Consider the following 56,138-nt stretch of genomic DNA (forward strand, 5'->3'; position numbering starts at 1 on the left):
GGTCGACAGGCTGAAAAAGCCGTACCAGGTTTTGTAGATGGCCGTGGTGAAGGTGTCGAAGTTGAACACCGATACGGCACCGAAATCGGCCAGGGTTTCCATCAGTGCCAGGGCCACTCCCGCCCCGATTGCCGGGCGCGCCATGGGCAATGCCACACGCCAGAACGCCTGCCACGGGCTTTGACCCAACACCCGGGCTGCTTCCATCAGACCTTTGCCCTGAGCGAGGAATGCGGTGCGCGCCAACAGGTAAACGTAGGGGTAGAACACCAGAATCAGCACAATAATTACGCCGCCGGTCGAGCGCACCCTCGGCAGACGCAGGCCCATACCAAACCATTCGCGCAGCAGGGTTTGCACCGGGCCGGCAAAATCCAGCAGGCCGACAAAAACAAATGCCAGCACATAAGCCGGAATCGCGAACGGCAGCATCAGCGCCCAGTCCAGCCAGCGCCTGCCGGGGAACTCGCACAAGCTGGTTAACCACGCCAGACTCACGCCAAGCAGCGTCACGCCGATGCCAACCCCCACAATCAGAGTGAGTGTGTTGCCCAGCAGGCGCGGCATCTGCGTATCCCACAGGTGGCTCCAGATCTGTACATCTATGCTTTGCCAGGACAGCAGCAAAACGCTCAGTGGCAGCAGCACCAGAGCGGCAATGACAAAAACCAGTGGATACCAGCGACGTTGGGCGGGATGGGCCACGAAGAAATCTCGGAAGTGGAAGTACCGGAAACAAATATGGGAGCGGGCCTGGCGATGCATGCGCCGCGGTCTCCTGCAGAAACCGCGGTGATGCTATCGCGGACAAGCCGCTCCCACAGGTAAAACTTCAGCTTTTTATCAGTTCCAGCCGGCACGATCCATCATGCGAATCGCTTCTGCCTGACGCTTGCCTGCTACTTCAACCGGCAGTTCATCGGCCTTGAAGTTACCCCAGCTGGCCACTTCGGCTGAAGGAGCAACATTCGGGTTGGCCGGGAATTCCTGGTTGGTCCCGGCAAAAATCGCCTGAGCTTCAGGCGTGGTCATCCACTCCACCAACGCCTTGGCGGCTTCAGGATGCGGGGCGTATTTGGTCAGGCCAATACCGGACAGGTTGACGTGAACACCACGGTCCGCCTGGTTAGGCCAGAACAGTTTCACCGCCAGATCCGGCTTCTGCTTGTGCAGGCGGCCATAGTAGTAAGTGTTGACGATGCCGACGTCGCACTGCCCGGCGTTAATTGCTTCCAGCACTGCAATGTCATCCGAGAACACATCGGTAGACAGGTTATTCACCCAGCCCTTGAGGATTTCTTCGGTTTTTTGCGGACCATTCACCTCGATCATGGTGGCGGTAAGCGACTGGTTATAAACCTTTTTGGCGGTGCGCAGGCACAGGCGGCCTTCCCACTCTTTGTCTGCCAGGGCTTCGTAAGTCGACAACTCTTCTGGTTTGACCCGGTCAGAGGCGTAGGCAATGGTTCGCGCACGCAAACTCAGGCCAGTCCACTCGTGGGAAGAGGAACGGTATTGAGGCGGGATATTTTTATCGATCACGTCAGACTTGAGCGGTTGCAGAATGCCCATTTGCTCGGCTTGCCACAGGTTGCCGGCATCCACGGTCAATAGCAGATCAGCAGTAGCGTTCTGGCCTTCTGCCTTGATGCGCTGCATCAGCGGCGCTTCCTTGTCGGTAATGAACTTGATCTTGACCCCGGTCTTGGCGGTATAGGCGTCAAATACCGGCTTGATCAACTCGTCGATGCGCGAGGAATAGACCACCACTTCATCGGCAGCAAATACGCTGCTTCCGAAAACAGTAAGGGCCAGTGCAGTCAGCAGGCGCTTGGGTACCAACATGGTGGGCGGTCTCTCTTAATGCGAATCGGGCGTAAATGGTAGTGAATCACATTTGCCATCTCAACCTAACTCGCCCCAGAGCCGTTACCGGATGTTGCAAGAAACGCCTTCCTGTAGGAGCGAGCTTGCTCGCGATCTCTGCAATGCACAGCTCGCGAGCAAGCTCGCTCCTACAGATTTCAGGCTTTGGCCAGCGGCGGCAAGTCGCCGGTCAGGCCCAGCGCCTGGCGCACAAAGAGCGCTTTGGCTTCGGGCATTTGGTTTACCCATTTCAATCCGGTGTTACGCAGCAAGCGGGCAGTCAACGAATCAGCCTGGAACAGGCGCGCAAAACCCTCCATCGACGCCATCAGCGCCAGGTTGTGCGGCATGCGCCGCCGCTCGAAACGGCTCAGTACCCGCACATCCGCCAGCCGGTCGCCACGATCAACCCCGTGCAACAACACATCTGCCAGCACCGCTGCATCGAGGAAACCCAGGTTCACGCCCTGCCCGGCAAGCGGGTGGATGGTGTGCGCCGCATCGCCGATCAGCGCCAGGCCTTCGGCCACATAGCGCTTGGCGTGGCGTTGACGCAACGGTACACAGACCCGCGGGTCTGCGCTCACCACGCTGCCCAGGCGGCCTTCAAAGGCCGACTCCAGTTCGCGGCAAAAGTCGTTGTCATCCAGTGTCATCAGGTGCTTAGCCTGCTCAGGTGTGGTCGACCAGACAATTGAGCACCAATCCTGCTGACCATCACGCTGCAGGGGCAAAAATGCCAGCGGCCCATAGTCGGTAAAGCGCTGCCAGGCGGTCTGCTGATGGGGTTGCGAGCAACGCACGCTGGTGACGATGGCGTGATGCTGGTAATCCCACTCGCGCGTCTCACAGCCTGTCAGTCGGCGCACGGCCGAGTTGGCGCCATCCGCGGCAACCACCAGCGGCGCGCGCAGGGTGCGACCATCCGCCAGGGTCAGCAGCCAGTCGTCACCGGAGCGACGCATTTGCTCCAGCCGTGCATTGGCCAGCAATTCGATATTCGTGACCTGCAGACACTCCAGCAAGGCGTCCTGGATCACGCGATTTTCAACGATATGGCCCAACACCTCGGCATGTACGCTGGCCGCCGAGAAGTGGATCTGCCCCGTGCCGCTGCCATCCCATACATGCATGTGCGAATAAGGGCTGACACGGCGCCGGGCAATCCCGTCCCATGCCCCAAGGCGTTGCAGGATGCGCTGACTGGCGGCCGACAAGGCGCTGACTCGCGGCTCGAACGGCGCCTCGGGGCTAAACGGTTTGATAGCCAGCGGGCTGCCATCAAGCAGCAGAATTTTTAGTCCGCTGTCCTTGAGCGCCAGCGCCAAAGCGCTTCCGACCATTCCGGCCCCGACAATCAGCAGATCTGCGCGCATTTCCATGCTTTAAGCCTGTCTCGCTAGCGGCATACGCCGCACTTTAAAAATGGTCCGACCCGGGACATGTGTACCCCGGCCGTCATTAACTGTCTGCGCGGGTGCCCAGCCCCATCGCCTGACGGGCAAACCAGCGTTTGGCCGGCGGTAACAGATCGAGGCCGAGCAGGCCAAGGTTACGCCCCAGCGAGACCAGCGGCTGCTCACTGCCGAACACCCGTGTTACTTGGTCCGAGAAGCCAATCGTCAGTTGTTGATCGAGTTTTTGGCGCTGTTGATAACTCAGCAGCGTGGCAAAATCACCGGGCTTTTTGGCACTCGCCAACAAGGCGTCAGCCAATGCCTGCGCATCACGCAGGGACAGGTTGAAACCCTGACCGGCAATCGGGTGCAGGCTATGGGCCGCGTTGCCCAGAACTGCCAGGTGCGGGCGTACCTGCTCCTCGGCTTCAATCAGCGTCAGCGGATACAAGTGTCGGGCGCCAACCTGCTTGAGGGTGCCCAGCCGGTAGCCGAATACGCCCTGCAACTCGCTGAGAAAGCTTGGCTCATCGAGTGCCGCCAGACGCCGGGCGTCCATCCCCAGCCGGGTCCATACCAGCGCACAGCGGTTATCAGCCAGTGGCAGCAAGGCCATCGGGCCTTCATCGGTGAAACGCTCGAAGGCCATTCCGGCATGGGGCAAGCTGGGGGTGATGTTGGCGATTAGCGCACTTTGATCGTAAGGGCGCTTGCGCACATGAATGCCTAATTGCTCGCGCAACCCCGAACGGCCGCCATCGGCCAGCACTGCCAGGTCGCAATCGAGGGTGGTTTCATCGTTGAGCGTCAAGCGGTAGCCGTCTTCAAGCGGCTGCATATGGATAACTTCAGCCGGGCAACGCCAGCTGATCACGTCCGGGTCCAGACTTTTCCACAGGCTTTGGCCGAGCCAACTGTTTTCGACCACGTAACCGAGGGCCGGCACCCCTTCTTCGCGGGCCGACAAACGGGCAGTCGAAAAACGCCCGCGATCTGACACATGTATGTCCCGTATCGGTTCGGCTCGCTCAGCAATGACTTGCCACAGCCCCATGCGCTCGTAGATCTGCCGCGCGCCATAACTAAGCGCCGAGGAGCGGGCGTCGTAGCTGGGCTGATAACTGTTGCCCGGGGCAAACGGTTCGATCAGTACGATTTTCCAGCCCCGCGCCTTAGCCCCGGCTTGCAACGCCAAAGCAAGGCTGGCGCCGACCAGACCGCCACCGATAATCGCCAAACTGACCCGATTCATGCTGCGCTCATCCGTGCTGCCGCCATCAAGACCTCGATGTCAGCGACGGTTTTCGGCACGTCGCCGGTCAAGACTTCACAGCCGTTTTTGGTGACCACTACGTCGTCCTCGATGCGTACCCCGATACCGCGCCATTTTTTCGCGACATTCAGATTGTTCGGGCTGATATAGATACCGGGCTCAACCGTCAGCGCCATGCCGACTTCCAGCACGCGCCATTCACCGCCGACCTTGTATTCGCCCACGTCATGCACATCGAGCCCCAGCCAGTGGCCAGCACGGTGCATGTAAAACGGTTTGTAAGCTTCGCTGGCAATCAGCTCATCTACGTCGCCCTGCAACAGGCCCAGCTCAACCAGTCCCGCCGTGATCACCTGGACCGTGGCTTCATGGGCCTCGTTCCAGTGTCTGTTGGGTGCAATCCGGGTAAAAGCGGCTTCCTGGGCTGCCAGCACCAGCTCGTAAATGGCTTTTTGTTCAGGCGAAAACTGGCCGCTGACCGGAAACGTACGGCTGATATCACTGGCGTAGCAGTCGATCTCGCACCCGGCATCGATCAATACCAGGTCGCCGTCCTTGAGCAGGGCGTCATTCTCCTGGTAGTGCAGGATGCAGCTGTTATCGCCTGAAGCGACGATCGAGCCATAGGCTGGCATTTTTGCCCCGCTTTTACGAAATTCGTAGTCCAGTTCGGCCTCGAGGCTGTACTCATGCAAACCGGCGCGACTGGCCTGCATGGCGCGCACATGGGCGCGAGCCGAGATTTGCGCCGCGTGGCGCATGACCTTTATTTCTGCCGCCGATTTATACAGGCGCATGTCATGCAGCAGATGATCCAGAGCAACGAATTCGTTGGGCGGCTGAGCGCCGAGGCTCGCCTTGGAGCGGATCGCGTTGATCCATTCCATCAGGTTGCGATCAAAATCGGGGTTGCTGCCCATTGCCGAGTACACCCGGTCACGGCCTTCAATCAGCCCTGGCAGGATGTCGTCGATGTCAGTGATGGGGAACGCGTCGTCAGCGCCGAAGTCGCGGATAGCGCCTTCTTGCCCGGCACGCAAGCCATCCCACAGCTCACGCTCGGCATTGCGCTCGCGGCAAAACAGTACGTATTCACCGTGAGCCCGGCCCGGGATCAGGACAATGACCGCCTGAGGCTCGGGAAAGCCGCTCAGGTACTGGAAATTGCTCTCCTGACGATAAACATGCTCGACATCGCGATTGCGAATTGCCACTGCCGCAGCAGGAAGAATCGCAATGCTGTTGGGCTCCATCTGCGCCATGAGCGCCTTGCGGCGACGTGTGTATTCCGATTTCGGGATATGGATCATGGGCAGACGGGTTCCCTCTTGAAGATCAATCAGTGCAGCGAAGGCTTTGCAGCAGCAGGCTCATCAGCTTTTTTGGTTTCGGCGAACAGGAGCAATGGCGCAACGCGCAGGTATTCCATCACTTGCATGTAGTCGCTTTCACCGTCATCGGACTCGTCAAGGGCATCTTGAACCTGAGAAATGGCGGCCAGATCCTGCAGGACTTCCTTGCCTTCAGTGCTCAAGGCATTGTCACGGTAGTTAAGACCGAAACCGGAGAGGAAACCCTGGCACCACTCACCCAGCGCTATTGCACGCTCGGTCAGAGGCGCTTCATCGGTAGGCAACAGCAGCACGACAGTCATGTCGTCACCGGTCAGTTCACCTTTAACCATCTCTTGCAAACCGATCAGGGCATTGCGTACGTTGTCCTGAATTTCGCCTTCGAGCAGATCGGCCGCGTCAGCCAGCCAGCTGTCGTGGTCGAAGCCGGCGCCAGCAGCACTGCGGCCTAGCAACAGGCCGTGCAGTTCTGCAGGCGAAACATTATGGCCGCTGGTGGTCAGCAGGGTGGCAAAGGCTTGATACGGGGAATTCTGAATAGGCATGGTCAGCTAGGCGCCAAGCGGCGCTATGTCTAGAATGGAGGCCTTGTATCCTAGCATCGGCAGACGTGCCAGACCATCGAGGCGTCAACTCGTTTGACGGTCACCATCCATCAGAAATTACACAGTAGGACACAATGGAAGACACCGACCTGCATGCACTGATGGCCAGACTCGAGTTACTGATCAACCGGGTCGAGCAACTTAACCGTCAAAACGGACTCTTAGTAGCTCAGGAAAAGACTTGGCGCGAGGAACGCGCGCACCTCATTGAAAAAAACGAAATCGCCCGACACAAGGTGGAATCGATGATTTCGCGCCTCAAAGCCCTGGAGCAAGACTCATGAGTACAAGCAGTAGCGTCACCGTGCACATCCTCGATAAAGAATATTCGATCATGTGTCCCCAGGAAGAACGCACCAATCTGGTGAGTGCCGCCCGTTACCTGGATGGCAAGATGCGAGAAATTCGCAGCAGCGGCAAAGTCATTGGCGCCGACCGTATCGCCGTGATGGCCGCCCTGAATATCACTCACGATCTGCTGCACAGGCAGGAAGTTGCCGAAGTTCAGCCCAACGGCTCAACTCGCGAACAGGTACGTGACCTGCTGGAGCGCGTCGATCTGGTGCTCGCCACTGATCCGAACGAACGTCAAAGCTGATTCATAAGGTTTCTTTGGGGTATACTCGCGCCACTCCCTGGAGTATTCGCCAGTTAGCGATGTCCCTGAGCCGATTCGCACTACCCTGGAGCTTGCACGTTGGGCCGGTGTGCATGTCCGCTAGACGGAAAGCCTTAAGGTCTACTGCAACTTCCACCTTGAACTTTCGGGTTCAAGGGCCAAGCCGACAGCGGTACGTCGGGGAGCCTGATTTTTTAGCGCAATGCCGGCCCTGAGCTGGCACTGCCTTTCACGAGCCAACCGTCCGGTGAACTCGATCTTGAACAGCGCCATGACCGAACCTGCGACACGCCCCCAGCTTCGCCGACTGTTGCGCAAAGCCCGCCGCGAACTTTCGCCAGGCGAGCAACGCCAGGCCGCCCGTGGCCTGTACCGGCAACTGGCGCAACACCCGCTGTTTCGCCGCGCCAAACATATCTCGCTGTACCTGCCCACTGACGGTGAAATCGATCCGCGCCTGTTGCTGCGTGAAGCACAACGCCGGGGCAAGATTACTTACCTGCCCGTGCTCAGCGCCTGGCCTCGAACCAAGATGGTGTTTCAGCGCGTTGCGGCCGGCGAAAAACTGATCCCCAATCGCTTCCGGATTCTAGAACCCAGAACCAACCGCGCCCGCCAACGAAAGGTCTGGGCGCTCGATCTGGTGCTTTTGCCGTTGGTCGGGTTTGATAAAACGGGAGGACGATTGGGTATGGGCGGCGGCTTTTACGACCGCAGCCTGGCCTATCTGGCCCGACGCCAAAACTGGCGCAAGCCGACGCTGCTGGGGCTAGCCCATGAGTGCCAAAAAGTAGAGAGCCTGGCGCAAGCCCGTTGGGATGTGCCGCTACAGGGCACGGTCTCGGACAGGCAGTGGTACGTCGCCCACTGAAAACCAAGGCATCTGTATCAAAGAGATGCCTTGCCAGTACTTATCGTTTAAATGGCTGTACTTGTTGTTGCGCCAACTCAATCGGCGCGTCAGTCGAGGCTGACCAGAGGCTTTGCGCATAACCCGTTGTAACCACGCCCAAACCGAACAAAATAACCAAAATCCACAGTAAATCCGGTTTGCGTTTCATCGATTGCCCCCCTTCAGGCAAATCAACACGATGACAGCAACGGTTTTTGTTATAGGCCGTGCAGCAGCGTCAAGCTTAAAATCCCGGCATTCTGAGGCAACACGAACTGACACGCAAACTCTGGCGTCAACCGACTGTCGGTTCACAGCGAAGTTGCCAGACAAAATGACCAAGCCACATTTGAGGAGCAGTGAAAATGGCCTACTGGTTGATGAAATCCGAGCCTGACGAGTTCTCGATCAAGGATTTACAGAAGATTGGCGAAGCGCGCTGGGACGGCGTACGCAACTATCAAGCTCGCAACTTTATACGGGCCATGGCCGCAGGCGACGAGTTCTTCTTTTACCACTCCAGTTGCCCCGAGCCAGGCATTGCCGGTATTGGCCGAATTGTTCAGGCCGCCTATCCCGATCCGACCGCCCTCGACCCCGAAAGCCACTATTTCGACCCCAAAGCCAATGCCGAGAAAAACCCGTGGAGCGCATTGCAGGTGGCCCATGTGCAAACGTTCCCCAAGGTCATCAAGCTCGACTACCTGAAGCAACAAAGCGCACTGGCCGAAATGCCGCTGGTACAAAAAGGCAGCCGCCTTTCAGTCATGCCCGTAACCGCCGAGCAATGGGCAGTAGTGATGGGCTTGCTTTAGTGGGCGCTGGCTTGCCAGTGACAGCAACAGCGAGACTAATCACGGCTCCTGCATCGAATCCACCCCTGCTCAGGCAACATCCTGTTTTAGCGTCTAGGCTCTCAACTTCCTTTGACTGGCATCAAGCCTTCCTGGCCTTGAAACATTCAAACTAGAGCGCTCTGTGACACAGGATGTCGGCATGTCTAAGAATCATCGTATTTCCCATTATTTCGTTATTCCTTTGGCGATATTGCTGATCGCTGCAGGCGGATTCGGTTACTGGAAATCCCAGCACGACCGGCTCCCTGAAGGTATCAGCATGGGTAACGGTCGACTCGAATCCACAGAAGTGCAGATCGCCGCCAAAATTCCGGGCCGCCTGGCCGAGGTCTTGGTCGACGAAGGTGATCATGTGACCAAAGGCCAATTGCTGGCCCGCATGGACACTCGAACCCTTGAAGCCACTCGCGCGCAGGCAGAAGCCGAAGTGCAGCGCGCCCGTGAGGCCCTGGCTGCCAACGAAGCCAACGTGCAATTGCGCCAAAGCGAAAAGCTGCTGGCCAGCCAGGAACTCAAACGTTTTCGCCAACTGTCCGAACGCGGTTTTGCCAGCGCCCAGTTGCTCGATCAGCAACAGGCAAAATTCAATACCAGCAACTCGGCCGTAGTCGCCGCACAGGCGCAAGTCGCCGCAGCCAAAGCGGCCATCGTTTCCAGCCAGGCGCAAGTCGCGCAACTCACCAGCGAAATAGAAGACAGCAGCCTGCGTGCACCCATCAATGGCGTGATCCAGTTGCGCCTGGCCGAGCCCGGCGAAGTGCTGGGCTCAGGTGGGCGGGTCTTTATGATGATCGACCCGAGCGATCAGTACATGAACCTGTACTTGCCCGCCTCAGTGGTCGGCAAGCTGGCGGTTGGCGCTGATGCCCGCGTAGTACTCGATGCCCTGCCCGATCAGCCATTGCCGGCAAAAATCTCCTTCGTCGCCGCCAAGTCCCAGTTCACCCCTAAAGAAGTCGAAACCCGTGACGAGCGGCAAAAACTGGTATTCCGCGTCAAGCTGCGCCTGACCGATCCCGCCGCCGTGCCTCAAGCAAAACCGGGCATGCCGGGAGCCGGTTATGTACGGACCAGCGACGTGGACTGGCCGGCTAACCTGCAATGAGCGATCTGGCGATCAATGCCAGTGGCATCAGCCACAGATACGGCAAACAACAAGCGCTGCTCGACATTGCCTTCAGCCTGCCAAAGGGCACGCGCTGCGGGCTGATTGGCCCGGACGGTGCGGGCAAATCGAGCTTGCTGGGCCTGATTGCCGGGGTCAAAAAACTTCAGCAAGGCTCACTTGAGGTGCTCGGCGGCCCGATCGACGACCGCCGCCATCGCAACACTCTTTATCCGTTGATTGCCTTTATGCCCCAAGGCCTGGGCGGCAATCTTTACCCCGAATTGTCCATCAGCGAAAACATCCGTTTTTTTGGCACTCTGTTTGGACTGTCCAGTGATGATTGCGAGCAACGTATGGCGCAGTTACTCAAGGCCACCGATCTGGAGCGCTTTGCCGAACGGCCCGCAGGTAAACTTTCGGGCGGGATGAAACAAAAGCTGGGGCTCTGTTGCGCCCTGATCCACGAGCCCGACTTGCTGATCCTTGACGAACCCACCACCGGGGTCGACCCGCTGTCACGGCGGCGTTTCTGGGAGCTGGTGGATGACGTACGCAGTCAACGCCCACAACTCACATTGCTGGTCGCTACGGCCTACATGGAAGAGGCAGAGCAGTTTGAACATTGCCTGATGCTGGATCGGGGCAAATTGATCGCCGCCGGATTGAGCCGGGAACTGGCCGCCGTCACCACCACCGGCAAGCTGGATGAAGCCTTTACCCACTATCAGGGCGACAGCGGTCACAACAACGCACCGCTGGTGATTCCGCCACGCACCAGTGACAACAGCGACATCGCCATTGAAGCCCACGACCTGACCCTCAAATTCGGCGACTTCACGGCGGTCAACAAGGTCAGCTTTGCCATTGGCCGAGGCGAGATTTTCGGCTTTCTGGGCTCAAACGGCTGCGGCAAAACCACCACCATGAAAGTGCTGACCGGGCTGATGCCAGCCACCGAAGGCAGTGCCAAACTGCTGGGTAATCCGGTCAACGCCAAAGACCTGGCCACCCGCAAGCGCGTAGGGTTCATGTCGCAAAGCTTCTCGCTGTATGGCGAGTTGAGCGTACGACAAAACCTGGTATTGCATGCCCAACTGTTCGACTTGCCCAAGGATCAAAGCCAGGCCCGGATCGAGGAACTGATCCAGCGTTTCGATCTGGCAGAGGTTGCCGACCAGCAATCCGGCGAACTGCCTCTGGGCCTGCGTCAGCGTTTGTCTCTGGCAGTGGCGGTCCTGCATCGCCCCGAAGTGCTGATCCTCGATGAGCCCACCTCAGGCGTCGACCCGGCTGCGCGTGATGACTTCTGGCGCCTGCTGATCGAACTGTCGCGCGAGCAGGGGGTGACGATCTTTCTGTCCACCCACTTTATGAACGAGGCGCAACGCTGCGACCGCATCTCGCTGATGCACGCGGGCAAGGTTCTGGCCTGCGACACGCCGGATGCGCTGCAAAAACAATTTCGCGGCGACACCCTGGAAGCGGCATTTGTCACCTGCCTGGAAGAAGCGCAAAACGATCCGGCCGCCAACGCCCCAGCCGATGCACAACCCGCACCGGTGGCTGCCGTGAATGCGCCACCGCCACCAAGCAAAACCGGCTTCAGCCTGTCCCGGCTGATTGCCGTCGCCAGCCGCGAATCAAAAGAGTTATTGCGCGACAAGGTGCGCATGGCGTTCGCTTTGCTGGGTGCAGTATTCATGATGGTCATTTTTGGCTACGGCATTTCGCTGGACGTGGAAAACCTCGCCTTCGCCGTGTACGACCAGGATCAAAGCCCGCAGAGCCGCGCCTACCTTGAAGCCTTTCGCAGCTCACGCTATTTCGAAGAACACGCGCCCATCCAGAGCGCTGACGAATTGCATAAACGCCTGCAGCGTTCCGAAATCAAAATTGCCCTGGAAATCCCCCCGGGCTTCGGCCGTGACCTTTACGCCGGACGTCAGCCCACCGTTGCCGCGTGGCTCGACGGCGGCATGCCGTTCCGGGCCGAAACCAGTCGCAATTACGTTGACGCGGTGCATTCAGCCAACATTGAGCAACTGGCCGCACTGAGCAGCCTGGCGCAAAACAAGCAGGGGGCTGCCAAGCTGGAAACCCGGTTTCGCTACAACCAGGACGTGATCAGTGTGAATGCCATCGGCCCCGGCGTGATGGCGCTGATTCTCGCGTTTATTCCGGCAATGCTCACCGCACTGGGTATCGTGCGGGAAAAAGAACTGGGCTCGATCACCAACTTTTACGCCACGCCGCTGACCCGGCTGGAATTTCTGCTGGGCAAACAGGCTCCGTACCTGGCCGTAAGCCTGGTCAACCTGGCGTTGCTGGTGGCGATGAACCGCTGGCTGTTCGGCGTACCGTTTAAAGGCAGCGGCCTTACGCTGGCATTGGGCGGGCTTTTGTATGTACTGGCCACCACCAGCATGGGGCTGCTGATTTCCGCATTCACCCGCACCCAGATTGCCGCGATCCTGGGCACCATGATCATCACCAGCCTGCCGACCATTCAGTTCTCGGGGCTGATCGTGCCGCGCTCCTCGCTTGACGGTTCCGCGGCGCTGATGGGCATGCTGTTCCCGGCCGGGCACTTTCTCGATATCGCCGTGGGCACCTTCACCAAAGCACTGGACCTGCGCCAACTGTGGCCGCAATGCCTGGCACTGCTGGGGTTCTTTGTCGCGTTCACCGGGCTGAGTTTGATCATGCTCAAGAAGCAGGAGGTTTGATGCACAAGCTCTCGCACATCCTGCGCCTGGGTCTTAAAGAACTCACCAGCCTGCGGCACGACAGTGTCTTGCTGCTGTTTTTGCTCTATGCCTTTAGCGTGGCGATTTATATGCCGGCAGCGGGTTCGATCATCGGCGTGCATAACGCCAGCGTGGCCATCGTCGATGAAGACCACAGCCAGTTATCGCGCAAACTGGGCGAGTCGCTGTTACCGCCAGAATTCCAGGCGCCGCAAGACTTGCCTTACGACCAGCTGGACCAGTCGATGGACAGCGGCCGCTACACCTTTGTGATCAACATTCCGGCCAACTTTCAGGCCGACTTGCTGGCCGGACGCGAACCGGGCGTGCAGGTCAACGTTGATGCCACGGCCATGAGCCAGGCATTTATGGGCGCGGGGTATATCGGCCGGATCTTCCAGCGCGAACTGCTCAACTACACCGGACAGGCCGCGGCCGCGGCGAATACGCCGGCGCTGCTCAGCAGCCGCGCGTTGTTCAACCCCAACCTGGAGGGCGGCTGGTTCCTGGCCGTGATCCAGATCGTCAATAACATCACCATTCTGGCGATTGTCCTGACCGGCACTGCGCTGTTGCGCGAGCGTGAACACGGCACCCTCGACCACTTGCTGGTCCTGCCCCTGACCGCGCTGGAAATCATGCTCGCAAAAATCTGGAGCAACATGCTGGTGGTGGTGCTGTGCACCTGGGTATCGCTGGAAGTGGTGGTGAAATGGGCCCTGGGTGTACCGCTGGCGGGCTCGTTGATCCTGTTTTTATTCGTGACGGCACTTTACCTGTTTGCCAGTACCGCACTGGGCATCTTCCTCGCGACACTGGCCCGCTCAACGCCGCAGTTCGGCTTGCTGGCGATCCCGGTGATTATCCCGATGCTCCTGCTGTCGGGCGGCAGCACCCCGCTGGACAGCATGCCCGAGTGGCTGCAATGGGTGATGCAGTGCTCGCCATCGACTCACTTCGTGAGCCTCAGTGCCGCGATATTGTTCCGTGATGCCGGCGTCGAGGTGGTGTGGCCGGACTTGCTGGCACTGACCGCCATTGGCCTGGTGTTCTTCGCCATTGCGCTGGCACGGTTCCGCAAGAGCCTGGCGTCATAGTTTTACCACACGCCATGCGCAAGCCCGCGGCACCGGGCTTGCAGTCATCATTGCAGGCTTACTGAACAATCAAATTATTGAACAGCAAATCATCGATCATCGGCTTGCCGGTCTCGTCGGTCATCACCTGCCGGATTTGCTTCAAGGCCTCCTGGCGCAGCTTCTCCTTGGCTTCAACGCTGCCCAGACTTTCGCTGGTCTGCTGGGTAAACAAACCCACCAACTGATTACGAATCAACGGGTCATTGGCTTTCACCGCCTTGGCCGCCTCGGCTCCAGACACGCGCAACGAAATGTCCGCCTTGTAGACCTTGAGTTTCGAACTGCCATCGAGCCCGTAGTTACCCACAAACGGCGGGCTCAACGTGATGTAACTGACCTTGGCAGCGCCCTCTTCCGCTTCTTCTGCAACCGCCACCATCGGCAAGGACAGGGCCACCATCAATACGATCCACGCTTTCACAATTCGCTCCTTTGTACGGGTTGGGGCAAACAGTCAGGGCTGCTTACACATCTATTTCTGGTTATCGGCCATTAACTGCAAAGCCGTAGGGCTCCGATCCTGTTGTGTGACAGCTCTGATTAAACGGAAAGACCCTGCCCCTTAAATCTTTGTGCACAGCCTGTTTCTCCATGCCTGTGGATAGTTTTGCCCGGTTTTGACGGCCATAGGGGTTGTGGATGGTTTTGTCCCAGAGCGAAAGGTTCACAAAGGAAAACGCCCTGTGGGATTTTTCCTGGGACAGCCCATGGTAATGCCTGTCATTTTCAGTAACGAAAATGTAACGTTCGAGCTCGCTTATATAACAAGAAATTTGGAGCTCTTGAATGTTTGCTTTTTTCCGACCTGCCGCACACCAGGCTCCCCTGCCTGAAGAAAAAATAGACAGTACTTATCGACGTCTGCGCTGGCAGATTTTCGCAGGTATTTTCTTTGGCTACGCGGGCTATTACCTGCTGCGTAAAAACTTCTCACTGGCCATGCCGTACTTGATTGACGAGGGTTACACCCGGGGTCAACTGGGCCTGGCCATGTCCGCAATTGCCATCGCTTATGGTTTGTCCAAGTTCCTCATGGGGCTGGTATCCGACCGCTCCAACCCGCGCTTTTTCCTGCCCTTCGGCTTGCTGATTTCAGCGGGCGTAATGTTCATTTTCGGTTTCGCACCCTGGGCCACCTCCAGCGTCACCATGATGTTCATTTTGCTGTTTATCAACGGCTGGGCGCAGGGCATGGGCTGGCCGCCAAGTGGTCGGACCATGGTTCACTGGTGGTCGCAGAAAGAGCGCGGCGGCGTAGTGTCAGTCTGGAACGTGGCACACAACGTCGGCGGCGGCTTGATCGGGCCGCTGTTTTTGCTGGGCATGGCCTGGTTCAACGATTGGCACGCGGCATTCTATGTACCGGCTACCGTTGCCCTGCTGGTCGCGCTGTTTGCCTTTGTCACCATGCGCGACACCCCGCAGTCGGTAGGTTTGCCACCGATCGAGCAGTACAAGAATGATTACCCGGCCGGTTACGACTCCAGCCACGAAGACGAATTCAGCGCCAAAGAAATCTTCGTCAAATACGTGCTGCGCAACAAAATGCTCTGGTATATCGCCCTGGCCAACGTGTTCGTTTATCTGCTGCGCTACGGCGTACTGGACTGGGCCCCGACTTATCTCAAGGAAGCCAAGCACTTCACGGTGGACACCACTTCGTGGGCGTACTTCTTTTATGAGTGGGCAGGTATCCCGGGCACGCTGCTGTGCGGCTGGATGTCAGACAAGATCTTCCGCGGCAATCGCGGCCTGACCGGGATCGTGTTCATGTCGCTGGTAACGGTCGCCACATTGGTTTACTGGCTCAACCCGCCGGGCAACCCGACCATCGACATGATCGCGCTGTTCTCCATCGGCTTCCTGATTTACGGGCCTGTGATGCTGATCGGCTTGCAAGCCCTGGAACTCGCGCCGAAGAAAGCGGCCGGCACCGCCGCTGGCTTTACCGGGTTGTTCGGTTACCTCGGCGGCTCGGTCGCAGCCAGTGCAGCCATGGGCTATCTGGTAGACCACTTCGGTTGGGATGGCGGCTTTGTGCTGCTGATCAGCGCCTGCCTACTGGCAATTGCGTTCATGGTCCCGACGCTGTGGCATAAAAATGTAGCCAGTGCAGAGCGTGCGGTTAAGGCCTAAGGCCTAAGGCCTAAGGCTTGAACGACATGCAGCGCCTGAGCCGTGCCTCCAGATTCAGATCTGGCATGGCGTGACTACGCAGGGCGCTTACGGTCTGCTCGACATAATCGCGAGTAGTACCGTAGCGCCCGTTAGCGTTGGCCAGTACCTGGCTGAGTACACCGTCTGACAGATTGCCCGCATAGCTGGGCAGGTGTCGCTCCAGCACAAACCCCAATGCCTGCACCTGACTGCCATCTTCCAGCCGGCAGGTGAGCCAGTGCGGCCGATAAGACGGCACCGGCATTTCACGCAGCCACAGGGCGTAGAGCGAAGCGTCGAGGTTGTCTTCAGGCAGGCGATAAGCAAAGCCACTGCACGAGCCGCCCCGGTCCAGACCAAAGACCAGCCCCGGCCATTGCGGCGTGCCGCGATGTTCGTGGGACCACAGATACAGCCCGCGATGATAGCCATGCACCCGCCCGCGCTTGCGCTCGACCGCCGAACACTCGGGGCGCCAGATCAGTGAGCCATAGGCGAATAACCAGACGGGGCCGCCTTGATGGCAGGCCATGGTGGCTTGCAAGGATTGCTGAAGTTGTTCTGGGGTCAACGCCGCCCCAAAATCGAGTCGCGGAGGGTAATCCGGGGTTAAACACACAGATTCAATAACAGTCATAACTAAGGCTTTTGGGTCCTGCTCGCATTACATGATGTAAACGAAAGTAACGACCTGAATGGTATAGCACTAAAAAGGAAATGACTTGCAGGTCCAGACCTATGGCAACCTGCAGAGACCGGCCGCACTAATTGCACATGTGTAAGGCGCAGGTTCAGGTAACTCGCACGCCATATCTCTATAGTGTTGCGCCCAAACATAACGACAGAGGCCATAACATGAAGAAATCAGGAATCTGTTGCCTGTTTATGTTGGCTTACACCAGCTTTGCGCTGGCCCAGGATGACACTCAACAAAAAGACAAAGACTTTTGGTACGTGCAAACCAGTGTCTTCACGAAACATTTCTCGCCAGACCCTGATCACAATAACAATCAGGATTTGATTGGCCTTGAATATAACGATGCATCCGGTTGGCTTGCGGGCGGAGCAACTTTTCGTAATTCATTTAGCCAGCGCTCTTATTACGCCTATGCCGGCAAACGCTTTGACAGTGAAAACTATCCGGTCTATTTGAAGCTGACCGGTGGCTTGCTGGAAGGCTATCACGGGCAATATCAAGACAAGATCCCGCTCAATCGCTTTGGCGTTGCCCCGGTGATTATCCCTTCGGTCGGGGCTTATTACGGACCCGTGGCAGCCGAGTTGGTATTGCTCGGTTTCAATGCCGCCATGATCACCGCCGGACTGCGGATCTAAGGCATACAAACCTATAGGAGCGAGCTTGCTCGCGAGCTCTTCAACGGCTCGCGAGCAAGCTGAACTGGTCAAGCAATCCCGGACACCGTTTACGGTGCTTATGCCGCTTTTTGCTCCATAGCTATTGGCGACAGGTAGTTGTTGTAGCTGTGGAGCCTGGTGCGGTTGTAGTACATGAAGAAACGCACCATGTCCGTTTTTGCCTCCTCGATTAGGCTGTAGCCGTTGCGAGGTACCCACTCTGATTTCAGTGTGCCGAAAAAACGCTCTGTTGGAGCATTGTCCCAGCACTGTCCACGATGACTCATGCTTTGCAAAATGCCGTGGAGCACCAGTTCCTCTTGAAACTTGCGGCTGGTGTACTGACATCCCTGGTCTGAGTGAAACATCAGCCCAGGCAGACACGTTCGTACTGCTGTCGCCATGCGTAGCGCTTTGCTGACCAGGTTGGCGTCATTGACCAGAGAAAAAGCCCAACCAATGACCCTGCGAGCATACAAATCGATCACGATGGCCAAATGAATCCAGCGTTTGCCTACCATCAGACTGGTCACGTCGCCACACCAAACCTGATCGATTGCAGTCGGTTTGAAATTGCGTTTTAGCCGATTGGGCGCGACAAATGCTTCCACCCCTTTGGATCTGAAAGGGTGAGGCTGACGCTGTTTGCTGACAATATTGGCCTCCCTCATCAGCGCTCGGACAAGGCTTCTTCCAGCAGTTATTTTCTGAGACTTCAGGCCCTTGCTGATCATTCTGGAGCCCATGGCTTCGCGGCTTTGGCTGTGCAACTCAACCACTTTCGATTTGAGTTCTTCACGCCTGATCCGCGGCTTGGCTCGCCGTTGAATCCACTCATAAAAGCTGCTGCGCTTCACACCAAAAACACGACATACCACAGCCGTCGGAAATGACTCTCTTAGCTCTGCGATCATCGAAAACGATCGGGATCCGACATCAAGAGAGCGGTAGCCTTTTTTAGGATCTCGGCCTCCATCTCCATGCGCTTGATCTTGGCTTTCAGTTCCTGGATCTGGCGCTGATCTTCGGTGATGGCCTTGGTGCCTTTAACCGGTTGACCCTCGCGCTCCTTGCGAACCTGATCAACCCAGCGCCGTAAAGCGGTGGGTCCAATATCCAGTGATGCACAAACGTCCGGCACCGGACAGTTATCGTCGAGTACCATGCTGGCAGCATGCAGCTTGAACTCGCGGGTATAGACCTTTCTATCGTTCATGGAACCTCCAAGTTGGCGAAATCATATCGCCCTTAAGAGGTGTCCGGAATTATTAGGCCAGTTCAAGCTCGCTCCTACAGGGATTTGGGGTCATTCATGGCCGTGGAGCGTAGGCGAAAACATCGGCGCGCATCTGGTGTGGGTCCATCCCGGCATTGACCAGTGCATCGAGGGTTCCATAGATCATCGCCGGGGAACCGCTGGCATAGACATGCACCGCCTTCAGATCGCTGATGTCTTCACACACGGCTTCATGCAACAGACCACAGCGGCCCTCCCAACCACACAGGTCACTCACGACCTTGTGCAGGAACAGGTTGGGGATCTTCTGCCAGGCGTCCCACTCCTCCAGGTTGTAGAAGTCTTCAGGGCGACGCACCCCCCAATACAAGTGCACAGGGTGTTTGAAACCCTTCTCACGACAGTGCTCGATCAGGCTGTGCATTTGCGCCATGCCGGTACCGGCCGCGATCAGGACCAGCGGGCCGTTTGGCAACTCGCACAGGTGCGTGTCGCCAAACGGCAGCTCAAGGCGGACCATCTTGTTGCGCTGCAACTGCTCGATCAGGCTGCGGGCGCTGTCTTCGCGCACCAGCACGTGCAGCTCAAGGTCACGCCCCGAGTGCGGCGCACTGGCCAGTGAAAAAGCCGATTTCTCGCCATTTTCACGTTCCAGCATCACGTATTGTCCTGCGTGATAACGCGGCGGTTTGCCCGCAGGCGCACGCAAACGTACGCGCCAGACATCGCCGCCCATATCCACACAATCAATCAACTGACATGCCAGGCTACGCACCGGTAACTCTCCCAACGCTAGCACCCCGTCCCACAACACCACACAGTCTTCAAGCGGCGATGCCAGGCAGGTATAAAATTCGCCGTGATCGCGCACTTCTCCCGCCTGCTCCACCTGGCCCTCAACCAGCAAGGCCGCACACACATGGCAATTACCATTGCGGCAACTTTGCGGGCAGTCATAGCCCAGGCGTTGCGCCGCATTCAGAATCCGTTCACCAGGCAAAGTTTCCAGCACCGCGCCTGAAGGCTGCAAGGTTACACGCATCAATCTATTCCTAATTGATTCCAGATGTCATCGACCCGGCGTGTGACCGCCTCGTCCTTGACGATGACCCGACCCCACTCGCGGGTCGTTTCACCCGGCCATTTATTGGTTGCATCCAGCCCCATTTTCGAACCAAGACCGGAAACCGGCGAGGCGAAATCGAGGTAATCGATGGGCGTGTTTTCGATCATTACCGTGTCACGCTTGGGGTCCATGCGGGTCGTAATGGCCCAGATCACGTCATTCCAGTCGCGGGCATTGATATCGTCGTCAGTCACGATAACGAACTTGGTGTACATGAACTGGCGCAAAAACGACCACACACCGAGCATTACCCGCTTGGCATGACCCGGGTACTGTTTCTTCATGGTCACAATGGCCATGCGGTACGAGCAACCTTCAGGCGGCAGATAGAAATCGGTGATCTCCGGGAACTGCTTTTGCAGAATCGGCACGAACACTTCGTTCAGTGCCACCCCCAGAATCGCCGGCTCATCCGGTGGCCGGCCCGTGTAAGTGCTGTGGTAGATCGGTTTGATCCGATGGGTGATGCGTTCAACAGTGAACACCGGAAAGCTGTCCACTTCGTTGTAATAACCGGTGTGGTCGCCGTAGGGACCTTCGGGCGCCATCTCGCCAGGGTGGATCACCCCTTCAAGGATGATTTCAGCAGTGGCCGGCACTTGCAGGTCATTGCCACGGCACTTCACCAGTTCGGTGCGATTGCCGCGCAGCAAACCTGCGAACGCGTACTCGGACAGGCTATCAGGCACCGGAGTTACGGCACCGAGGATGGTCGCCGGGTCTGCACCCAGGGCCACCGATACCGGGAACGGCTGACCCGGGTGTTTCTCGCACCAGTCGCGATAATCAAGCGCACCGCCACGATGGCTGAGCCAGCGCATGATGACTTTATTGCGGCCAATGACCTGCTGGCGATAAATACCCAGGTTTTGACGGTCCTTGTTCGGACCTTTGGTCACGGTCAGGCCCCAAGTAATCAGCGGCGCCACGTCGCCCGGCCAGCAGTGCTGAACCGGTAGCATGGCAAGATCGACATCTTCACCTTCAATGACCACTTCCTGACACACCGCGTCTTTGACGACTTTGGGGGCCATGGCAATGATCTTGCGGAAGATGGGGAGCTTGGACCATGCGTCTTTAAGACCTTTGGGCGGCTCAGGCTCTTTGAGGAAAGCCAGCAATTTGCCAATTTCACGCAATTCGCTGACCGACTCGGCCCCCATGCCCATGGCCACACGCTCAGGCGTGCCAAACAGGTTGCCGAGTACCGGGATCGTATGTCCTGTCGGGTTTTCGAATAGCAGCGCCGGGCCCTTGGCTCGCAGCGTGCGGTCGCAGATTTCTGTCATCTCCAGCACAGGAGACACGGGAATCTGGATGCGTTTCAACTCTCCGCGCTGCTCTAACTGCTGCACGAAATCCCGAAGATCCTTGAATTTCATTGACGTTGGCACCCTCAAAATAGGCGTACATCCTACCTGCTAAGACGTGAGCTGGCAGCTTATCGCTGCTCAGCGGGCGGTATTCACCTCACTCACGCCGGTCAACGCTTGAGCCGACGCCTCTTCGAACACCGGCGCCAACACTGGCAGCATTAACCGGGCCCCCGCCTCTGACAGATGATTGTCGTCGGTGTACAACGAATGACCATCGCGCTGTGCACGACACAGACCTGAGGCGTCGCAAAGCGCCGGGGTCGGATCCAGTACCGTAATACCTGCATCCGTTGCTGCAATTTGCGCGAACAAACGGTTAATGAATGCTTTTTGCTTAAGGTGTTCGGCCAAGGGAAAACCAACGTCGGCGGTCGGCTTGTGCAGCATGGCCAGGCGGCTTAGCCGGTAAGGCGGGTTGAACGGCTGCAACGGCGCCTCTTTCATGAGCCAGACTCGATACCCGGCCTTGCGCAGCTGCTCTACCCGTGCCCGCACCCCGTCAGCCAGCTTCTGTTCGGCGACTGCAGGGTCATAGCGGCCGTCGGCATCCTTCAGCGCATGGCCGTGATCACCCTTGGCATCGCCATACAGATACAGACTCCAGCGGGCCACAAGCATCACATCCGTCACCGGTTCCTTCTGCAGGGCCTGTTCCACACGGCGGTTGTAAGCGGCACAACGCTCGCCGTGTTCCAGCCCCTCAAGGGGTAAACACCCCGCAGAACTGGCCAGCATCACATTAACCCCGTGCTCCCGGGCGTTTGCCTCCAGCGCCGGGATTAATGCCGTGCCATGACTGTCACCCCAGACCAGCAACTGCGCGGGCTCGACAGCGGAAGCAGTTTTGCCGTAACGACAAAAAGGCTTGTCAGCGGGGCCTTTGTCGTCAGTGATACAGGCCATCAACTCAGGACGCCAATGGCTGGCATTGGCGTACTGCAATGCATGTTCAGGCAACCTCGACGGCAAACCATCGGTCCAGCGCAGCGCTTGGCCGGCCAACCCCAGGACCAGGATGCCCAGCCCCGCGGCGACCAGGATCTGACGACGCCCCGCCAGCAATCGACGCTCACGGAACGGTGTTTCGATGTAGCGCCACGACAAATAGCCCAGGACGAGTGTCAGCGCAATCAATGCACCGGTGAGGCCGGGACCGAACTCTTCCACGCTGGCATAGCTGGCAAAAACAAAGACCGGCCAATGCCACAGGTACCAGGAGTACGAGATCAAACCGAGCCCCACCATCAAGCGTGAGCTCAAAATATGCCCCACCCAAGTGGTGTGATGCTCATTGGCCCAAATCAGGGCAACAACACCCAGTACCGGTAACAGTGCAGCTATGCCAGGGAAAGGGGTGCTTTTGTCGTAAGCGAAAACCGCGATCAGAATCAGGCCCAGACCGAGCAGACTTATGCATTGCGCGGCGGATGATGTAAGGCGCGTCTTACTGACCGGTGCGACCGCCAGCATTGCGCCAGCCAGCAGCTCCCAGGCCCGCATAGGCAACAGGAAAAAGGCCTTTTCAGGGTGTTGCGCTACAGCCCACACGCTTAATCCGAACGAGATCAGCAACACGCTAAACAAAGCCAGGCGCCAATGCTTGAAGCGACTGGCCAACAGGGTCAGAACCAGCGGAAAAACAATATAAAACTGTTCTTCAACCGCCAGCGACCAGGTGTGAAGCAGCGGTTTTAAATCGCTGGCCACATCGAAATAGCCGTCCTGTCGCATAAACAGCAGGTTGGAGGCGAACATCACCTGGTATCGGACTGAATGGCCCAGCGCTTCGTAATCCTTGGGCGCCATCAGGAACCAGCCCACCGCGAGAACGGCGACAATCAGAACGAACAGAGCGGGCAGGATACGTCGCGCACGCCGCGCCCAGAACTCGACGAAACTGAAGCGTCCGGCCTCGCGCTGGTGCCAAATGATCGATGTGATCAGATACCCGGAGATTACAAAAAATACGTCAACACCGACGAACCCGCCGGTCAGGCCCGGTACCCCGAAGTGAAACAAAACCACAGCAATGACCGCGACGGCACGCAAGCCATCAATGTCCCGGCGATATACAAGAGAGCTCATCAACGTTTAAATCCGAAAATTATTATTTTCATTGACCGGTACCAACCCGAAACCTTCCTTTTTAAATCAAAAAAAATGACGCCCCGGAGGACGCCATTTTTTAAGACCCTAAAACGTATTATTTACGTTTCATCGACAAGAAGAATTCATCGTTGGTCTTGGTCTGCTTCAGTTTGTCGATCAGGAACTCGATGGCTGCAACTTCGTCCATCGGGTGCAACAGCTTGCGCAGGATCCACATGCGTTGCAACTCGTCATCGGCGGTCAGCAACTCTTCGCGGCGAGTGCCGGAACGGTTGATGTTGATCGCAGGGAAGACGCGTTTTTCAGCAATCTTGCGGTCCAGGGGTAGTTCCATGTTACCGGTACCCTTGAACTCCTCGTAGATCACTTCATCCATCTTCGAGCCGGTTTCAACCAGTGCGGTAGCGATGATGGTCAGCGAGCCGCCTTCTTCGATGTTTCGCGCAGCACCGAAGAAACGCTTTGGCTTCTCAAGGGCGTGAGCATCGACACCACCGGTCAATACCTTGCCGGAGCTTGGAATCACGGTGTTGTAGGCACGAGCCAGACGGGTAATGGAGTCAAGCAGGATCACCACGTCTTTTTTGTGCTCGACCAGGCGCTTGGCCTTCTCGATCACCATTTCAGCAACCTGCACGTGGCGGGTTGGTGGCTCGTCGAAAGTGGAAGCAACCACTTCGCCACGAACGGTACGCTGCATTTCGGTAACTTCTTCCGGACGCTCGTCGATCAACAGAACGATCAAGTGCACTTCTGGGTTGTTACGCGAGATGTTGGACGCGATGTTCTGCAACATGATGGTCTTGCCCGCTTTTGGCGGAGCAACGATCAGGCCGCGCTGACCTTTACCGATCGGGGCGCACAGGTCGATAACACGACCGGTCAGATCTTCGGTGGAACCGTTACCGATTTCCATCTTCATGCGTACAGTCGGGAACAGCGGAGTCAGGTTCTCGAAGAGAATCTTGTTTTTCGCGTTCTCTGGACGATCGTAGTTGATCGTGTCGACTTTCAGCAGTGCGAAGTACCGCTCGCCTTCTTTTGGCGGACGGATTTTACCGACGATGGTGTCGCCAGTGCGCAAGTTGAAGCGTCGAATCTGGCTTGGCGAGACATAAATATCGTCTGGGCCGGCCAGGTAGGAAGCGTCAGCGGAACGGAGGAAGCCGAAGCCGTCCTGGAGAATCTCCAGCACGCCATCACCGGAGATTTCCTCGCCGCTTTTCGCGTGCTTTTTGAGCAGGGAGAAAATCACGTCCTGCTTGCGCGAACGGGCCATATTTTCTATGCCCATCTGTTCGGCCAATTCGAGCAGTTCGGTAATCGGCTTTTGCTTGAGTTCAGTCAGGTTCATATAGGAATGACGTAATCATTTATGGAGGGGGAAATTAAGCTTTTGGCTTAATGAGGCCGCGCCGCAGAGAAGGCGACAGGATCGCGTACTAATTCGATAAGGAGTGCGTCGGCGACGGCTTGCAGGGGGCAGTGGAGAAACCAGTGCGGGGCCGAATGTACCACTTGAGTTTCATAGCGTCTAGTCCCTGAGCCATGAAAAAGCCCCGCATTTTGCGGGGCTTTTATCGACGCTTAAATGTTGGCGTCGAGGAATGCTGCCAGCTGCGACTTCGACAGTGCACCAACCTTGGTGGCTTCGACGTTGCCGTTTTTGAACAACATCAGCGTTGGAATACCACGTACGCCGTGCTTGGCCGGGGTTTCCTGATTCTCATCGATGTTCAGTTTGGCAATAGTCAACTTGCCTTTGTAAGTTTCGGCGATCTCGTCCAGAACTGGCGCGATCATTTTGCAAGGGCCACACCATTCAGCCCAGTAGTCGACCAGTACAGCGCCTTCAGCCTTGAGAACATCGGCCTCAAAGCTAGCGTCGGTGACGTGTTTAATAAGATCGCTGCTCATGGAAGTCTCCGTGGTTGTAAGCAAAAACGTAGCACATCATAGCCGTCATCATCGCGTTCAGGAAGCTGACCCTTGATTGACTCTTACTATAGAGCTGCATGAACAAGGGTATCGCTCAGACCTTTCACCCGGCCCCGTCGACGTAGCATGCCCTATTGCGGTGCACATAACTCACGTCCGACGCACCTATCAGGGTCGTCAAACGCGCGTGATCGCGCGCCAAACCTGCGAAATAGCGGTTGGCATGGCCTGTGCTCTGTCAAATCAGCCAATGAACACTGCACACCCTGTGCAAGCCTGGCAAACCGGCTTCCTCAGATTTATCGCAGCGTTTTACCTCACCTGTTTTCGGAGACTTGCCATGACCCAGCGCTACAGCGCCCTGATCTGCGCCCTGTTCGCCAGCCTGATGCTGAGCCAGATGCCGGCCCATGCCAATGACCTGGATGACGTAAAGGCCCGCGGCACACTCAAAGTGGCGGTGCCCCAGGACTTCCCGCCTTTCGGCTCGGTCGGCCCTGACATGAAGCCCCGCGGGCTGGATATCGACACCGCCAGACTGCTGGCCGACCAGCTTCAGGTCAAACTTGAGCTGACGCCCGTCAACAGCACCAACCGCGTCCCTTATTTGACCACCGGTAAAGTCGACCTGGTGATTTCCAGCCTCGGCAAAAATCCGGACCGCGAGAAAGTCATCGACTTCTCCAACGCCTATGCGCCCTTCTACCTGGGCGTTTTTGGCCCGCCGGACGCTGAAATCAAAACCCTGGACGACCTTAAAGGCAAAACCGTCTGTGTTACCCGCGGCGCGATCGAAGACATTGAGCTGACTAACGTGGCCCCGGCCGGTGTCACCATCAAACGTTTCGAAGACAACAACTCGACCATCGCCGCCTATCTGGCGGGCCAGGTTGACCTGATTGCCAGCGGCAACGTGGTGATGGTCACCATCAGCGAGCGCAACCCCAAACGAATTCCGGCCATGAAGCTCAAACTCAAGGACTCGCCGGTCTACGTGGGCGTCAACAAAGGGCAGCCCGAGTTGCTGGATAAAGTGAATCAGATTCTTGCCGCGGCCAAAGCCGACGGCAGCCTGGAGAAAAACGCACTGCTGTGGCTTAAAGAGCCGCTGCCAGCCGACCTCTGATTGTTTTGCGCCGAGATCAGCCATGGCTTATCAGTTCGATTTTTTACCGGTGCTGCAAAACGGCGACCTGCTGTTGCGCGGCGCCCTTTTCACCCTTGAGCTGACCGCCATCGGTACGCTGTTTGGCGTCAGCCTGGGCATTATTGGTGCGGTGGTGAGGGCATGGAACATCCGCCCCTTCGCAGCGCTATTCGGGCTGTATGTCGAGTTGATCCGCAACACACCGTTTTTGGTGCAGCTGTTCTTTATCTTCTTCGGCCTGCCGGGTCTTGGCCTGCACATCAGCGAATGGCAGGCCTCTGTGCTGGCGATGGTGATCAACCTGGGTGCCTATTCCACCGAGATCATTCGCGCAGGGATTCAGGCCATCCCCAAGGGCCAGCTGGAAGCAGCATCGGCACTGGCGATGAGCCGGTTTGAAGCATTTCGCCATGTGGTCCTGCAACCGGCGCTGGCCAAGGTCTGGCCAGCGCTGAGCAGCCAAATCATCATCGTGATGCTCGGTTCGGCAGTGTGTTCGCAAATTGCCACTGAAGAACTCAGCTTCTTCGCCAACTTCATTCAGTCCCGTAACTTCCGGGCCTTTGAAACGTATGCCCTGACGACCCTGATTTATCTGTGCATGGCTTTGCTGATCCGCCAGTTGCTCAACTGGGTGGGCCGGCGCTACCTGACCAGGAGCCGCTGATGGACTTCACTTTCTGGGACATCGTGCGCAACCTGCTGACGGGTTTGCAGTGGACGGCGGCACTGTCACTTGTAGCGTTTCTTGGCGGCGGCCTGATCGGCTTGCTGGTGCTGCTGATGCGCATCTCCAGAAGTCGCTTCGCCCGCATTCTGGCGCGCGGCTATATAGAGCTGTTTCAAGGCACGCCCTTGTTGATGCAGCTGTTCCTGATTTTCTTCGGCGTCGCTTTGCTGGGCATCGATATTTCACCGTGGATGGCCGCTGCGCTGGCCCTGACACTGTTCACCAGCGCCTATCTGGCCGAAATCTGGCGAGGCTGCGTCGAGTCGATTGCCCACGGTCAGTGGGAAGCCTCGGCCAGCCTGGCACTAAGCCCGCTGGAGCAGTTGCGCTACGTGATCTTGCCGCAGGCCATGCGGGTTGCCATCGCCCCTACCGTGGGCTTTTCGGTACAGGTCATCAAAGGCACCGCCGTGACCTCCATCATCGGTTTCACCGAGCTGACCAAGACCGGCAGCATGCTGGCCAACGCCACTTTCGAGCCCTTCATGGTCTACGGCCTGGTGGCGCTCGGTTACTTCCTCTTGTGCTACCCCTTGTCGCTCAGTGCGCGCTATCTGGAAAGGAGACTGCATGCCTCTGCTTAGAGTTACCGCCCTGCATAAATATTACGGCGACCATCACGTGCTCAAAGGCATCGACCTGACTGTCGAACAAGGCCAGGTTGTGGCGATTATCGGCCGCAGCGGGTCGGGTAAAAGCACCCTGCTAAGAACCCTTAACGGTCTGGAGTCCATCAATGACGGGGTGATTGAGGTCGATGACGAATACCTGGACGCCGCCCGCGCCGACTTGCGCAGCCTGCGCCAGAAGGTCGGCATGGTATTCCAGCAGTTCAATCTGTTCCCGCACCTGAGTGTTGGTGAAAACGTCATGCTGGCCCCACAAGTGGTGCAAAAAATACCCAGGGCCAAAGCCGCGGTGCTGGCGCGCGAGATGCTTGAGCGAGTTGGTCTGGGGGACAAGTTCGATACCTTTCCCGAGCGTTTGTCGGGTGGGCAGCAACAGCGGGTAGCGATTGCCAGAGCGCTGGCCATGTCACCCAAGGTGCTGCTGTGTGACGAGATCACCTCGGCGCTCGACCCTGAGCTGGTTAACGAAGTGCTCAGCGTGGTGCGCCAGCTGGCCCGCGAAGGCATGACCCTGATTATGGTGACCCATGAAATGCGCTTCGCCCGGGAAGTCGGGGACAAGCTTGTGTTTATGCATCAGGGCAAAGTCCACGAGGTGGGCGATCCAAAGACGCTGTTCGCCAACCCGCAAACCCCGGAACTGGCAAATTTTATCGGCACGAACCCTCTGTAGGAGCGAGCTTGCTCGCGAGCCGTTCAAAGCGATTCACAGACCGCGAGCAAGCGCACTCCTACAAAGAGGAATCGCACAACAAAATACGAATTGTCCGAGAGCAGCTAACGTCATTGCTTACGTGCGCCACATCAATGCATCTGACACTACGCGTTGGCGCGAGCGTTTGATCGTGGCACGATGACGACGTTATCGACCGAGATCCTTCAACCATGCCCCAATCCCAAAGCAAGAATCCATCCCTGATCGCCGCTATTGATCTGGGTTCTAACAGCTTTCACATGGTGGTGGCCAAGGCCCAGAACGGCGAAATCCGTATCCTGGAGCGGCTTGGTGAAAAGGTTCAGTTAGCTGCCGGCATCGACGAAGAACGCAAACTCAACGAAGAATCCATGCAGCGCGGGCTTGATTGCCTGAAGCGATTTGCACAACTGATCAACGGCATGCCATTGGGCGCCGTGAGGATCGTGGGCACTAACGCGCTGCGTGAAGCCCGCAACCGCAACGAATTTATCGTGCGTGCAGAAGAGATTCTGGGCCACACCGTTGAGGTCATTTCTGGACGTGAAGAGGCGCGCCTCATCTATCTGGGGGTATCGCACACCCTTGCTGACACTCCGGGCAAACGCCTGGTCGCTGACATCGGCGGCGGCAGTACCGAGTTCATCATCGGCCAGCGCTTTGAACCGTTGCTGCGCGAAAGCCTGCAAATGGGCTGCGTGAGCTACACCCAGCGCTATTTCCGCGACGGCAAAATCACCCCGGCCCGTTACGCCCAGGCCTACACCGCTGCGCGCCTCGAAATCATGAGCATTGAGCACGCGCTGCACCGCCTGAGCTGGGATGAAGCCATTGGCTCTTCCGGCACCATTCGCGCCATAGGCCTGGCGCTCAAGGCCGGCGGACACGGCAACGGTGAAGTCAATGCCGAAGGACTGGCCTGGCTCAAGCGCAAACTGTTCAAACTGGGTGAGGCGGACAAAATCGACTTTGAGGGTATCAAGCCTGACCGTCGTACGATTTTTCCGGCGGGCCTGGCGATTCTGGAAGCCATCTTCGACTCCCTGGAGTTGCAGCGCATGGACCATTGCGACGGTGCACTACGCGAAGGTGTGCTGTATGACCTGCTGGGCCGTCATCACCATGAAGACGTGCGTGAGCGCACCCTCAGCTCGCTGATGGATCGCTATCACGTGGACCGCGAGCAGGCGGCACGGGTTGAGCGCAAAGCATTGCTGGCTTTCGATCAAGTCGCCAAGGCATGGGAACTCAAGAACGGAATCTGGCGTGAACTGTTGAGCTGGGCCGCCAAGGTGCATGAAGTCGGGCTGGACATCGCCCACTACCACTACCACAAACACGGCGCCTATCTGATCGAGCACTCCGACCTTGCCGGTTTCTCGCGCGAAGACCAGCAAATGCTCGCGCTGCTGGTGCGCGGTCATCGCCGTAATATTCCTAAAGACAAATTCGCCGAATTTGGCGCGGACGGCATCAAGCTGATTCGCCTGTGCGTGTTGCTGCGCTTTGCGATTTTGTTCTATCACATCCGCGGTAATCAGGAAGCGTCGCAGGTGAAGCTACGCGCCGAGGGCGACCACCTTGAGGTGATCTTCCCCGCAGGCTGGCTGGAGAAAAACCCGTTGACCCAGGCCGACTTCGAGCAAGAAGCCCAGTGGCTGACCCGGGTCGGGATTGTTTTGACAGTGTCCTGATCAAACAGCAACTCCCGTAGGAGCCAGCTTGCCTGGCGATGACTGCACCGCGGTAATTCTGAAGCACCGCGTTGATATCATCGCCAGTCAAGCTGGCTCCTGCAGGGTGTGTGTGGATTACACCGACGGCCCGCTGCTCACCGTCAATACCGGCAGGCTCAGACGCTCCAGCAGTGTCGCTTGAGCACTGCGCGGGTTTTGATTACCGGTTGGCGTGTTACGAATATAACGACCGTCCGATTGCAGGCTCCAGCTGTGGGTGTTGTCAGTCAGATAGCATTCCAGCTCTTTCTTGACCCGTAGAATCAGCTTTTTACCCTCCACCGGGAAGCACGTCTCGACGCGTTTATCCAGGTTGCGCTCCATCCAGTCAGCACTGGACAGGAACATCTGTTCTTCGCCGCCATTAAGGAAGTAGAAAACCCGAGTGTGCTCCAGGAAGCGACCGATGATCGAGCGCACATGAATGTTGTGCGATACACCCGGAATGCCCGGTCTCAGGCAACACATCCCGCGTATTACCAAATCGATCCGGACGCCGGCCTGGCTGGCCTTGTACAGCGCCCGAATGATTTTCGGGTCGGTCAACGAGTTGAACTTGGCGATGATATGCGCAGGCTTGCCCTCGGACGCGAACTGGGTCTCGCGGGCAATCATGTCGAGCATGCCTTTTTTCAGGGTAAACGGCGCATGCAGCAGCTTTTTCATGCGCAGGGTCTTGCCCATGCCGATCAACTGGCTGAACAACTTGCCGACGTCTTCGCACAGGGCATCATCGGATGTCAGCAAACTGTAGTCGGTGTAAAGCTTGGCGTTGCCCGCATGGTAGTTACCGGTGCCCAAGTGCGCGTAGCGCACGATCTCGCCCGCCTCACGACGTAGAATCAGCATCATTTTGGCGTGGGTCTTGAAGCCGACCACGCCATAAATCACCACGGCACCGGCTGCTTGCAGACGGCTGGCCAGTTGCAGGTTGGACTCTTCGTCAAAACGCGCACGCAGCTCTACAACCGCCGTCACCTCTTTACCGTTACGCGCCGCATCTACCAGCGCATCAACGATTTCGGAGTTGGCGCCGCTGCGATACAGGGTCTGGCGCACCGCCAGCACATGCGGGTCTTTGGCCGCCTGACGCAACAAGTCAACCACCGGGGTAAACGACTCAAACGGGTGCAGCAGCAAAATATCCTGCTTGCTGACGACGCTGAAAATGTTCTCGCTGTTCTGCAACAACTTCGGGATCGCCGGCGTGAATGGCGTGTATTGCAGCTCGGGATGGCTGTCCAGCCCGGTGATGCTGAACAGCCGTGTGAGGTTGACCGGGCCATTGACCGTGTACAGCTCGGTTTCATGCAGGTTGAACTGCTTGAGCAGGTAATCGGACAGATGTTTAGGGCAGGTGTCGGCCACTTCCAGACGCACCGCATCACCATAGCGACGCGAGAACAGCTCGCCACGCAGGGCGCGGGCCAGGTCTTCTACATCTTCAGTGTCGACAGACAGATCAGCGTTGCGGGTCAGGCGGAACTGGTAGCAGCCCTTGACCTTCATACCCTGAAACAGATCATCGGCGTGGGCATGAATCATCGAGGACAGGAACACGTAGTTGTCCCCTGTACCGCCAACCTCTTCAGGCAACTTGATCACCCGAGGCAGCAGGCGCGGAGCCGGGATAATCGCCAGGCCAGAATCACGGCCGAAGGCGTCGATGCCTTCGAGCTCGACGATAAAGTTCAGGCTCTTGTTGACCAGCAACGGGAACGGATGCGTCGGATCAAGGCCGATCGGGGTGATGATGGGCGCAATTTCGTCGCGGAAAAACTTGCGGACCCACGCTTTGATCTTGGTGTTCCATTGGCGCCGACGAATGAAGCGCACCTGATGCTTTTCCAGCTCGGGCAACAGAATATCGTTGAGGATCGCGTACTGGCGGTCAACGTGACCGTGGACCAACTCGCTGATCCGCGCCAGCGCCTGATGCGGCTGCAGACCGTCGGCACCCGCCTGCTCACGGGCGAAAGTAATTTGCTTCTTCAAACCCGCGACACGAATCTCAAAGAACTCATCCAGGTTGCTGGAGAAAATCAGCAGGAACTTCAATCGCTCCAACAACGGATAGGACTCATCCAGCGCCTGTTCCAGCACGCGAATATTGAACTGCAACTGCGACAGCTCGCGGTGGATATACAGACTGCTGTCATCCAGACCCGGAATGGCAATCGTTGGGTGCGCCGCCGCAGGCGCCTCATGCGCTACAACTGCATGGCCTTGCGGCACGGGCGGGGTTTCAACGGCCTGTTCAACAACCGGCTCGGCCTCAGTAGCAACGAGTTCTGTCTGTCCTTCGGTATTCATTGAGTGTTCCTGTAAGAGCGGGTTTGACTCTCGTAACAGTTAAGCGGCGCGTGTAATCGAGCTGCCAGAATGCCACCAACGCCAGTGGGTTTAAACCGCTCAAAGGCGCTTTATGCAGGCCGGAGCTGATTAGAGGGCAATTTGTCGAAATTGTTCTGAAGCACGGGGGCAATCTGGCGGGAGCTGGCTTGCCAGTGATGGCTCAAGCCCGGTGTTGCAAAATCGCCGGCAACCCGGCTCCCGCAGGTTGAGCACTCAAAACAGCTACGCGCGATGGTTATAACCCCACTCCATGAACACTAGATGACAACACCAATGACGTAAGTCAAATACTCGTGCTTTGTAGGATTTGTTAACGCCAAGACACATTTCGATACTTTCCTGAATGTCCCTTAAGGCGTAGGCTGCGCGTTCATTTCGCCAGCATCCAGACAATGCTCCAACAATTTCTTCAAGAATTCGGTTACTTCGCCCTGTTCCTGGGGACGTTCTTTGAAGGTGAGACCATTCTGGTCCTCGCAGGCTTCTTGGCGTTCCGCGGATACATGGACCTCAAACTGGTAATGATCGTGGCGTTCCTCGGCAGTTATGCCGGCGACCAGCTGTGGTACTTCCTGGGGCGCAAGCACGGCCGCAAATTGCTGGCGCGAAAACCGCGCTGGCAGCTCATGGGCGACAAGGCACTGGAGCACATTCGCAAGCACCCGGATATCTGGGTCTTGAGTTTCCGCTTCGTCTACGGCCTGCGTACCGTCATGCCTGTGGCCATTGGTCTGTCGGGCTACCCGCCGGGCCGCTACTTGCTGCTCAACGGCATTGGCGCGGCCATTTGGGCCATCGCACTGGCGACCGCCGCCTACCACTTTGGTGCGGTACTTGAAGGCCTGCTGGGCAGCGTCAAGAAGTATGAGCTGTGGGTGTTGGGCGCTTTGCTGGTGCTGGGACTGGGCCTGTGGGCACGCCGGCGCTTCAAGAATGCCCGACTGACCAGGCAGGCCGCTCTCGAAGAGAAAAACCGGGCCGCAGGTGAGGCTAACAACCCGCCAGCTGAGTAAACCGGCCTCTGCACAGGTAGAGACCGATCACGCTCAACACGCTGTAACTGAACAGGCCGGCCCAGCCCAATGCGCTGGCCGGCCACAGCCCCACCCATGGGGCGAGCCACCCCAGCGGCAGGTTCAACACCAGGCGCAGCCACTCAAGCTTTAACGCCCAAGGGCGGTTCTCCAGCCCGGCTCCCAATACAAACAAACCCAGCCCCATATAGCCCCAGCCCACAATCAACGCCTGGGGTGGCAACGTCTCGCCCAGATTTAGCAAGTAGCTGCCGAGCGCCACATAGGCGACAAATTGCAGCGCGATATACAACTGCTGGCGAAACGGCAATGCCACTTCAAATTTCTCGAATTGGCTCAAGTCCGGCTTGTGCAGCGGGTACTTCGCTGCGACATCCTCAGGTCGCCAGCCCGTGGGCATAAACCAGATACGCAACTTGTCCCGCCAGTGTTCGGTATGCCGCGCATCCGCCAGCAACTGGCCATAGAACTGCCAGTTGGCCCACAGCGGATTCCAGCTCGCCAGCGGTGTCGTCACCCCGAAAATCACAGGTTCGGCATTGTCTTCTTCCTGAAAGGTACCAAACAGGCGATCCCAAAAAATGAACACTCCTCCGTAATTGCGATCCATGTAGAGAGCATTTTGCGCATGGTGGGCCCGGTGATTGGACGGCGATACAAAGAACCACTCGAACCAGCCAAGCTTGGGGATGTGACGGGTGTGGACCCAGAACTGATAGAGCAGATTAAGGGTCGCCACTGTGACAAATACCAGCAGCGGCACCCCCAGCACGGCCATGGGCAGGTAGAAGATCCAGCCAAACAAAAAGCCGGTGCTGGTTTGACGCAGGGCTGTGGACAAGTTGTAGTCCTCGCTCTGGTGATGCACAGAATGCGCGGCCCACAACACGTTGCGTTCATGCCCCAGACGGTGATGCCAGTAGTAACAAAAGTCGTAAAACACAAAGGCAAACATCCAGACCCACACGCTGTTCTCAGGCAGCTCGAAAACTGCCAGATAGTTCAAGGCAACGCCGTAAGTGACCAGCCCTACACCCTTGGTCAGCAGCCCGGTGGTGGTCGACAGCACCCCGGTGCTCAGGCTGTTGATCGTATCTGCAAGCCGATAGGTAGGCATTGCGCGCCAGCGGTCGACCAACAACTCGACCGCGATCAGCACAAAGAAGAACGGCACTGCGTACAGAATCAGCTTCATTGCACACCTCACCCGAAGATCAACCAAGCGTAGGCGCTGTCAGACCAACCCCCTATGGCGTCAAACGCCAAATCAGGCGACATTAACGCCACGAACAAGGAGACCCAACATGACCCACAAAAAAGTTGCCGTGATTCTGTCTGGCTGCGGCGTCTACGACGGTGCCGAGATCCACGAAAGCGTCATCACCCTGCTGCGCCTCGACCAGCGCGGTGCCAAAGTGCAGTGTTTCGCCCCCAACATCGCCCAGCATCATGTGATCAACCATCTGACCGGCGAAGAGATGCCCGAGTCGCGCAACGTGCTGGTTGAGTCGGCGCGTATCGCGCGGGGCGAGATCAAGGATATTCGTGAAGCCAATGTCGATGACTTTGACGCGCTGATCGTACCGGGCGGGTTTGGCGCGGCAAAAAACCTGTCCGACTTTGCCATCAAGGGCGCTGAATGCACCGTGCAACCTGACGTGCTGGCCCTGGCCGAAGCGTTTGCGCAAGCCTGCAAGCCAGTGGGCCTGATGTGCATCTCGCCGGCCGTCGCCGCCAAGATCTACGGCCCCGGCGTTACCTGCACCATCGGCAACGACGCCGAAACGGCGGGCGCCGTGAGCAAAATGGGCGCGACCCACAAAGAATGTGAAGTGACGGACATTGTTGAGGACAAAGCCCGCAAACTGGTCAGCACTCCGGCCTACATGCTCGCCAGGTCCATCAGCGAAGCGGCTTCAGGGATCAACAAAATGGTCGACCGGGTGCTGGAACTGACTCACGAAGCCTGATCAGCCCCGCGCCAGACGGGTCAGGATCCGATCCAGGGAATTGGCGAACGCCTGTTTTTCGCGTTCGCCATAAGCGCCCTGCCCGCCGCCCATCTGGCCTTGCTCACGCAGATCTGTAAACAAATTACGCACTGCCAGACGCTCGCCCATGTTCTGCGGATCAAACTCCTTGCCTCGCGGGTCAAGCGCTGCCACACCCTTCTTCACCAGCCGGTCGGCCAAGGGCACATCGCTGCAAATGACCAACTCGCCGGGCACCGCGTGCTCCACCAGATAGTCATCCGCCGCATCCGGGCCGCTGGGCACCACAATCAGTTTGACCAACGCGTACGTCGGCTTGACCTGACTCTGCCCCGCCACCAGTACCACCTCAAACTGACGTTTGAGAGCGAACTTGATCACTTGATCCTTCGCGGCCTTGGGGCAAGCATCTGCGTCGATCCAGACACGCATGGAGAAACTCCTGTATCGAATGACCTGTAGCAGCGAGCTTGCTCGCGAGCTGTTGAAAGCTCGCGAGCAGGGTTGCTCCTACAGGATATGAGGGTGCAATCAAGCGGCGTGCACAGGGCGCTTTCCACCCGGCTTGCTGCGGCCGTAGAGCACAATAATCGCCAGTATGGCCACCGCCTGGGCGCCCAGCGAGTAAGCATCGGCATGAATGCCCAGCCAGTCAAACTCGAAGAATGCCACTGGCCGCGTGCCAAAAATCCCTGCTTCTTGCAGCGCTTTAACACCGTGTCCGGCGAACACCACCGACAGCGCGCACAACAATGCGGCGTTGATACCGAAGAACAGAGCCAGCGGCAATTTGGCCGAGCCGCGCAGGATAATCCACGCCAACCCCATCAATAGCACCAGCGCCGTAGCACCGCCTGCCAATACAGCGTTGTGACCTGCCGGACCCGCTTGTAGCCACAGGGTCTCGTAGAACAGGATCACTTCGAACAACTCGCGGTACACCGAGAAAAACGCCAGGATCGCAAAGCCGAAACGCCCGCCGCCACCGACCAGGCTGCTCTTGATGTAGTCCTGCCACGCAGCCGCGTGGCGGCGGTCGTGCATCCATACGCCCAGCCATAGCACCATGACGCTGGCAAACAAGGCGGTACAGCCTTCCAGCAGTTCGCGCTGGGCGCCACTGACATCAATCACATAGGCCGCCAACGCCCAGGTCGCAAGGCCTGCAACCAGAGCCAGGGCCCAGCCCGCATTGACGCTGCGCACCGCCGATTGCTGGCCGGTGTTACGCAGGAAGGCGAGAATTGCCGCCAGGACCAGGATCGCTTCCAGGCCTTCGCGCAGCAGAATCAGCAAACCCGAGATAAAGCTCAGGGACCAGCTCAGACCATCGCTGCCCAATAGCCCGGCGGATTGTTTAAGCAAGGCTTTGGCCGCATCCAGACGCTGCTCGACCTGTTCGGTCGGCAAACCGTCCTGCAGCGATTGGCGATAAGCCATCAAGGCTTTTTCGGTACTTTTACGCACGTTGCTGTCGACGTTATCCAGCGAACTTTCGACCAGCTCAAAACCTTCCAGATAAGCCGCCACTGACAAGTCGTAGGCCTGTTCGCGATCACCGGCACGATAGGCCGCCAGACTTTTATCAAGGGTTTGCGCGGTGTAATCGAGCAACTGCGAAGGACCACGTTTGACCTGCGGCGGCTGGGCGCGTTGAGCCCGGAAAGTAGCAGTCGCTGCAGCGCCTTCGCCAGCCAGCACCTCGTTAGGTGTTTGGCGGGCAAGGTCTGCCAGGTTGTAGGTCTTGTCCGCTTTGACCGCAGCCGGATCGATGCTCAGACCCGCAACATAGGTAGCCAGATCCCAACGCTGACGTTCATCCAGCTGATCGGCAAACGACGGCATATCGGTGCCTTCAACGCCCAGGCCCAGGGTGTTGTAGATCGCGTAGAGGCTCAAACGGTCAAGGCGCTGGGCGTCGCGCAGGTTGGCTGGCGGTGGCGTCATGCCCACGCCCGCAGGGCCATCGCCTGCCCCTGTCGGGCCATGGCACACCGAGCAATGCTGGGCAAACAAGGGTGCACCGCGGGTCGGGTCGGGCGTAATGGCCGGGGCCTGACTGACCTCGTAGGCCACTGCCAGCCTGGCCCCCAGCTGTCGCGCTTGACGGGCCACGCTCGCGCCATCGGCACGCTGTTCAACCGCTGACTGCAAGTCGTTGACGCCCTGCACCAGCTCCGCATGCTCGGGGCGTTGCGCCAGGTCCGCAATCAGCCCCTTGAGGACCGTCAGAAACTCGAGTTGCTCGCGATACTCGGTGTCATCGATGACCTTGCCATCTTCAACCGTAGGCGGATAGTCCGCACCGATGTAGTCGATCATGTGGAGCGCCTGCGAGGCGCCTTCCGGGGAGTTGGCAGACACAGCGAGGCTGCACAACGCAAGAACTGGCAACATCAGCCAGGCCAAAAAACGCGAGCGGGCGGTCATTGATAAATCCGGATGGAAATGAGAAGTAACACATTGTTCACTTCCATTGACCGCGACTCAAGATCTTTAACTGGTGGCGCGGTGCAACGTCGCCAGAAAACCTGCCGCACCGACGAACAACCCGGCAAAAGTGCGGTTCATGCGCCGCTGTTGTTTGGGCGTACGCAGCAAGCGCAGGACTTTTGAAGCCAGACCGGTGTAACCGGCCATGACCACAAGGTCGACACAAATCATGGTTACACCCAGGGTTAGATACTGGCTCACCAGTGGCGCACTCGGGTCGACGAACTGCGGCAGGACCGCCAGCATGAACACCAAGGCCTTGGGGTTGCTGACATTGACCAGAAACCCTCTGAAGACCAGCGCCAGCGGCTTGCCAATGGGCCGCACGGCAGCGTTATCGCTGAGGTCTGCCGGCAGTGCACGCCATTGTTTGACCGCGAGGTAGACGAGATACGCCACACCAAACCATTTGATCGCATAGAAGGCAGTGGACGAGGTGGCGAGCACTGCACCGACACCGGCGGCAATAATCGCAATTTGCAGTGCCAGACCCAGTTGCAGGCCGATGGCGTTCCAGTAGCCGCGCCAGAAACCGTATTGCAGGCCGCACGACATCGAAGCAATCGCGCCCGCGCCGGGCGACAGGCTGATGACCCAGCAAGCAGCAAAAAAGGCCAACCACGTTTCCAACGACATCGCACACCTCGGACAAATGCTGTAACAAGTCCTAAAGCTAATGCGCTGACTGAAAATTGACCACTGTTTTTTGTAGTTGGCCACTACCTGTGGGAGCCGGCTTGCCGGCGATGCTCACGACACGGTCTGACCGGGCTGATGCGTGGTGCTATCTGGCAAGCCAGCTCCCACATCGGGCAGGGTCAAAGATCGCCTTCGCGCCAGCGGCGTACCGAGCGCTGGAAGAACAGGCTGTTGGGCACTTGCACCATGCTGCTGCCACTGCCGGCCTCTGCAGGCTCGATCAGGGTGGTGTAGAGCAGATTGATGGCTACGACCCGGCCTTTGACCCCGGGCTTGTCCAGGGTATCGAGCAGCTCCACCACGTCGCCAATCCGAAACGGCCCCACGGTAAAAATCAACACCGCACACAGCAGGTTGGACAGCACGCTCCACATGGCGAAGAAGGCAATTGCGGCAACCGCGACAAACCCCGAGAGCGCAGTCCACAACACTGTGGCCGAAACGCCGAGGCGCTCGAGCACGAAGATCAGCGCACTGCCCATGATGAACCAGCGCAAACCGCCCCGCAGCGGCATCAGCAGCTGCGGCGGGAACGGATAACGCTCGCTCAAGCGGGTCAGGAAACGGGCCACGACGCGCTGCGAAAAGTAACCGGCCAGCAGGATCAGCAAAATCTGCACCGCAACCCACAGCGGTGCAATCAGCTCGGCGGGCACCGGTAAATGCAGGGCTTCCATCAGGACAGCGCTTCCAGTTCGGCCTGCAAGGTTTCCAGCAGCTCCAGGGCTTCCATCCAGCGCTCTTCCAGTTGCCCTTCAAGCACTTTAAGCCTGGCCTGCTCGGCCAGCAGTTCACGCAATTCGTCCTTGCGGGCGGCTTCGTAGACACCGCTGTCGGCCAGACCGGCTTCGATTTTGGCGAGCTTCTCGTTGACCTTGCCCAGTTCGCTTTCCAGCTTGTCAGCTTCGCGCTTGTGCGGTGCCAACTGCTGACGCAGCGCAGCCGCGGCCTGACGCTGAGCCTTTTTATCGGTCTTGTCAGGGTTGACCGGCGTGTTACTGGCCGGTGCGTTGCGCAAGCGGTAATCGGCCAGCCAGCGGGCGTAGTCTTCGAGGTCGCCGTCGAATTCCTGCACCTTGCCATCGGCCACCAGCAGGAACTCATCCGTGGTGCTTTTGAGCAAATGCCGATCGTGAGACACCACCAGTACCGCACCGCTGAACTCTTGCAGGGCCATGGTCAGCGCCAGACGCATTTCGAGGTCAAGGTGGTTGGTGGGCTCGTCGAGCAGCAGCAAGTTCGGCCGGCCCCAGGCGATCAGGGCGAGTGCCAGGCGAGCTTTTTCGCCGCCGGAAAAATTCAGCACTGGCTCGTCGATGCGCGCACCACGGAAGTCAAAACCGCCCAGAAAGTCGCGCAGGGTTTGCTCGCGTTCGGCCGGTGCCAGACGCTGCATGTGCAGCAACGGGCTGGCTTTAGAGTCCAGCGAGTCGAGCTGATGCTGGGCAAAATAGCCAACGACCAAGTTTTCGCCACGGGCAAGACGGCCCGACAGCGGCTCCAGTTCGCCTGCAAGGTTTTTGATCAGTGTCGACTTGCCGGCACCGTTGGGGCCGAGCAAGCCTATACGGGCACCCGGGACCAGTTGCAGCTTGACCTTCTCAAGGATGGTTTTGTCGCCATAGCCCAAACGCGCATCGGACAAGTCGAGCAGCGGGCTGGACAACTTGACCGCCTCGCGGAATACGAAATCGAACGGCGAATCGACATGGGCCGCGCTCAGTTCTTCCATGCGCTCCAGGGCTTTGATCCGGCTCTGGGCCTGACGTGCCTTGGTAGCCTGGGCCTTGAAGCGGGCAATGTAGCTTTCCATGTGCGCGCGTTGCGCCTGCTGCTTCTCGTAGGCCTGTTGTTGCTGGGCCAGACGCTCGGCACGGGCGCGTTCGAAGGCGCTGTAACCACCGCGATAAAGGGTGATTTTGCGCTGATCGACGTGGGCGATGTTGTCGACCACTGCATCGAGGAAGTCCCGGTCGTGGGAGATCAGCAGCAAGGTACCCGGATAATTCTTGAGGAAGTCTTCTAGCCACAGGATGGCATCGAGGTCCAGGTGGTTGGTCGGCTCATCGAGCAGCAGCAAGTCGGACGGGCACATCAAAGCCTGCGCCAGGTTCAGACGCATCCGCCAGCCGCCAGAGAAATCGGCTACCGGACGATCCATCTGTTCGTTGGTGAAGCCCAGCCCGGCAAGCATTTTGCGGGCGCGGGCATCGGCAGTGTAGCCATCGGCGCTGTCCAGCTCGGCATGCAGGCGCGCCTGAGCGGCACCATCCTCATCGGCTTCGGCCTTGGCCAGATCGGTTTGCACCTGGCGCAGGCGCAAGTCGCCATCGAGCACGTAGTCGATCGCGATGCGGTCGAGGGTGTCGATTTCTTGCCGCATGTGGGCAATCCGCCAGTCGGCCGGCAGCAGACAATCCCCGGAATCAGGCGTCAACTCACCCAGCAACAAGGCGAACAAAGTGGATTTACCGGCGCCGTTGGCGCCGACCAGACCGGCTTTGTGGCCGGCGTGCAGGGTCAGCTCGGCGTCTTCTAGCAGACGTTGCGGGCCACGCTGTAAAGTCAGGTTCTGAAGTCGGATCATAATGGCGGCGGAGTCTACCAGCTTCCCTCTCAACTGGCGCGAATTGCACTATGCAGAATGACCTGTGGAATTACTGTTTGAACCTCTATGCCCGGCCAGGGGTGGAGCACGCGTGCTTAAGCCTGCAAGACCAGGGCCTGGATGTGTGCCTGCTGCTCTGTGCGGCCTGGCTGCAAGAGCGCACCGTAGCGTGCAGCGAAACACGCCTGGAGCAATTAAAGGCCTGCGCCGGACCCTGGCAACGCGAGGTGGTGCAGCCATTACGCCAATTGCGGATCCGCTGGCGGGAAGCAGCCGCAGACGATGAGGCACTGGCCGCGTTACGCATACGGGTCAAGGCTTTGGAACTTGAAGCAGAGGGTACGGTGTTGCGGCGCCTGGAGTCGGCGACTCTAGGATGGTCGTCAGCTCAATCGCAGGACGACTGCGATTGGCTGAGAAAGATGGCGAACAGTGTCGGCCATCCTGATTGCGACGCGCTGCAAACGCTGCGCGCCGCAATCAACCGCGCTTAGGAAGCGCTGGAGGGGGTTGTAGCCGGGGTTGCTGCTGATACCGGAGCCTGCGTAGACGCAGGGGCTGCGGAAGCAGTAGCTGGCGCTGTAGCCGGTTTGACAGGTGCGGCTGCCGGCTTGGCGGCCACAGGCTTTTTAACGGCCGGGCGGGCGGGCGCTTTGGCTGCAGGCTTGGCCGGTGCTTTGGCGGCTACGGCAGGCTTGGCGCCGGGTTTGGCCGCCGGCTTGGCTGCAGCGGTTTTTGCAGCTGGCTTGGCAGCAACCTTGATCGGGGCTTTTGCCATCGGCTTGGCTGGCGCTTTAGCCGCAACTGCTTTGGTCGCTGCAGGCTTGGCGGCAGGTTTCGCAGCAGCAGTCCTGGCGGTCGCGGGCTTGGCCGCAGCGGCTTTGGCTGCAACAGGTTTGGCCGCAGGTTTCACCGTCCGGGCCGCTGCCGGCTTTTGCGCAGGCGCTTTGGCTGCAGGCTTGGCGGCTGCTTTGGCCGGTGCCTTGGCAGATGTTTTTGCAGGAGCTTTTACTGCCGGCTTTTTGGTCGCTGATGAGGGCTTGGCATCGCGAGTCGACAACGCCTTACCAACAGCTTCCTTGACCCGACCAATACCTTGGGCCAGCTTCAGGCTTTCCTGCGCATCGCGCTTGAGTTGCAGGATGTAGGTGCGGGTTTCGGTTTGACGATCCTTGAGCGTATCGAGCAGCTTCTCAAGTTCTTTGACCGCAGTTTTAGCTTTGGACTGTGCCTTGGACTTGCCTGCGTTCGCAGCGTCCTGCAGTTTTTCACGCGATTTATGCAGCTTTTCCTGAGCTTTTCCGCGCTGTTTTTCAAGCTTGGCGAGCAGTTTCTCAGCATCAGCCAACGCTTGAGAACAAGCGTTTTCCAAATGCTCAAGCAGACTGCCTGAGAGCTGTTGGAGCAGGTGCAACGGCGTATTAACAGGCTTCTTGTTGGCCGACATGGTTTACCTCCTGGCTGAAGTGAGTGCGGCTCATACTAGACCTCTGCAGGAACCGCCGCTAGGTCATGTTGACACTAACGATAGCTGTGGGTTGCATGGCGTAGAGAAACTTGTGCCAGATCAATCTTTAATCAGCAGCGCGGGTAAATTCCACGAATGGTTTGAGCCCCTGTCAAAGGCGAATAAAATCGTTTTTGTGCGTTCCTGCGCTGGCATAATCCCGGCACTTCAGACCGGAGAGTGCCCATGCCGCGTTACGTTTTTTTAACCTTATTGTGCCTTTCACCTTTGGCCCATGCGGCCACGATGCCAAGCGCCGACGCTGCCCACGACCTGTCTTACAGCATGGGCGCAAGCCTGGGCGAGCGTCTGCGTGAAGAAGTCCCCGAGCTGCAACTTCAGGCATTGATCGAGGGCTTGCGCACAGCGTACCAAGGTCAACCGCTGGCCCTGAGTGATGAGCGTATCGAGCAGATCTTGACCCTGCATCAGGCCCAAAGCTCCCAGGCCCAACCGCAGAGTGAAATGGCTCTCGGCGCCGAACGTGATTTTTTGTTGAAGGAAAAACAGCTACCACAGGCTCGTGAGCTGGCTGACGGCATCGTCCTGCTAGAGCTCAAGCACGGCACGGGCGCCAAACCCGGCGCGCAGGATTCGGTGTATGTGAACTATGTGGGCCGTCTGCCGGATGGGACAGTCTTCGACCAAAGCACCCAACCTCAATGGTTTCGCCTGGACAGCGTTATCGCAGGTTGGCGCAGTGCGCTGGTCCAGATGCCGGTCGGCGCGAAGTGGCGACTGGCAATACCTTCAAGTCAGGCTTACGGCACAGAGGGCGCAGGCGATTTGATCGCCCCCTACACACCCCTGGTGTTTGAAATCGAGCTGATCGATATCAGGAAATGACCGGCCTTTAACGAAAAACGGCGCGCAATGCGCACCATTTTTTAACACTGCCCAGCCTAAGCCTCGATGGCTTGCACTTCTTCGTTCTGCTTGTGCGCGTTGTGCAGGACTTCAATCAGGCAGTCTTCGAGTTCGAAACGCTCGCTAAGCAGAGCATCCAGTTCTTTGAATTTTGCCGCGAGGATTTCACAGGCCGGGTCGTGGTCTTTGCCACAGCGCTCATGGAAGGCCAAAGCGGCTTCAGTACTGACATCGATGCGCGGGTAGATGTCTTGGGCGAATTCAAGTGCCCGCAAGTCGTTAAAGGCTTTGGCTTCTTCGGCGAGCTCCGCATAAATCTCAAAATGCCCTGCAGAGACGTAGTCCACCAAAATTGCACAAAAGTCCTTCTGGAGTTTGCGCTTGGGGTTCGAAGTCATTTGCTCAAGCTTGACGGCGTCATACGCCTCGATAAGTTCTTCGCGCTCTTGTAGCCAGCGGTCAATCAGCTTGTGGACGCCATTGAAACGTTCCTGAGCATTCTTGCAACTCTCGAGCATGACGGTCTCTCTTCCCTTGTGGGCCCACGCCGCCTGACTGTAGCCAGGCCTGTCTGAACCCAAATGTGCAAAGCGCACCGGTATTGGGCGGCATAATTCCAATAATGCGTGCGGGCCAGATTATGCCCGCACGGCAACTGCTTCAAGGTACCCACGAGAGAAAGTTCATACAAGCGTTTAATACTAACTGCTACCCCGGGTCGCAGGCGCACGTGGTTTGCGAGAGTAAATCGAGCGAATGACCTGAAAGCCGCCAGGAATACTCAAGCCGACAAAGGCCAGCAGGCTTAGCTCGGGAATGCTCAGGTCAAACACAGTCCAGCTAATCTGCGCGCACACATCGTTTCCCCGATAGATCATCGAGACGATTTCATTCAGGGACAGGTCGCGCCAGATACGGGCCAGATCGGGCTGGCAGAACATCAACTGTTCGGGAGCCAGACGTTGCATCAGCACCTGCCTCAGTGCGCTCGCAGCGCCTCCCAGGGCAAACAGCATGGATGCAATGGAGTAGCACCGCATGCCTGCACGACGCGGGCCATGCACATAGCCCATCAGGTTAACGAGGCATAATCCCAGCAAGAAGCAGCGCTGCACCTGGCATAGCAGGCAAGGTTCAAGCCCCACCCCGTATTCCAGAAACAACGAAGCGCCCAAGGTCAGGGCGCCGGCAAGAAACACCAAAAGAAAAATGAACCGTGAGCATGCCAGGAACATGGCTTTTCCGTAACAAAATAGACAGCTGGTTACGGTAGATGAAAGCCATCAGCCCTTTCAAGGTCGCCCATTAGGAACTGTCCGAAAGTACGCGCACAATTGCCAATAGATCTGACAGTCCGGACAAACGTAGCGCCATTTGCACTGCAACTTCTGGCTTGCGCACGGCCCAAGCCAGATTGCATCAATTAAAGGCTAATGGCCGTAGCGGGTAGAGGCAGGGCCAGCAACCGCTCATCCAGCAGGTTCAATCCCTCCTGAAACAACTGATTGCTACGCGTCGTGTCCCCCAGCTGCGCCAACAGTCGTGCCAGTTCGGCACACGCCTCAGGGTTGCGTTCAATTTTAAGGCTGCTCTCAAGGTAGTCCCGTGCCTTGCCCCACAGACTGTTTTGCAGGCACAAGCGACCTAACGTCAGCAATAAACCGGGGTCATCGGAGTGGGCCTTGAGCCAGCCTTCTGCAGTCTGCAACTGCTTGACCGGATCGCTGCCCCGCAGCAGGCCATAAAGACGTACAAGATGGCTGTCGTAGTTGCGCTTGAGCGCTCCACGCAAGACTTCTTCAGCCTCGGTCTGGGCACCCAGCTGGCGCAATTGCTCAGCATATGCCAACACCAGTGCCGGCTCCTGACGCTGAGCAGACGTCAGTTGCTGCCAGGCACGCTGAAGCGATTGCAGCCCTGCTTCACCCTCGGTCTCGCGCCGAGCAGCAAAGCTCAGATTCTTGCCCCAGGCGCGACGCTCAAGTTCCGCCAGCTCGTTAGCCGGCAGCACCTTGTCTTTGCGTAACTCTGGCAGCAAGCGGATCAGTGCCGTCCAGTCGCCACGCTGCTGATGCAAACGCTGTAACTGGCGCAACACCTGGGCATTGTGTGGATGGCGCTCGTGCATGGCCTGCAAAGTGGTCAGTGCACCTTCAGTGTCGGCGCGGTCCATCTGCAACTGGGCATGACTCAGTGCAATGGCCAGCTCGGCCTGAGGCTGACGCTCCAGGGCCCGTTCCAGCAAGTTGTCGCTCTCTTCGTAATGCCCCAACTCGTTGGCTGCCCGAGCCGCCCCGAGGTAGTAGAGCAAAGGCTGACGCTCGGCTTCAGCCGCGCGCGCCAGGTGCTTCTGCGCACTGGCCCATCGCCCCTCAGCGAGGTCAATTTGCCCTTGCTCGATAGCAATCTGGGTGCGACGGCTGCGGTTACGCCGCGACCAGGGATTGACCAGACCGGTAGACGCTGTCACCAGCTCGACCAGCAGCTTGATACCCCAGATCACTAGCCACAGCACCACCAGCAGCGCCAAAGTGGCCCACAAACTGGATTCGTAGCGGAAGCTTTTGTAGGCGATCAACACGTAGCCCGAGTCTTCGGCGATTGCCAGGCCGATGCAGGCCGCAGCTGCAATCAACAAAAACACAATCACATAAAAGCGTCTCATGGGCTGGTCTCCTGAGCCGGGTTGGCAGCCGCCTTGCCCGGCTCATCAGCATTCACGTTTCGACGCTCAAGATAGGCCTGCACCGCACTCAAGGTGCCAGCAAGGTCCGGCGTCTTCACCGTGACCGGTTGCTTGCTCAGCTCAACCACTTGTTCGAGAATTTTTTGGCTTTGCGCATTATCCGGATTGAAATTGCCCTTGAGCACTTCCTGGGCTTGCGCCAAAGCCTGGGTGTAAACCGGCTCCTGGCCGTTCAAGGCCGCCCATTGGGCCTGCTCCAGCGCCAGGCTCAAGGCCAGACGCACTTGGGTCAGGCTCTGGCCCGCCAGCAGCGGCCGGACATTTTTATCTGCGTTGAAATCGATGCGAATGTAGTGCGAGATTTCGTCCCACCATTGCGCCCAACGGCTCGCGCCATCGCCATCGGCCGTAAGACCCAGCAGTGAATCGCCTGCATCCTTGTATTGCGGGGCCAATGCGTTGAGGTGTGCTACTTGGTCACGCAAGGCCCCCAGCTGCAGGAACAAGCCGGTACGGTCAGGCTGCTCTACGCTGCGCAATGCGGTCAGGCTTTTGGCCAGTTGTTCACGTGCGGCGAAAGAGCCGGGGTCATTCTGCTCGCGAAAAATATCATCGGCGCCCTGCACCAGCGCTTGGGCACTGCTGATGTCCTGCAATGCCGACAAACGCAGGCTGGCCAGGCGCAGCAAGTGTTCGGCCTCGGCCAGACGCCAGTCCTTGCGGCTTGCACCCAGAACCGTCTCAAGGCGCTGATTCATACGCTGCTGATCACCTTGCAACTGCACCACCAGTTGGCGCTGGTTATCCAGCTCGCTGGCAGATGGCAACTGGTTAAGGCGCGTCAGCAACACCTGCTCGGTCTGCTTGATCGACAGTGTTTGCGCAGCCAAGGCCTGGACTTCACCCAGTTGTTGTTCGGTGTTGGTTTGCAGGTGACGCACCTGCCAGACACCCCAACCGCCGACGGCAACACCGGCAGCACCCAGCAGCAGTGCAACCACGGCCAGACCATTGCCCCGACGATCTGGCGTCGTAACCGGCTTTTGAACCGGCGCTTGCGGCGCCGGTTGCACGTGTTCTTTTGGCACGACTGTTTCGCTCACGTATCCATCCTTTGCATTAGAAAGCAGGTACGGGATGCTCCCGTAGCGCCGCCAGCAAAGCCGTGGCACTTGCACCACGACAATCCACAACGTTTTTAGCCCCTGCGCTGCGCGCGATCTCGGCAACCCGAGGGCTTGGAACAAACAACGGTAAACGTGCCAACCGGGGCCAGGCAAGACCTGACAAGTGACGTAAATGTTCAAAACCCTGCCCACTGCTGACCACCAGACCGTTCAGGCGTTCCACTCTGACCCGCTCGGGCAGTTCCTGCGCCGGGTATGACGGTAACGCTCGACGATAGAGTTCAAGGTAGTCGACCTCGGCTCCCAGGCCACGCAGGCGGTCAGCCAGCATCTCTCTACCACCTACGCCCCGCATGATCAGGACCCGGGGCTCAGCGCATTCAATTGCCCGGGTGAACACCGGCAGCGCCAACAGGGCTTCGCTGTCATCACCGCATTGAGGGTAGCTAACATCAAGGCCATAGTCGGTGAGAATCTGCGCGGTGGCAGCGCCGACACTGAACCACTTTTGAGCGGGTGCGTGCGGCCAGTACTGCTTGACCAGCTCCAGCCCCAGGCGCGCCGCGGGCTTGCTGACCACAATCACCGCGCAATAGCGGTCAAGGTGGATAATCAGCTCCCGTTGTTCATCTGTCAGCCCAAGGGGCTGGATCTCCAACAGGGGCAAGCTGCTGCTGAAAATGCCGGCAGCAGCCAGCTCGCTCGCCAGCGCTGCCGACTCTTCGGCGGGCCGGGTGAGCAACAAGCGCCAGCCTGTCACTCGTGACCTGCCTCACCATAGACGGCTTTGAGGATATCCCCGGCGCCTTGGGCCAGAAGCTGCTCGGCCACTTGAATCCCCAGCTCGGTTGCGGCGCTTTGCAGCCCGCGGGCGTCGGCACTCAGGAGCAGACCGCCACTGGGGTCACCGACCAGTCCACGCAGCCAGACTTGCTCGCCCTCGAGTACGGCATAGCATGCAATCGGCACCTGACAGCCACCGTTCAAATGCTTGTTCAGTGCACGCTCGGCGGTGACGCGCACGGCGGTATCCGCGTGGTGCAAGGGGGCCAGCAAGGCGTGAATTTCGCTGTCGGCGCTGCGGCACTCAATACCGACTGCACCCTGGCCTCCGGCAGGCAGACTGTGCTCGATGCTGATCGCCGAGGTAATGCGATTCTCAAAGCCCAAGCGAATCAGGCCAGCGGCGGCAAGGATGATGGCGTCGTACTCACCGGCATCCAGCTTGGCCAGACGGGTGTTGACGTTACCGCGCAGGAAGCGGATTTGAAGATCCGGACGACGGGTTAAAAGCTGGGCCTGGCGGCGCAGGCTCGAGGTGCCGACAACGCTGCCTAGAGGCAAATCGTCGAGACTGGCAAAGGTATTGGAGACAAAGGCATCGCGCGGGTCTTCGCGCTCGCAAATGCAAAACAGGCCCAGACCTTCAGGGAAGTCCATGGGCACGTCTTTCATCGAATGTACGGCGATGTCAGCTTCGTTTTCGAGCAGAGCCGTTTCAAGCTCTTTGACGAACAGACCTTTGCCGCCGATTTTCGACAGCGGCGAGTCCAGCAGCTTGTCGCCACGACTGACCATGGGCACCAGCGTCACCACAAGAGCCGGGTGAGCCTGTTCTAAACGGGCTTTGACGTATTCGGCCTGCCACAGAGCCAGGGCGCTTTTACGGGTAGCGATGCGGATTTCGCGAGAGGACATGGATCAATCCGTACTGAAAAGATACGGCTGATAATAACAGCTCAGCCAAAACAGCTTTGACTTGTATCAGAAAGTACGTGGCCTCCCTGGCCCAAAAGCCGTCCCCGCGCCTGTTAGCGCGGGTTAGAGTTGCTGCATCATTTTGCGCACGCCGGCAACATGACGGCGGCTGACTATCAGTGCATCGCCGTTCAGCCCCCTTAGAAACAGCTGGAAGTGTCCCAGCGGCGTCCGCTGCAAGCGTTCGATCCGGTCACGCGCAACCAGTGCATTACGGTGAATGCGTACAAAGCGTTCGCCAAACTCGTCTTCGAGAGCCTTGAGCGGTTCATCGAGCAGGACTTCGCCGCCTTCGTGACGCAATGTCACGTACTTGTGGTCAGCAATAAAGTAAATCACCTGGTCGATGGGGATCAGCTCAATGCCTTTTCGGGTTCTGGCACTGATGTGACTGCGCGGGCCGCTGCCGGTTTGCGCGGCAGGCCGGGTGAGTGCAGCCAGTTGAACGCGGTTAGGCCGGTGCGCGTCTTTCAGGGCCGCGCCCAGAGCCTCGGCGGTTGCCGGCTTGATTACGTAGCTGACGCCGCTCTCTTGCAGGGCCTGCAGTGAAAATTCGTCTGGTGCCACGCAAAACACCACCGAGGGCGGTAGTTCGCGCTCGCATAATTTGGCTGCAACCTGCAGCCCGTCGAGACCTGGCAAGCGAATATCGAGCAAAACGACATCCGGCTTTAGGTTTTCGATCAGGCTCAATGCCTCTTCACCATGAGAGGCGCCAGGCTCCAGTAACGTGTAACCGCCAAGCTTACGCAGCACATCGCTTAAGTGCTCGCGGGCCAAGGGTTCGTCATCAACGATCAGGACATTCATATAGCGCTGTATTCCTGCGTGAGTCTCGCACAAGGATAGCGTAGACAGGTGATGTGACGGCTGTCACGGCGATCCACGCTAAGACTAGCGAAAAGGCCAAAAAGTGCCGCAAACCTCGCAGCAAAAAATCACCTGCATCTATTGCTCGATTTAATACCGGATACGTCTGGCAATCTACAAAGACATGCAATGACTAATCCATACGAGCAACTGTAGACGGTTGCCAAGACGAAAGGGCTCAAACAATACATTTCGTTCGGGTATTTGTTTATACATGACTTCCCCCTCAAAGCTGCCGACCTGGGTCAACGCCATGATTGGCAACCCTGTTATCATCCACTGTAACTTTCTGTGTAACTCCCCTCAGCCGATTACGAGCGAATCCATGAGCACCGACAAGACCAATCAGTCCTGGGGCGGCCGCTTCAGTGAACCCGTCGACGCCTTCGTTGCGCGCTTCACTGCCTCCGTCACTTTCGACCAGCGCCTTTATCGTCACGACATCATGGGCTCCGTGGCCCACGCCACAATGCTGGCCAAGGTCGGCGTACTGACTGATGCCGAGCGTGACAGCATCATCGAAGGCCTGAAAACCATCCAGAGCGAAATCGAAGCCGGCACCTTTGACTGGCGCATCGACCTGGAAGACGTGCACATGAACATCGAGGCGCGCCTGACCGACCGCATCGGCGTAACCGGCAAAAAACTGCACACCGGGCGTAGCCGTAACGATCAGGTAGCCACCGACATACGCTTGTGGCTGCGCGACGAGATTGACGTAATCCTGGCTGAAATCACTCGCCTGCAAAAAGGTCTGCTGGAGCAAGCCGAGCGCGAAGCCGAAACCATCATGCCCGGCTTCACGCACCTGCAAACCGCCCAGCCAGTGACATTCGGTCACCACATGCTGGCATGGTTCGAGATGCTGAGCCGCGACTACGAGCGTCTGGTCGACTGCCGCAAGCGCACTAACCGCATGCCTCTGGGCAGCGCGGCACTGGCCGGCACCACCTACCCGATCGACCGCGAGCTCACTGCTCAGTTGCTCGGTTTTGATGCCGTAGGCGGCAACTCGCTGGACAACGTATCCGATCGCGATTTCGCCATCGAATTCTGCGCGGCGGCCAGCATTGCGATGATGCACTTGTCGCGGTTTTCCGAAGAGCTGGTGCTATGGACCAGCGCCCAGTTCCAGTTCATCGATCTGCCAGACCGTTTCTGCACCGGCAGCTCGATCATGCCGCAAAAGAAAAACCCGGACGTGCCAGAGCTGGTTCGTGGCAAAAGCGGCCGCGTTTTCGGCGCACTGATGGGCCTGTTGACCCTGATGAAAGGCCAGCCACTGGCCTACAACAAGGACAACCAGGAAGACAAGGAACCGCTGTTCGACGCCGCTGACACCTTGCGCGACTCGTTGCGTGCATTTGCAGACATGATCCCTGCGATCAAGCCCAAGCACGCGATCATGCGTGAAGCGGCGTTGCGCGGTTTCTCCACCGCCACCGACCTGGCCGACTACCTGGTTCGCCGCGGCCTGCCGTTCCGTGATTGCCACGAAATTGTCGGCCACGCCGTGAAGTATGGCGTTGAAACCGGCAAGGACCTGGCTGAAATGAGCCTCGAAGAACTGCGCCAGTTCAGCGATCAGATCGAAGACGACGTCTTTGCTGTACTGACCCTCGAAGGGTCGGTCAATGCGCGCGACCATATCGGCGGCACTGCCCCTGCACAGGTCAAGGCCGCGGTTGTTCGTGGCAAGGCGTTGCTGGCCAGTCGCTAACACCGTAAGCGCTGCTGCAGACAGTGGCTAAATGGTTTCGCGGGTAATGAAAAACGGGCGCCATCTGAGCGCCCGTTTTTATTGCGCTGTAAACGCCACCAGGGTTATTTCTTACTGCTGATCCACGCCAGAAACTGCGGCATGGCTGCGTCCTTATCGGCCGCAATCTGCTGCACGTGGGGATTTTTCTCCAGGCGCTCCAGCAGCGCCCGGGCCGCCGGCTGTTCTGCCAATAAATCCAGACCGTAGAGTTTGTGGCCTACCGCACAGGCCTGGTTGATGCTGTACAGAAAGTAAATGTCCGCAAGGCTCAGGGTATACCCGGCCAGATAAGGTGCGAATTTGCCATGTCGACCGAGTGCAGCAACACCCTCTACCAGCTCGACCCGGGTTTTGTCCTTGATCGCCTCGGGCACTGACATGCCGAAAAAGGCCTCGCCATAGCAGGCACGTGCCGGCAACTCGATATACAACTCGATTTCCTTGGCCAGCGCCAAGGCCTGGGCGCGTTCAAACGGGTCAGTAGGCAGCAGTTTTTTCCCCGGCTGAGTCTGCTCCAGATATTCGAGAATTACGCTGGTTTCGTTGATGAAACCCTGATCGACGCCCAGCACCGGAATCTTGCCGCGCGGGCTGATCGCAAGCGCCTCGGGGGTTTGTCCGGCAAAAAACGGGACCTCCTCGAATGGGACGCCCTTTTCCAGCAGCGCCAGCTTGACCATGTTGTAGTAGTTGCTGACTGCGAATCCATAAAGCTTGATCATTACAAAGCCTCCAGGCCGTATCGGGGTTGGCAGCGGTTGTTATAGAGCTTCGCCACTAAGCTGGCTAGCAGCATCAGCCGCGTGAATACAGTTAGACTGCCCGCCTTTACTTGAGGAGCCTGCCCATGAGCGAGCCAGTTGATATTGATAACGATGAAGAAGAGTTCGCCGAGTCCACGCTGATCCAGGCGATTGAAAACCAGATCGAAAGCGACACCCCGCCTGCCGCCAAAGCGACGTTCAACAAGTTGACGTTGGTGGGCTACGAGCGCGAAGAAATTTTGCAGCTGATGGCCCATGTGCTGGCCGTAGAAATTGACGCGATCCTCGAAGAAGATCGCGCCTTCAACACCGAGTTGTACGAAGCAGCCCTGCGCGCACTGCCGACCTTGCCACCCGAGAAGAACTGAGTCACGGCTCAGGAGCGAATGGCGGGGGCTCGCTGCCAGTCCAGTTCATTGGCGGGCATCGGGCGACCAAACCAGTAGCCCTGCCCAAGATCGCACTTCAAGTCGAGCAGGAACCGCGCCTGCCCGACTTGCTCGATACCCTCGGCATGAACCTGCAGGCCCATGCTTTGCGACAACGCGATGACCGCCCGAACAATGGCCACGTCATCATTGTCGGAAGGTAGCCCCGCGACAAATCCCTGATCGATCTTGAGTTTCTGCACCGGCAATTGCTTGAGCCGCAGCAAGGACGAGAACCCCGTTCCAAAGTCGTCGATGGCCAGTCGCAAACCCAGCTTGCGCAACCGGTTCATCTGCTCAAGCGCACCCTGTGAATCTTCCATCACTGCACTCTCAGTGACTTCCAGCTCCAGCAGCGCAGGATCCAGTCCGGTATCCGCCAGCACCGTGGAAACCAGGGTGTACAGCTCGGGGCGAGCAAACAAACGGCTGGAAATATTCACCGCCACAAACGACAGCGCCACTCCGGCAGATTGCCACTGACACATTTGCCAACAGGCTTGTTCCAGGACCCAGGCGTCGATTTCGGCAATCAGCCCGGTACGTTCGGCAATTGGAATGAACTCCCCCGGCGACACCAGTCCACGTTGTGGATGCTGCCAGCGCACCAGCGCTTCGACTCCGATCAGATGACTGGTCTGCAGATCGTGGACCGGCTGGTAGTACACCCGCAGCTCCTGCTGCTCCAGAGCCCGGCGCAGATCGCTGGCCACCTCTATCCGGTACTGCGCGAGGGCGGTCAGCTCTTCGGTGTATAAGGCATAGCCTTCGCGCCCCGCCTTTTTGGCCTTGAACAAGGCCGAGTCTGCATTGCGCAGCAGTTGCTCGGCGTTCAATGCATCGTTGGGGAACACACTGATGCCGACACTGGCGCTTATAAATAACTGATGCCTGTCGATTTCAAAAGCGCCTTTCATAACCTCTAGCACCTGTTGCGCCAGGGCAGCAGCCTGCGTCACTTGCGGGCAACTTTCGACCAGCACCGCAAATTCATCACCGCCCAGCCGGGCCACAGTAAAGCCTTTGCCAAACACGCTCTGCAAACGATCCGCGACGGCCTTGAGCAACAGGTCACCCACGTTATGGCCGAGGCTGTCATTGATGATTTTGAAATGATCCAGATCGATCATCAGCAGCGCGCAGCCAGACTTTAGGCGTTGCGCCGCCGCCAGTGTCTGCTCGGTACGATCGGTGAATAACAACCGGTTGGGCAGGTCGGTCAGCGGATCGTGATGCGCCAGCCGAGTCAGCTCGGTCTGGGACTTTTTAATCGCCGAAATATCGCTAAAGACCGCGACGTAGTGAGTGACCTGCCCCTCGGCATCGGTGATCGCACGCACGGTTTGCCACTGCGGGTAGATCTCGCCGCTTTTGCGCCGGTTCCAGATCTCGCCGTGCCAATCACCGTTTTCCTGCAATGACTTGAACACCGCGGCATAGAACTGCGGACCATGGCGGCCCGACTTGAACATATTGGGCCGTCGCCCCAGCACCTCTTGCGCCGGGTAACCGGTGATTTCAACCAGGGCGCGATTGACATGCACAATCACGCCATTGCGGTCGCTTACCAGCACTCCCTCACGGGTACAGTCAAACACCACTGCCGCCTGGCGCAAACGCTCCTGATCCTGACGCTGGCGCTTCGAGTTCACGCCCTGGCCGAGAAAACCGGACAGGCGGCCAAGGACAAGAAAAATCAGGATCGTGGTTATAAACGCCCAAACGTAGCCATTTATGAGCTGCCAATGGGCTAACTGAGCCGAATTATCGAAATAACTGTTCAATAAATGATCAGTTATTTGCAGCCAGAAAACCGATAACAGCCCGTATGACAAGGCCGCCCGCAAGGCATCGCGATAAGAAACCGACATAAGAAAGTTAAAGCACCTACAAAAAAAGAGGAATCATAGTGTAAGAAACATCCGGGCACTCTTATCTGAAAGGGTGACTGGTTTTATCTGGCTGCATGGGGATAATGCGTGTTGCAGTTTTTTTTACCTTCCCGAGGGCCAAACAGCCTATGTGGTACAACGGTTTTCTCGACTTGTCGGCCTGGCAACTGGTTGCAGTCACCCTGTTGATGACCCACGTGACCATTATCGGCGTCACGGTCTATCTACACCGCTATTCAGCGCACCGCTCCCTGGAGCTTAACGGTGGCCTGAAACACTTCTTCCGTTTCTGGCTGTGGCTGACCACGGCTCAAAACACCCGCGAGTGGACAGCCATCCACCGTAAACACCATGCCAAATGCGAAACCGTTGATGACCCGCACAGCCCGGTCATCAAAGGGTTATCGACCGTTTTGCGAAAAGGTGCAGAGCTATATCGCGAGGAAGCGCAGAATCCGGAAACGCTGCGTATTTATGGCAAGAACTGCCCTGAAGACTGGATTGAACGCAATCTGTACTCGCGCTACAAAATGCTGGGTGTCAGTTTGATGCTGGTCATCGACCTGATGCTGTTCGGCGCCATCGGCCTGACGATCTGGGCCATTCAGATGATGTGGATCCCGGTATGGGCTGCGGGCGTGGTCAACGGCCTGGGCCATGCCGTGGGCTATCGCAACTTTGAATGCCGCGATGCGGCGACCAATCTGGTGCCATGGGGCATCATCATTGGCGGCGAAGAGCTGCACAACAACCACCACACCTACCCTAACTCGGCCAAGATGTCGGTCAAGAAGTGGGAATTCGACCTGGGCTGGGCTTGGATCAAAGTCTTCAGCTTTTTGCGTCTGGCCAAGGTTCAGCGTGTTGCCCCGATCGCCCACCGGGTTGAAGGCAAGGGCAGTCTGGATATGGACACCGCGATGGCGATCCTCAACAACCGCTTCCAGATCATGGCTCAATACCGCAAGCTGGTGATCGCGCCGCTGGTGCAACAAGAGCTGGCCAAGGTCGATCATTCGGTTCGTCACCAGTTCCGCCGCGCCAAGCGCCTGCTGTCGCGTGAAACCAGCCTGTTGGAAGAGCGCCATCACCAGCGTATCGAAACCATGCTCGAGCATAGCCACTCGCTGAAAGTGATCTACGAGAAGCGTCTGGCCCTGCAACAGATCTGGCTCAAAACCAGTACCAATGGTCATGACATGCTGGC

General features: G+C 58.0%; 54 protein-coding genes, 1 other RNA gene and 1 pseudogene (2 of these 56 only partly in view). 22 read left to right on the top strand and 34 right to left on the bottom strand.

The window, feature by feature from the left end; translation table 11 throughout:
- The 6 genes from AOC04_RS19395 to AOC04_RS19420 all read right to left on the bottom strand — a co-directional run.
- Nucleotides 1–705, bottom strand: the 5' portion of a protein-coding gene (locus AOC04_RS19395) for an ABC transporter permease (RefSeq protein WP_060696997.1). It extends 912 nt beyond the left edge of the window; only the first 705 of its 1,617 coding nucleotides appear in the window; its start codon is at nt 703–705; the stop codon falls past the left edge of the window.
- Nucleotides 706–843: 138 nt separating this feature from the next.
- Nucleotides 844–1,845: an extracellular solute-binding protein gene (locus AOC04_RS19400; protein WP_060696215.1), complete on the bottom strand. Its 1,002-nt coding sequence runs from the start codon at nt 1,843–1,845 to the stop codon at nt 844–846.
- A 179-nt stretch (nt 1,846–2,024) separates the two neighbouring features.
- Nucleotides 2,025–3,242 (bottom strand): 2-octaprenyl-3-methyl-6-methoxy-1,4-benzoquinol hydroxylase, encoded by a 1,218-nt coding sequence (locus AOC04_RS19405; protein WP_167344893.1) that lies wholly within the window; start codon nt 3,240–3,242, stop codon nt 2,025–2,027.
- An 85-nt stretch (nt 3,243–3,327) separates the two neighbouring features.
- Nucleotides 3,328–4,515 carry a 2-octaprenyl-6-methoxyphenyl hydroxylase gene (ubiH, locus tag AOC04_RS19410; RefSeq protein WP_060696217.1) on the bottom strand — a complete coding sequence of 396 codons (1,188 nt, stop codon included), beginning with the start codon at nt 4,513–4,515 and terminating at the stop codon, nt 3,328–3,330.
- Nucleotides 4,512–5,846 (bottom strand): Xaa-Pro aminopeptidase, encoded by a 1,335-nt coding sequence (gene pepP, locus AOC04_RS19415; RefSeq protein ID WP_060696218.1) that lies wholly within the window; start codon nt 5,844–5,846, stop codon nt 4,512–4,514. Before pepP ends, ubiH begins: the two co-directional genes overlap by 4 nt.
- 29 nt (nt 5,847–5,875) lie before the next feature.
- Complete coding sequence (locus AOC04_RS19420; RefSeq protein ID WP_060696219.1) at nt 5,876–6,433, bottom strand: YecA/YgfB family protein; 558 nt, start codon at nt 6,431–6,433, stop codon at nt 5,876–5,878.
- 134 nt (nt 6,434–6,567) lie between these two features.
- Here AOC04_RS19420 and AOC04_RS19425 point away from each other — a divergent pair, with 134 nt between their 5' ends.
- The 4 genes from AOC04_RS19425 (at nt 6,568) to AOC04_RS19440 (ending at nt 7,983) form a co-directional block, all read left to right on the top strand.
- Nucleotides 6,568–6,777 carry a TIGR02449 family protein gene (locus tag AOC04_RS19425; RefSeq protein ID WP_060696220.1) on the top strand — a complete coding sequence of 70 codons (210 nt, stop codon included), beginning with the start codon at nt 6,568–6,570 and terminating at the stop codon, nt 6,775–6,777.
- Nucleotides 6,774–7,091 (top strand): cell division protein ZapA, encoded by a 318-nt coding sequence (locus tag AOC04_RS19430; protein ID WP_060696221.1) that lies wholly within the window; start codon nt 6,774–6,776, stop codon nt 7,089–7,091. The genes AOC04_RS19425 and AOC04_RS19430 overlap by 4 nt, the downstream gene beginning before the upstream one ends.
- A 31-nt stretch (nt 7,092–7,122) precedes the next feature.
- Nucleotides 7,123–7,300, top strand: a non-coding RNA gene (gene ssrS / locus AOC04_RS19435) — 6S RNA.
- A gap of 83 nt (nt 7,301–7,383) precedes the next feature.
- Nucleotides 7,384–7,983, top strand: a complete 600-nt coding sequence (locus AOC04_RS19440) for a 5-formyltetrahydrofolate cyclo-ligase (RefSeq protein ID WP_060696998.1) — start codon at nt 7,384–7,386, stop codon at nt 7,981–7,983.
- Nucleotides 7,984–8,023: 40 nt separating this feature from the next.
- Here the strand turns inward: AOC04_RS19440 and AOC04_RS23995 are convergent, their stop codons facing one another.
- A complete protein-coding gene (locus tag AOC04_RS23995; protein WP_125863057.1) occupies nt 8,024–8,173 on the bottom strand; it encodes a hypothetical protein in 150 nt (49 codons plus the stop codon).
- 196 nt (nt 8,174–8,369) lie between these two features.
- Here AOC04_RS23995 and AOC04_RS19445 point away from each other — a divergent pair, with 196 nt between their 5' ends.
- The 4 genes from AOC04_RS19445 (at nt 8,370) to AOC04_RS19460 (ending at nt 13,813) form a co-directional block, all read left to right on the top strand.
- On the top strand, nt 8,370–8,819 hold the full coding sequence (locus tag AOC04_RS19445; protein ID WP_060696222.1) for an EVE domain-containing protein: 450 nt from the start codon (nt 8,370–8,372) through the stop codon (nt 8,817–8,819).
- A gap of 181 nt (nt 8,820–9,000) precedes the next feature.
- On the top strand, nt 9,001–9,966 hold the full coding sequence (locus AOC04_RS19450) for an HlyD family secretion protein (protein ID WP_060696223.1): 966 nt from the start codon (nt 9,001–9,003) through the stop codon (nt 9,964–9,966).
- Nucleotides 9,963–12,695 (top strand): ribosome-associated ATPase/putative transporter RbbA, encoded by a 2,733-nt coding sequence (gene rbbA, locus AOC04_RS19455; protein WP_060696224.1) that lies wholly within the window; start codon nt 9,963–9,965, stop codon nt 12,693–12,695. Before AOC04_RS19450 ends, rbbA begins: the two co-directional genes overlap by 4 nt.
- Nucleotides 12,695–13,813: an ABC transporter permease gene (locus tag AOC04_RS19460; RefSeq protein ID WP_060696225.1), complete on the top strand. Its 1,119-nt coding sequence runs from the start codon at nt 12,695–12,697 to the stop codon at nt 13,811–13,813. Before rbbA ends, AOC04_RS19460 begins: the two co-directional genes overlap by 1 nt.
- A 58-nt stretch (nt 13,814–13,871) precedes the next feature.
- Here the strand turns inward: AOC04_RS19460 and AOC04_RS19465 are convergent, their stop codons facing one another.
- Nucleotides 13,872–14,276 carry a flagellar basal body-associated protein FliL gene (locus tag AOC04_RS19465; protein ID WP_060696226.1) on the bottom strand — a complete coding sequence of 135 codons (405 nt, stop codon included), beginning with the start codon at nt 14,274–14,276 and terminating at the stop codon, nt 13,872–13,874.
- A gap of 365 nt (nt 14,277–14,641) precedes the next feature.
- On the opposite strand from AOC04_RS19465, the gene glpT reads away from it, so the two are divergent.
- A complete protein-coding gene (glpT, locus tag AOC04_RS19470) occupies nt 14,642–15,991 on the top strand; it encodes a glycerol-3-phosphate transporter (RefSeq protein WP_060696227.1) in 1,350 nt (449 codons plus the stop codon).
- Nucleotides 15,992–16,001: 10 nt separating this feature from the next.
- Here glpT and AOC04_RS19475 read toward each other — a convergent pair whose 3' ends face one another.
- Nucleotides 16,002–16,649, bottom strand: coding sequence for a gamma-glutamylcyclotransferase (locus AOC04_RS19475; RefSeq protein ID WP_060696228.1), 648 nt, complete (start codon nt 16,647–16,649; stop codon nt 16,002–16,004).
- Nucleotides 16,650–16,897: 248 nt separating this feature from the next.
- Between AOC04_RS19475 and AOC04_RS19480 the strand changes: the two genes are divergently transcribed.
- Entirely contained in the window at nt 16,898–17,347 is a 450-nt protein-coding gene (locus tag AOC04_RS19480) for a hypothetical protein (RefSeq protein WP_060696229.1), read from the top strand.
- A gap of 98 nt (nt 17,348–17,445) precedes the next feature.
- Here the strand turns inward: AOC04_RS19480 and AOC04_RS19485 are convergent, their stop codons facing one another.
- From AOC04_RS19485 to trxA, 7 genes are all read right to left on the bottom strand, one after another.
- Nucleotides 17,446–18,282 (bottom strand): IS3 family transposase, encoded by an 837-nt coding sequence (locus AOC04_RS19485; RefSeq protein ID WP_060691150.1) that lies wholly within the window; start codon nt 18,280–18,282, stop codon nt 17,446–17,448.
- Nucleotides 18,279–18,584: an IS3 family transposase gene (locus tag AOC04_RS24275; RefSeq protein WP_060691151.1), complete on the bottom strand. Its 306-nt coding sequence runs from the start codon at nt 18,582–18,584 to the stop codon at nt 18,279–18,281. Before AOC04_RS24275 ends, AOC04_RS19485 begins: the two co-directional genes overlap by 4 nt.
- A 94-nt stretch (nt 18,585–18,678) precedes the next feature.
- The gene (locus AOC04_RS19495) at nt 18,679–19,647 is read right to left on the bottom strand and encodes a CDP-6-deoxy-delta-3,4-glucoseen reductase (RefSeq protein ID WP_060696230.1); all 969 of its coding nucleotides are present in this window, start codon (nt 19,645–19,647) and stop codon (nt 18,679–18,681) included.
- Complete coding sequence (gene ubiD, locus AOC04_RS19500; RefSeq protein WP_060696231.1) at nt 19,647–21,113, bottom strand: 4-hydroxy-3-polyprenylbenzoate decarboxylase; 1,467 nt, start codon at nt 21,111–21,113, stop codon at nt 19,647–19,649. The genes AOC04_RS19495 and ubiD overlap by 1 nt, the downstream gene beginning before the upstream one ends.
- A 69-nt stretch (nt 21,114–21,182) precedes the next feature.
- Nucleotides 21,183–23,192, bottom strand: a complete 2,010-nt coding sequence (locus tag AOC04_RS19505; protein WP_060696232.1) for an acyltransferase family protein — start codon at nt 23,190–23,192, stop codon at nt 21,183–21,185.
- A 118-nt stretch (nt 23,193–23,310) separates the two neighbouring features.
- Complete coding sequence (gene rho, locus AOC04_RS19510) at nt 23,311–24,570, bottom strand: transcription termination factor Rho (RefSeq protein WP_003438291.1); 1,260 nt, start codon at nt 24,568–24,570, stop codon at nt 23,311–23,313.
- A 233-nt stretch (nt 24,571–24,803) separates the two neighbouring features.
- Complete coding sequence (gene trxA, locus AOC04_RS19515; protein WP_003438289.1) at nt 24,804–25,133, bottom strand: thioredoxin TrxA; 330 nt, start codon at nt 25,131–25,133, stop codon at nt 24,804–24,806.
- A gap of 361 nt (nt 25,134–25,494) precedes the next feature.
- Between trxA and AOC04_RS19520 the strand changes: the two genes are divergently transcribed.
- The 5 genes from AOC04_RS19520 to ppx all read left to right on the top strand — a co-directional run bounded on the left by AOC04_RS19520 (nt 25,495) and on the right by ppx (nt 30,048).
- Nucleotides 25,495–26,280: a transporter substrate-binding domain-containing protein gene (locus AOC04_RS19520; RefSeq protein ID WP_060696233.1), complete on the top strand. Its 786-nt coding sequence runs from the start codon at nt 25,495–25,497 to the stop codon at nt 26,278–26,280.
- Nucleotides 26,281–26,302: 22 nt separating this feature from the next.
- Nucleotides 26,303–26,968 (top strand): amino acid ABC transporter permease, encoded by a 666-nt coding sequence (locus tag AOC04_RS19525; protein WP_060696234.1) that lies wholly within the window; start codon nt 26,303–26,305, stop codon nt 26,966–26,968.
- Nucleotides 26,965–27,615: an amino acid ABC transporter permease gene (locus tag AOC04_RS19530; protein WP_171970614.1), complete on the top strand. Its 651-nt coding sequence runs from the start codon at nt 26,965–26,967 to the stop codon at nt 27,613–27,615. The genes AOC04_RS19525 and AOC04_RS19530 overlap by 4 nt, the downstream gene beginning before the upstream one ends.
- Nucleotides 27,602–28,333 carry an amino acid ABC transporter ATP-binding protein gene (locus AOC04_RS19535; RefSeq protein WP_060696236.1) on the top strand — a complete coding sequence of 244 codons (732 nt, stop codon included), beginning with the start codon at nt 27,602–27,604 and terminating at the stop codon, nt 28,331–28,333. Before AOC04_RS19530 ends, AOC04_RS19535 begins: the two co-directional genes overlap by 14 nt.
- Nucleotides 28,334–28,545: 212 nt before the next feature.
- Entirely contained in the window at nt 28,546–30,048 is a 1,503-nt protein-coding gene (ppx, locus tag AOC04_RS19540) for an exopolyphosphatase (protein ID WP_060696237.1), read from the top strand.
- Nucleotides 30,049–30,165: 117 nt separating this feature from the next.
- Here the strand turns inward: ppx and ppk1 are convergent, their stop codons facing one another.
- Complete coding sequence (gene ppk1 / locus AOC04_RS19545) at nt 30,166–32,403, bottom strand: polyphosphate kinase 1 (protein ID WP_060696238.1); 2,238 nt, start codon at nt 32,401–32,403, stop codon at nt 30,166–30,168.
- Between the two features lie 434 nt (nt 32,404–32,837).
- Between ppk1 and AOC04_RS19550 the strand changes: the two genes are divergently transcribed.
- On the top strand, nt 32,838–33,458 hold the full coding sequence (locus AOC04_RS19550) for a DedA family protein (protein WP_060696239.1): 621 nt from the start codon (nt 32,838–32,840) through the stop codon (nt 33,456–33,458).
- Here AOC04_RS19550 and AOC04_RS19555 read toward each other — a convergent pair.
- Nucleotides 33,436–34,674, bottom strand: a complete 1,239-nt coding sequence (locus AOC04_RS19555) for a sterol desaturase family protein (RefSeq protein ID WP_060696240.1) — start codon at nt 34,672–34,674, stop codon at nt 33,436–33,438. The genes AOC04_RS19550 and AOC04_RS19555 overlap by 23 nt on opposite strands.
- Before the next feature lie 109 nt (nt 34,675–34,783).
- Here AOC04_RS19555 and elbB point away from each other — a divergent pair, with 109 nt between their 5' ends.
- Nucleotides 34,784–35,449 (top strand): isoprenoid biosynthesis glyoxalase ElbB, encoded by a 666-nt coding sequence (elbB, locus tag AOC04_RS19560; protein ID WP_060696241.1) that lies wholly within the window; start codon nt 34,784–34,786, stop codon nt 35,447–35,449.
- Here elbB and AOC04_RS19565 read toward each other — a convergent pair whose 3' ends face one another.
- From AOC04_RS19565 to AOC04_RS19585, 5 genes are all read right to left on the bottom strand, one after another.
- On the bottom strand, nt 35,450–35,902 hold the full coding sequence (locus AOC04_RS19565; RefSeq protein ID WP_003438273.1) for a YaiI/YqxD family protein: 453 nt from the start codon (nt 35,900–35,902) through the stop codon (nt 35,450–35,452). It lies immediately after the preceding gene.
- Nucleotides 35,903–36,001: 99 nt separating this feature from the next.
- A complete protein-coding gene (locus tag AOC04_RS19570) occupies nt 36,002–37,900 on the bottom strand; it encodes a cytochrome c/FTR1 family iron permease (RefSeq protein ID WP_060696242.1) in 1,899 nt (632 codons plus the stop codon).
- A 66-nt stretch (nt 37,901–37,966) separates the two neighbouring features.
- A complete protein-coding gene (locus AOC04_RS19575) occupies nt 37,967–38,599 on the bottom strand; it encodes a LysE family transporter (protein WP_060696243.1) in 633 nt (210 codons plus the stop codon).
- A gap of 182 nt (nt 38,600–38,781) precedes the next feature.
- Complete coding sequence (locus tag AOC04_RS19580) at nt 38,782–39,339, bottom strand: mechanosensitive ion channel family protein (protein ID WP_060696244.1); 558 nt, start codon at nt 39,337–39,339, stop codon at nt 38,782–38,784.
- Nucleotides 39,339–41,249, bottom strand: coding sequence for an ATP-binding cassette domain-containing protein (locus AOC04_RS19585; protein ID WP_060696245.1), 1,911 nt, complete (start codon nt 41,247–41,249; stop codon nt 39,339–39,341). The genes AOC04_RS19580 and AOC04_RS19585 overlap by 1 nt, the downstream gene beginning before the upstream one ends.
- A gap of 50 nt (nt 41,250–41,299) precedes the next feature.
- Here AOC04_RS19585 and AOC04_RS19590 point away from each other — a divergent pair, with 50 nt between their 5' ends.
- Nucleotides 41,300–41,764 carry a TIGR02444 family protein gene (locus AOC04_RS19590; protein ID WP_060696246.1) on the top strand — a complete coding sequence of 155 codons (465 nt, stop codon included), beginning with the start codon at nt 41,300–41,302 and terminating at the stop codon, nt 41,762–41,764.
- Here AOC04_RS19590 and AOC04_RS19595 read toward each other — a convergent pair.
- Nucleotides 41,761–42,717: an AlgP family protein gene (locus AOC04_RS19595; RefSeq protein ID WP_060696247.1), complete on the bottom strand. Its 957-nt coding sequence runs from the start codon at nt 42,715–42,717 to the stop codon at nt 41,761–41,763. The genes AOC04_RS19590 and AOC04_RS19595 overlap by 4 nt on opposite strands.
- Nucleotides 42,718–42,963: 246 nt before the next feature.
- Between AOC04_RS19595 and AOC04_RS19600 the strand changes: the two genes are divergently transcribed.
- Nucleotides 42,964–43,623, top strand: coding sequence for an FKBP-type peptidyl-prolyl cis-trans isomerase (locus tag AOC04_RS19600; protein WP_060696248.1), 660 nt, complete (start codon nt 42,964–42,966; stop codon nt 43,621–43,623).
- Between the two features lie 56 nt (nt 43,624–43,679).
- Here AOC04_RS19600 and AOC04_RS19605 read toward each other — a convergent pair whose 3' ends face one another.
- The 8 genes and pseudogenes from AOC04_RS19605 to AOC04_RS23860 all read right to left on the bottom strand — a co-directional run.
- A complete protein-coding gene (locus AOC04_RS19605; protein WP_060696249.1) occupies nt 43,680–44,162 on the bottom strand; it encodes an Rsd/AlgQ family anti-sigma factor in 483 nt (160 codons plus the stop codon).
- Between the two features lie 183 nt (nt 44,163–44,345).
- Nucleotides 44,346–44,879 (bottom strand): disulfide bond formation protein B, encoded by a 534-nt coding sequence (locus tag AOC04_RS19610; RefSeq protein ID WP_060696250.1) that lies wholly within the window; start codon nt 44,877–44,879, stop codon nt 44,346–44,348.
- A gap of 188 nt (nt 44,880–45,067) precedes the next feature.
- Nucleotides 45,068–46,309, bottom strand: a complete 1,242-nt coding sequence (locus AOC04_RS19615; RefSeq protein ID WP_060696251.1) for a heme biosynthesis protein HemY — start codon at nt 46,307–46,309, stop codon at nt 45,068–45,070.
- Nucleotides 46,306–47,433: a uroporphyrinogen-III C-methyltransferase gene (locus tag AOC04_RS19620; protein ID WP_060696252.1), complete on the bottom strand. Its 1,128-nt coding sequence runs from the start codon at nt 47,431–47,433 to the stop codon at nt 46,306–46,308. Before AOC04_RS19620 ends, AOC04_RS19615 begins: the two co-directional genes overlap by 4 nt.
- A gap of 16 nt (nt 47,434–47,449) precedes the next feature.
- Nucleotides 47,450–48,217: a uroporphyrinogen-III synthase gene (locus tag AOC04_RS19625; RefSeq protein WP_060696253.1), complete on the bottom strand. Its 768-nt coding sequence runs from the start codon at nt 48,215–48,217 to the stop codon at nt 47,450–47,452.
- Nucleotides 48,214–49,155, bottom strand: a complete 942-nt coding sequence (hemC, locus tag AOC04_RS19630; protein WP_060696254.1) for a hydroxymethylbilane synthase — start codon at nt 49,153–49,155, stop codon at nt 48,214–48,216. The genes AOC04_RS19625 and hemC overlap by 4 nt, the downstream gene beginning before the upstream one ends.
- 123 nt (nt 49,156–49,278) lie before the next feature.
- Nucleotides 49,279–50,025 (bottom strand): LytR/AlgR family response regulator transcription factor, encoded by a 747-nt coding sequence (locus tag AOC04_RS19635; RefSeq protein WP_060696255.1) that lies wholly within the window; start codon nt 50,023–50,025, stop codon nt 49,279–49,281.
- Nucleotides 50,022–50,144 (bottom strand): annotated as a pseudogene (locus AOC04_RS23860) (sensor histidine kinase); the annotation flags it as partial. The pseudogene AOC04_RS23860 and the gene AOC04_RS19635, both read right to left, overlap by 4 nt.
- Before the next feature lie 266 nt (nt 50,145–50,410).
- Between AOC04_RS23860 and argH the strand changes: the two are divergent.
- On the top strand, nt 50,411–51,805 hold the full coding sequence (gene argH / locus AOC04_RS19640) for an argininosuccinate lyase (protein ID WP_060696256.1): 1,395 nt from the start codon (nt 50,411–50,413) through the stop codon (nt 51,803–51,805).
- A gap of 104 nt (nt 51,806–51,909) precedes the next feature.
- Here the strand turns inward: argH and AOC04_RS19645 are convergent, their stop codons facing one another.
- The gene (locus AOC04_RS19645; RefSeq protein ID WP_060696257.1) at nt 51,910–52,569 is read right to left on the bottom strand and encodes a glutathione S-transferase family protein; all 660 of its coding nucleotides are present in this window, start codon (nt 52,567–52,569) and stop codon (nt 51,910–51,912) included.
- 125 nt (nt 52,570–52,694) lie between these two features.
- Here AOC04_RS19645 and AOC04_RS19650 point away from each other — a divergent pair, with 125 nt between their 5' ends.
- A complete protein-coding gene (locus AOC04_RS19650) occupies nt 52,695–52,979 on the top strand; it encodes a hypothetical protein (RefSeq protein ID WP_060696258.1) in 285 nt (94 codons plus the stop codon).
- Between the two features lie 8 nt (nt 52,980–52,987).
- Here the strand turns inward: AOC04_RS19650 and dibA are convergent, their stop codons facing one another.
- Nucleotides 52,988–54,910, bottom strand: coding sequence for a phosphodiesterase DibA (gene dibA, locus AOC04_RS19655; RefSeq protein WP_060696259.1), 1,923 nt, complete (start codon nt 54,908–54,910; stop codon nt 52,988–52,990).
- A gap of 149 nt (nt 54,911–55,059) precedes the next feature.
- Between dibA and desA the strand changes: the two genes are divergently transcribed.
- Nucleotides 55,060–56,138, top strand: partial view of a delta-9 fatty acid desaturase DesA gene (gene desA, locus AOC04_RS19660; protein ID WP_060696999.1) — the 5' portion only. 106 nt of this gene lie beyond the right edge of the window; the window shows 1,079 of its 1,185 coding nt (coding positions 1–1,079); the start codon lies at nt 55,060–55,062; its stop codon lies beyond the right edge, outside the window.

The organism is Pseudomonas versuta, from assembly GCF_001294575.1.
In the GTDB taxonomy this organism is placed as follows: Bacteria; Pseudomonadota; Gammaproteobacteria; order Pseudomonadales; family Pseudomonadaceae; genus Aquipseudomonas; species Aquipseudomonas versuta.

Coding starts and splice junctions, on each gene's coding strand:
- AOC04_RS19400 (WP_060696215.1), bottom strand. CDS start 1,845: ATGTTGGTACCCAAGCGCCTGCTGACTGCACTGGCCCTTACTGTTTTC.
- AOC04_RS19405 (WP_167344893.1), bottom strand. CDS start 3,242: ATGCGCGCAGATCTGCTGATTGTCGGGGCCGGAATGGTCGGAAGCGCT.
- ubiH (WP_060696217.1), bottom strand. CDS start 4,515: ATGAATCGGGTCAGTTTGGCGATTATCGGTGGCGGTCTGGTCGGCGCC.
- pepP (WP_060696218.1), bottom strand. CDS start 5,846: ATGATCCATATCCCGAAATCGGAATACACACGTCGCCGCAAGGCGCTC.
- AOC04_RS19420 (WP_060696219.1), bottom strand. CDS start 6,433: ATGCCTATTCAGAATTCCCCGTATCAAGCCTTTGCCACCCTGCTGACC.
- AOC04_RS19425 (WP_060696220.1), top strand. CDS start 6,568: ATGGAAGACACCGACCTGCATGCACTGATGGCCAGACTCGAGTTACTG.
- AOC04_RS19430 (WP_060696221.1), top strand. CDS start 6,774: ATGAGTACAAGCAGTAGCGTCACCGTGCACATCCTCGATAAAGAATAT.
- AOC04_RS19440 (WP_060696998.1), top strand. CDS start 7,384: ATGACCGAACCTGCGACACGCCCCCAGCTTCGCCGACTGTTGCGCAAA.
- AOC04_RS23995 (WP_125863057.1), bottom strand. CDS start 8,173: ATGAAACGCAAACCGGATTTACTGTGGATTTTGGTTATTTTGTTCGGT.
- AOC04_RS19445 (WP_060696222.1), top strand. CDS start 8,370: ATGGCCTACTGGTTGATGAAATCCGAGCCTGACGAGTTCTCGATCAAG.
- AOC04_RS19450 (WP_060696223.1), top strand. CDS start 9,001: ATGTCTAAGAATCATCGTATTTCCCATTATTTCGTTATTCCTTTGGCG.
- rbbA (WP_060696224.1), top strand. CDS start 9,963: ATGAGCGATCTGGCGATCAATGCCAGTGGCATCAGCCACAGATACGGC.
- AOC04_RS19460 (WP_060696225.1), top strand. CDS start 12,695: ATGCACAAGCTCTCGCACATCCTGCGCCTGGGTCTTAAAGAACTCACC.
- glpT (WP_060696227.1), top strand. CDS start 14,642: ATGTTTGCTTTTTTCCGACCTGCCGCACACCAGGCTCCCCTGCCTGAA.
- AOC04_RS19475 (WP_060696228.1), bottom strand. CDS start 16,649: ATGACTGTTATTGAATCTGTGTGTTTAACCCCGGATTACCCTCCGCGA.
- AOC04_RS19480 (WP_060696229.1), top strand. CDS start 16,898: ATGTTGGCTTACACCAGCTTTGCGCTGGCCCAGGATGACACTCAACAA.
- AOC04_RS19485 (WP_060691150.1), bottom strand. CDS start 18,282: ATGATCGCAGAGCTAAGAGAGTCATTTCCGACGGCTGTGGTATGTCGT.
- AOC04_RS24275 (WP_060691151.1), bottom strand. CDS start 18,584: ATGAACGATAGAAAGGTCTATACCCGCGAGTTCAAGCTGCATGCTGCC.
- AOC04_RS19495 (WP_060696230.1), bottom strand. CDS start 19,647: ATGCGTGTAACCTTGCAGCCTTCAGGCGCGGTGCTGGAAACTTTGCCT.
- ubiD (WP_060696231.1), bottom strand. CDS start 21,113: ATGAAATTCAAGGATCTTCGGGATTTCGTGCAGCAGTTAGAGCAGCGC.
- AOC04_RS19505 (WP_060696232.1), bottom strand. CDS start 23,192: ATGAGCTCTCTTGTATATCGCCGGGACATTGATGGCTTGCGTGCCGTC.
- rho (WP_003438291.1), bottom strand. CDS start 24,570: ATGAACCTGACTGAACTCAAGCAAAAGCCGATTACCGAACTGCTCGAA.
- trxA (WP_003438289.1), bottom strand. CDS start 25,133: ATGAGCAGCGATCTTATTAAACACGTCACCGACGCTAGCTTTGAGGCC.
- AOC04_RS19520 (WP_060696233.1), top strand. CDS start 25,495: ATGACCCAGCGCTACAGCGCCCTGATCTGCGCCCTGTTCGCCAGCCTG.
- AOC04_RS19525 (WP_060696234.1), top strand. CDS start 26,303: ATGGCTTATCAGTTCGATTTTTTACCGGTGCTGCAAAACGGCGACCTG.
- AOC04_RS19535 (WP_060696236.1), top strand. CDS start 27,602: ATGCCTCTGCTTAGAGTTACCGCCCTGCATAAATATTACGGCGACCAT.
- ppx (WP_060696237.1), top strand. CDS start 28,546: ATGCCCCAATCCCAAAGCAAGAATCCATCCCTGATCGCCGCTATTGAT.
- ppk1 (WP_060696238.1), bottom strand. CDS start 32,403: ATGAATACCGAAGGACAGACAGAACTCGTTGCTACTGAGGCCGAGCCG.
- AOC04_RS19550 (WP_060696239.1), top strand. CDS start 32,838: ATGCTCCAACAATTTCTTCAAGAATTCGGTTACTTCGCCCTGTTCCTG.
- AOC04_RS19555 (WP_060696240.1), bottom strand. CDS start 34,674: ATGAAGCTGATTCTGTACGCAGTGCCGTTCTTCTTTGTGCTGATCGCG.
- elbB (WP_060696241.1), top strand. CDS start 34,784: ATGACCCACAAAAAAGTTGCCGTGATTCTGTCTGGCTGCGGCGTCTAC.
- AOC04_RS19565 (WP_003438273.1), bottom strand. CDS start 35,902: ATGCGTGTCTGGATCGACGCAGATGCTTGCCCCAAGGCCGCGAAGGAT.
- AOC04_RS19570 (WP_060696242.1), bottom strand. CDS start 37,900: ATGACCGCCCGCTCGCGTTTTTTGGCCTGGCTGATGTTGCCAGTTCTT.
- AOC04_RS19575 (WP_060696243.1), bottom strand. CDS start 38,599: ATGTCGTTGGAAACGTGGTTGGCCTTTTTTGCTGCTTGCTGGGTCATC.
- AOC04_RS19580 (WP_060696244.1), bottom strand. CDS start 39,339: ATGGAAGCCCTGCATTTACCGGTGCCCGCCGAGCTGATTGCACCGCTG.
- AOC04_RS19585 (WP_060696245.1), bottom strand. CDS start 41,249: ATGATCCGACTTCAGAACCTGACTTTACAGCGTGGCCCGCAACGTCTG.
- AOC04_RS19590 (WP_060696246.1), top strand. CDS start 41,300: ATGCAGAATGACCTGTGGAATTACTGTTTGAACCTCTATGCCCGGCCA.
- AOC04_RS19595 (WP_060696247.1), bottom strand. CDS start 42,717: ATGTCGGCCAACAAGAAGCCTGTTAATACGCCGTTGCACCTGCTCCAA.
- AOC04_RS19600 (WP_060696248.1), top strand. CDS start 42,964: ATGCCGCGTTACGTTTTTTTAACCTTATTGTGCCTTTCACCTTTGGCC.
- AOC04_RS19605 (WP_060696249.1), bottom strand. CDS start 44,162: ATGCTCGAGAGTTGCAAGAATGCTCAGGAACGTTTCAATGGCGTCCAC.
- AOC04_RS19610 (WP_060696250.1), bottom strand. CDS start 44,879: ATGTTCCTGGCATGCTCACGGTTCATTTTTCTTTTGGTGTTTCTTGCC.
- AOC04_RS19615 (WP_060696251.1), bottom strand. CDS start 46,309: ATGAGACGCTTTTATGTGATTGTGTTTTTGTTGATTGCAGCTGCGGCC.
- hemC (WP_060696254.1), bottom strand. CDS start 49,155: ATGTCCTCTCGCGAAATCCGCATCGCTACCCGTAAAAGCGCCCTGGCT.
- AOC04_RS19635 (WP_060696255.1), bottom strand. CDS start 50,025: ATGAATGTCCTGATCGTTGATGACGAACCCTTGGCCCGCGAGCACTTA.
- argH (WP_060696256.1), top strand. CDS start 50,411: ATGAGCACCGACAAGACCAATCAGTCCTGGGGCGGCCGCTTCAGTGAA.
- AOC04_RS19645 (WP_060696257.1), bottom strand. CDS start 52,569: ATGATCAAGCTTTATGGATTCGCAGTCAGCAACTACTACAACATGGTC.
- AOC04_RS19650 (WP_060696258.1), top strand. CDS start 52,695: ATGAGCGAGCCAGTTGATATTGATAACGATGAAGAAGAGTTCGCCGAG.
- dibA (WP_060696259.1), bottom strand. CDS start 54,910: ATGTCGGTTTCTTATCGCGATGCCTTGCGGGCGGCCTTGTCATACGGG.